Origin of the sequence: Nocardia sp. NPDC059154 (assembly GCF_042755705.1) — a bacterium.
In the GTDB taxonomy this organism is placed as follows: Bacteria; Actinomycetota; Actinomycetes; order Mycobacteriales; family Mycobacteriaceae; genus Nocardia.
Map to the genome: position 1 here is coordinate 103,739 of NZ_JBHZCS010000012.1, position 57,671 is coordinate 161,409.

48 protein-coding genes (1 of these 48 cut by a window edge) are annotated in these 57,671 nt (G+C 69.3%); 21 read left to right on the forward strand and 27 right to left on the reverse strand.

All coding sequences use genetic code 11. The annotated features are described in order from the left end of the window. On the reverse strand, positions 1-992 hold a 992-nt coding region (locus tag ACFXN1_RS13510; RefSeq protein WP_379463578.1), incomplete at its 3' end, for a serine/threonine-protein kinase. A 216-nt stretch (positions 993-1,208) separates the two neighbouring features. Then, positions 1,209-3,104: a serine/threonine protein kinase gene (locus ACFXN1_RS13515; RefSeq protein WP_379444946.1), complete on the reverse strand. Its 1,896-nt coding sequence runs from the start codon at positions 3,102-3,104 to the stop codon at positions 1,209-1,211. A 224-nt stretch (positions 3,105-3,328) separates the two neighbouring features. On the opposite strand from ACFXN1_RS13515, the gene ACFXN1_RS13520 reads away from it, so the two are divergent. The 4 genes from ACFXN1_RS13520 to ACFXN1_RS13535 all read left to right on the forward strand — a co-directional run bounded on the left by ACFXN1_RS13520 (position 3,329) and on the right by ACFXN1_RS13535 (position 7,532). Further along, positions 3,329-4,099 (forward strand): deoxyribonuclease IV, encoded by a 771-nt coding sequence (locus ACFXN1_RS13520; protein WP_354833838.1) that lies wholly within the window; start codon positions 3,329-3,331, stop codon positions 4,097-4,099. A gap of 147 nt (positions 4,100-4,246) precedes the next feature. Further along, positions 4,247-5,191: a TauD/TfdA dioxygenase family protein gene (locus ACFXN1_RS13525; protein ID WP_379463579.1), complete on the forward strand. Its 945-nt coding sequence runs from the start codon at positions 4,247-4,249 to the stop codon at positions 5,189-5,191. A 206-nt stretch (positions 5,192-5,397) separates the two neighbouring features. After that, on the forward strand, positions 5,398-6,609 hold the full coding sequence (locus tag ACFXN1_RS13530; RefSeq protein ID WP_379394157.1) for a CaiB/BaiF CoA transferase family protein: 1,212 nt from the start codon (positions 5,398-5,400) through the stop codon (positions 6,607-6,609). Next, positions 6,606-7,532: a hydroxymethylglutaryl-CoA lyase gene (locus ACFXN1_RS13535; RefSeq protein WP_379444943.1), complete on the forward strand. Its 927-nt coding sequence runs from the start codon at positions 6,606-6,608 to the stop codon at positions 7,530-7,532. The genes ACFXN1_RS13530 and ACFXN1_RS13535 overlap by 4 nt, the downstream gene beginning before the upstream one ends. An 11-nt stretch (positions 7,533-7,543) precedes the next feature. Here the strand turns inward: ACFXN1_RS13535 and ACFXN1_RS13540 are convergent, their stop codons facing one another. After that, positions 7,544-7,789: a hypothetical protein gene (locus ACFXN1_RS13540; protein ID WP_379444942.1), complete on the reverse strand. Its 246-nt coding sequence runs from the start codon at positions 7,787-7,789 to the stop codon at positions 7,544-7,546. A 303-nt stretch (positions 7,790-8,092) separates the two neighbouring features. Here ACFXN1_RS13540 and ACFXN1_RS13545 point away from each other — a divergent pair, with 303 nt between their 5' ends. Next, positions 8,093-8,587, forward strand: a complete 495-nt coding sequence (locus ACFXN1_RS13545; RefSeq protein WP_379394151.1) for a hypothetical protein — start codon at positions 8,093-8,095, stop codon at positions 8,585-8,587. 225 nt (positions 8,588-8,812) lie between these two features. Here ACFXN1_RS13545 and ACFXN1_RS13550 read toward each other — a convergent pair whose 3' ends face one another. Beyond that, the gene (locus tag ACFXN1_RS13550) at positions 8,813-9,940 is read right to left on the reverse strand and encodes an acyl-CoA dehydrogenase family protein (protein WP_379444940.1); all 1,128 of its coding nucleotides are present in this window, start codon (positions 9,938-9,940) and stop codon (positions 8,813-8,815) included. Positions 9,941-9,949: 9 nt separating this feature from the next. Beyond that, a complete protein-coding gene (locus ACFXN1_RS13555; RefSeq protein WP_379463580.1) occupies positions 9,950-11,119 on the reverse strand; it encodes an acyl-CoA dehydrogenase family protein in 1,170 nt (389 codons plus the stop codon). Positions 11,120-11,347: 228 nt separating this feature from the next. Here ACFXN1_RS13555 and ACFXN1_RS13560 point away from each other — a divergent pair, with 228 nt between their 5' ends. Beyond that, positions 11,348-12,100 (forward strand): hypothetical protein, encoded by a 753-nt coding sequence (locus ACFXN1_RS13560; protein ID WP_379445789.1) that lies wholly within the window; start codon positions 11,348-11,350, stop codon positions 12,098-12,100. An 81-nt stretch (positions 12,101-12,181) separates the two neighbouring features. Here the strand turns inward: ACFXN1_RS13560 and ACFXN1_RS13565 are convergent, their stop codons facing one another. Continuing rightward, on the reverse strand, positions 12,182-13,978 hold the full coding sequence (locus tag ACFXN1_RS13565; RefSeq protein WP_379394143.1) for a DEAD/DEAH box helicase: 1,797 nt from the start codon (positions 13,976-13,978) through the stop codon (positions 12,182-12,184). Between the two features lie 215 nt (positions 13,979-14,193). Between ACFXN1_RS13565 and ACFXN1_RS13570 the strand changes: the two genes are divergently transcribed. Together ACFXN1_RS13570 and ACFXN1_RS13575 are read left to right on the forward strand one after the other, a co-directional pair. Further along, complete coding sequence (locus ACFXN1_RS13570; protein WP_379445795.1) at positions 14,194-15,054, forward strand: carbon-nitrogen hydrolase family protein; 861 nt, start codon at positions 14,194-14,196, stop codon at positions 15,052-15,054. 165 nt (positions 15,055-15,219) lie between these two features. Further along, positions 15,220-15,867, forward strand: coding sequence for a phosphoribosyltransferase (locus ACFXN1_RS13575; protein WP_379394356.1), 648 nt, complete (start codon positions 15,220-15,222; stop codon positions 15,865-15,867). Here the strand turns inward: ACFXN1_RS13575 and ACFXN1_RS13580 are convergent. Together ACFXN1_RS13580 and ACFXN1_RS13585 are read right to left on the reverse strand one after the other, a co-directional pair. Continuing rightward, the gene (locus tag ACFXN1_RS13580) at positions 15,861-16,388 is read right to left on the reverse strand and encodes a gamma carbonic anhydrase family protein (protein WP_379394141.1); all 528 of its coding nucleotides are present in this window, start codon (positions 16,386-16,388) and stop codon (positions 15,861-15,863) included. The genes ACFXN1_RS13575 and ACFXN1_RS13580 overlap by 7 nt on opposite strands. 36 nt (positions 16,389-16,424) lie before the next feature. After that, positions 16,425-17,147 (reverse strand): alpha/beta hydrolase, encoded by a 723-nt coding sequence (locus ACFXN1_RS13585; RefSeq protein WP_379445791.1) that lies wholly within the window; start codon positions 17,145-17,147, stop codon positions 16,425-16,427. 391 nt (positions 17,148-17,538) lie between these two features. On the opposite strand from ACFXN1_RS13585, the gene ACFXN1_RS13590 reads away from it, so the two are divergent. Next, entirely contained in the window at positions 17,539-21,123 is a 3,585-nt protein-coding gene (locus ACFXN1_RS13590) for an AAA domain-containing protein (RefSeq protein WP_379445792.1), read from the forward strand. 21 nt (positions 21,124-21,144) lie between these two features. Here the strand turns inward: ACFXN1_RS13590 and ACFXN1_RS13595 are convergent, their stop codons facing one another. Together ACFXN1_RS13595 and ACFXN1_RS13600 are read right to left on the reverse strand one after the other, a co-directional pair. After that, positions 21,145-22,323, reverse strand: a complete 1,179-nt coding sequence (locus ACFXN1_RS13595; RefSeq protein ID WP_379445793.1) for an amino acid deaminase/aldolase — start codon at positions 22,321-22,323, stop codon at positions 21,145-21,147. 64 nt (positions 22,324-22,387) lie between these two features. Beyond that, positions 22,388-22,870: a TetR family transcriptional regulator gene (locus ACFXN1_RS13600; protein WP_379394133.1), complete on the reverse strand. Its 483-nt coding sequence runs from the start codon at positions 22,868-22,870 to the stop codon at positions 22,388-22,390. A 375-nt stretch (positions 22,871-23,245) separates the two neighbouring features. Here ACFXN1_RS13600 and ACFXN1_RS13605 point away from each other — a divergent pair, with 375 nt between their 5' ends. Further along, complete coding sequence (locus ACFXN1_RS13605) at positions 23,246-23,980, forward strand: tyrosine-protein phosphatase (protein ID WP_379394131.1); 735 nt, start codon at positions 23,246-23,248, stop codon at positions 23,978-23,980. A 28-nt stretch (positions 23,981-24,008) separates the two neighbouring features. Here ACFXN1_RS13605 and ACFXN1_RS13610 read toward each other — a convergent pair whose 3' ends face one another. Both ACFXN1_RS13610 and ACFXN1_RS13615 read right to left on the reverse strand, forming a co-directional pair. Next, the gene (locus ACFXN1_RS13610; RefSeq protein ID WP_379463581.1) at positions 24,009-25,247 is read right to left on the reverse strand and encodes a class I adenylate-forming enzyme family protein; all 1,239 of its coding nucleotides are present in this window, start codon (positions 25,245-25,247) and stop codon (positions 24,009-24,011) included. Positions 25,248-25,600: 353 nt separating this feature from the next. Next, positions 25,601-26,395 carry an enoyl-CoA hydratase/isomerase family protein gene (locus ACFXN1_RS13615; RefSeq protein WP_379394127.1) on the reverse strand — a complete coding sequence of 265 codons (795 nt, stop codon included), beginning with the start codon at positions 26,393-26,395 and terminating at the stop codon, positions 25,601-25,603. 77 nt (positions 26,396-26,472) lie between these two features. Here ACFXN1_RS13615 and ACFXN1_RS13620 point away from each other — a divergent pair, with 77 nt between their 5' ends. Then, positions 26,473-27,498, forward strand: a complete 1,026-nt coding sequence (locus ACFXN1_RS13620) for a glutathione S-transferase family protein (RefSeq protein WP_379446422.1) — start codon at positions 26,473-26,475, stop codon at positions 27,496-27,498. Positions 27,499-27,503: 5 nt separating this feature from the next. Here ACFXN1_RS13620 and ACFXN1_RS13625 read toward each other — a convergent pair whose 3' ends face one another. Next, positions 27,504-27,923 (reverse strand): VOC family protein, encoded by a 420-nt coding sequence (locus ACFXN1_RS13625; RefSeq protein ID WP_379446423.1) that lies wholly within the window; start codon positions 27,921-27,923, stop codon positions 27,504-27,506. 4 nt (positions 27,924-27,927) lie between these two features. After that, positions 27,928-28,767, reverse strand: a complete 840-nt coding sequence (locus ACFXN1_RS13630) for a helix-turn-helix transcriptional regulator (RefSeq protein ID WP_379394121.1) — start codon at positions 28,765-28,767, stop codon at positions 27,928-27,930. 129 nt (positions 28,768-28,896) lie between these two features. Here ACFXN1_RS13630 and ACFXN1_RS13635 point away from each other — a divergent pair, with 129 nt between their 5' ends. The 3 genes from ACFXN1_RS13635 to ACFXN1_RS13645 all read left to right on the forward strand — a co-directional run bounded on the left by ACFXN1_RS13635 (position 28,897) and on the right by ACFXN1_RS13645 (position 31,425). After that, positions 28,897-29,613 carry a hypothetical protein gene (locus tag ACFXN1_RS13635; protein WP_379446424.1) on the forward strand — a complete coding sequence of 239 codons (717 nt, stop codon included), beginning with the start codon at positions 28,897-28,899 and terminating at the stop codon, positions 29,611-29,613. Continuing rightward, the gene (locus ACFXN1_RS13640; protein ID WP_379446426.1) at positions 29,610-30,557 is read left to right on the forward strand and encodes an ABC transporter ATP-binding protein; all 948 of its coding nucleotides are present in this window, start codon (positions 29,610-29,612) and stop codon (positions 30,555-30,557) included. Before ACFXN1_RS13635 ends, ACFXN1_RS13640 begins: the two co-directional genes overlap by 4 nt. Before the next feature lie 79 nt (positions 30,558-30,636). Next, positions 30,637-31,425 carry an ABC transporter permease gene (locus tag ACFXN1_RS13645; RefSeq protein WP_379446427.1) on the forward strand — a complete coding sequence of 263 codons (789 nt, stop codon included), beginning with the start codon at positions 30,637-30,639 and terminating at the stop codon, positions 31,423-31,425. Here the strand turns inward: ACFXN1_RS13645 and ACFXN1_RS13650 are convergent, their stop codons facing one another. Continuing rightward, positions 31,426-31,959 carry a VOC family protein gene (locus ACFXN1_RS13650; protein WP_379394113.1) on the reverse strand — a complete coding sequence of 178 codons (534 nt, stop codon included), beginning with the start codon at positions 31,957-31,959 and terminating at the stop codon, positions 31,426-31,428. Between the two features lie 142 nt (positions 31,960-32,101). On the opposite strand from ACFXN1_RS13650, the gene ACFXN1_RS13655 reads away from it, so the two are divergent. Continuing rightward, positions 32,102-35,848: an ABC transporter ATP-binding protein gene (locus ACFXN1_RS13655; RefSeq protein ID WP_379463582.1), complete on the forward strand. Its 3,747-nt coding sequence runs from the start codon at positions 32,102-32,104 to the stop codon at positions 35,846-35,848. Positions 35,849-35,960: 112 nt separating this feature from the next. Next, positions 35,961-39,746 carry a multifunctional oxoglutarate decarboxylase/oxoglutarate dehydrogenase thiamine pyrophosphate-binding subunit/dihydrolipoyllysine-residue succinyltransferase subunit gene (locus ACFXN1_RS13660; RefSeq protein ID WP_379443567.1) on the forward strand — a complete coding sequence of 1,262 codons (3,786 nt, stop codon included), beginning with the start codon at positions 35,961-35,963 and terminating at the stop codon, positions 39,744-39,746. Between the two features lie 82 nt (positions 39,747-39,828). Here the strand turns inward: ACFXN1_RS13660 and ACFXN1_RS13665 are convergent, their stop codons facing one another. Then, complete coding sequence (locus tag ACFXN1_RS13665; RefSeq protein ID WP_379443565.1) at positions 39,829-39,951, reverse strand: hypothetical protein; 123 nt, start codon at positions 39,949-39,951, stop codon at positions 39,829-39,831. A gap of 246 nt (positions 39,952-40,197) precedes the next feature. On the opposite strand from ACFXN1_RS13665, the gene ACFXN1_RS13670 reads away from it, so the two are divergent. Next, positions 40,198-40,824 carry a PadR family transcriptional regulator gene (locus ACFXN1_RS13670; RefSeq protein ID WP_379443564.1) on the forward strand — a complete coding sequence of 209 codons (627 nt, stop codon included), beginning with the start codon at positions 40,198-40,200 and terminating at the stop codon, positions 40,822-40,824. Between the two features lie 12 nt (positions 40,825-40,836). Beyond that, entirely contained in the window at positions 40,837-42,333 is a 1,497-nt protein-coding gene (locus ACFXN1_RS13675) for a DHA2 family efflux MFS transporter permease subunit (RefSeq protein ID WP_379394107.1), read from the forward strand. Between the two features lie 99 nt (positions 42,334-42,432). Here the strand turns inward: ACFXN1_RS13675 and ACFXN1_RS13680 are convergent, their stop codons facing one another. After that, on the reverse strand, positions 42,433-44,007 hold the full coding sequence (locus ACFXN1_RS13680; protein ID WP_379443563.1) for a molybdopterin-dependent oxidoreductase: 1,575 nt from the start codon (positions 44,005-44,007) through the stop codon (positions 42,433-42,435). Between the two features lie 47 nt (positions 44,008-44,054). Next, positions 44,055-45,461 (reverse strand): MFS transporter, encoded by a 1,407-nt coding sequence (locus ACFXN1_RS13685; protein ID WP_379443561.1) that lies wholly within the window; start codon positions 45,459-45,461, stop codon positions 44,055-44,057. A gap of 77 nt (positions 45,462-45,538) precedes the next feature. Here ACFXN1_RS13685 and ACFXN1_RS13690 point away from each other — a divergent pair, with 77 nt between their 5' ends. Further along, positions 45,539-46,432: a LysR family transcriptional regulator gene (locus ACFXN1_RS13690; RefSeq protein WP_379443560.1), complete on the forward strand. Its 894-nt coding sequence runs from the start codon at positions 45,539-45,541 to the stop codon at positions 46,430-46,432. 112 nt (positions 46,433-46,544) lie between these two features. Here the strand turns inward: ACFXN1_RS13690 and ACFXN1_RS13695 are convergent, their stop codons facing one another. Next, the gene (locus tag ACFXN1_RS13695) at positions 46,545-47,105 is read right to left on the reverse strand and encodes a CGNR zinc finger domain-containing protein (protein WP_379443558.1); all 561 of its coding nucleotides are present in this window, start codon (positions 47,103-47,105) and stop codon (positions 46,545-46,547) included. Positions 47,106-47,193: 88 nt separating this feature from the next. Here ACFXN1_RS13695 and ACFXN1_RS13700 point away from each other — a divergent pair, with 88 nt between their 5' ends. Continuing rightward, positions 47,194-48,093, forward strand: a complete 900-nt coding sequence (locus tag ACFXN1_RS13700; protein ID WP_379443557.1) for an alpha/beta fold hydrolase — start codon at positions 47,194-47,196, stop codon at positions 48,091-48,093. A gap of 75 nt (positions 48,094-48,168) precedes the next feature. Here the strand turns inward: ACFXN1_RS13700 and ACFXN1_RS13705 are convergent, their stop codons facing one another. The 5 genes from ACFXN1_RS13705 to ACFXN1_RS13725 all read right to left on the reverse strand — a co-directional run bounded on the left by ACFXN1_RS13705 (position 48,169) and on the right by ACFXN1_RS13725 (position 55,173). After that, positions 48,169-49,635 (reverse strand): MFS transporter, encoded by a 1,467-nt coding sequence (locus ACFXN1_RS13705; RefSeq protein ID WP_379443556.1) that lies wholly within the window; start codon positions 49,633-49,635, stop codon positions 48,169-48,171. Positions 49,636-49,937: 302 nt separating this feature from the next. Continuing rightward, a complete protein-coding gene (locus ACFXN1_RS13710; RefSeq protein ID WP_379443554.1) occupies positions 49,938-51,734 on the reverse strand; it encodes an AMP-dependent synthetase/ligase in 1,797 nt (598 codons plus the stop codon). A 112-nt stretch (positions 51,735-51,846) separates the two neighbouring features. Beyond that, the gene (locus ACFXN1_RS13715; RefSeq protein ID WP_379443553.1) at positions 51,847-52,761 is read right to left on the reverse strand and encodes an alpha/beta hydrolase; all 915 of its coding nucleotides are present in this window, start codon (positions 52,759-52,761) and stop codon (positions 51,847-51,849) included. A 28-nt stretch (positions 52,762-52,789) separates the two neighbouring features. Next, entirely contained in the window at positions 52,790-53,620 is an 831-nt protein-coding gene (locus ACFXN1_RS13720) for an SDR family NAD(P)-dependent oxidoreductase (protein WP_379443552.1), read from the reverse strand. A gap of 32 nt (positions 53,621-53,652) precedes the next feature. Next, on the reverse strand, positions 53,653-55,173 hold the full coding sequence (locus ACFXN1_RS13725) for a flavin-containing monooxygenase (RefSeq protein ID WP_379443551.1): 1,521 nt from the start codon (positions 55,171-55,173) through the stop codon (positions 53,653-53,655). A 114-nt stretch (positions 55,174-55,287) separates the two neighbouring features. On the opposite strand from ACFXN1_RS13725, the gene ACFXN1_RS13730 reads away from it, so the two are divergent. Beyond that, the gene (locus tag ACFXN1_RS13730) at positions 55,288-55,914 is read left to right on the forward strand and encodes a TetR/AcrR family transcriptional regulator (protein ID WP_379394087.1); all 627 of its coding nucleotides are present in this window, start codon (positions 55,288-55,290) and stop codon (positions 55,912-55,914) included. 9 nt (positions 55,915-55,923) lie between these two features. Here ACFXN1_RS13730 and ACFXN1_RS13735 read toward each other — a convergent pair whose 3' ends face one another. The 3 genes from ACFXN1_RS13735 to ACFXN1_RS13745 form a co-directional block, all read right to left on the reverse strand. After that, entirely contained in the window at positions 55,924-56,091 is a 168-nt protein-coding gene (locus ACFXN1_RS13735; RefSeq protein ID WP_379443549.1) for a hypothetical protein, read from the reverse strand. Positions 56,092-56,208: 117 nt separating this feature from the next. Then, on the reverse strand, positions 56,209-56,871 hold the full coding sequence (locus ACFXN1_RS13740) for a Crp/Fnr family transcriptional regulator (protein ID WP_379443548.1): 663 nt from the start codon (positions 56,869-56,871) through the stop codon (positions 56,209-56,211). A 176-nt stretch (positions 56,872-57,047) separates the two neighbouring features. Further along, on the reverse strand, positions 57,048-57,671 hold the 3' portion of the coding sequence (locus tag ACFXN1_RS13745) for a glycine betaine ABC transporter substrate-binding protein (RefSeq protein ID WP_379443547.1). 351 nt of this gene lie beyond the right edge of the window; the window shows 624 of its 975 coding nt (coding positions 352-975); its start codon lies off the right edge, out of view — the gene reads right to left on this strand; it ends in the stop codon at positions 57,048-57,050.

Consider the following 57,671-nt stretch of genomic DNA (forward strand, 5'->3'; position numbering starts at 1 on the left):
GCCTGGGCGGTGTAGCGCATGGTCGCGGGCGGCTGCTGTCCGGGAACGGAATTCGGATCGACACCGTACGGGGTCGTCGGCGCGGGACCGAATTGCCCTGGTGCCGCCGGTGATCCGCCGGACTGCGCAACGAACGGCGAGTGCGCCACCACGGTGGCCCCGGCCGGATTCTCCAGCGCCTGCTGGGCCGCCGCGGCGAACTCGCCGCACGAATCGAACCGTCCCTCAGGGTGTTTGGCGAGCGCGCGGGCCAGCACGGCGTCCAGCGCCTGCGGCAGGCCGGCCCGCAGCGTGCTGACCTGCGGCGGCGCCTGATTGAGGTGACCGTGGATGATGCCCACCGGATGCTCGGCGGCGAACGGCACATCCCCGGTCAGCAACCGGAACAGCGTGCAGGCCAGCGAATACTGATCCGAGCGCGGATCCAGCGGCTGACCCGAGAGCTGCTCCGGGGAGGCGTAGGTCAGCGTCGCGGTGAACGAGCCGGTCTGGGTCAGCTTGGTGGCGTCGTCGCGCAGACGGGCAATGCCGAAGTCCGCCAGGAACACTCGCTCCTCGCCGTCCAGCCGTTCGAGCAGGATGTTGGCGGGCTTCACATCCCGGTGCAGCACGCCGCGGCGATGCGCGAAATCCAGGGCCCGCGCGGTCTCGGCGATGATCCGGATCGCCTGGCGCGGCGGCAGATTCGCGGCCTCCAGCTGGGACGCGTCGGGGCCGTCGATGTAGCGCATGGCGATCCACGGCTGCGCGTCATCGATGCCGCGGTCGTAGACCGGCACGATATTGGGATGATCCAGCCGCGCGACGAGATCACCCTCCCGCTCGAACCGCCGCCGGATCTCGATATCGCCGAACACGTCCCGGCTCAGCAGCTTCAGCGCGATCAACCGGGGAAGACGGGGGTGCCGGGCCAGATACACCGACCCCATGCCGCCGCGGCCGAGTTCGCGTTCGATCTCGTAACCCGCGAACACTTCCCCAGCGCGCAGCACAACTTCCCTTTCTGTATCTATTTGCCTCCGCTTCGCTCCGGCGGGTTCGCGGCCCTGAGGTCTCGTTCTTCCCTCCGCCGCTCCTCCGCTTCGCTCCCCCGCTCCGTCAGTCCAGAACAAGCGCTCCATCGACCTGTGCTTGGGCCGCGAACCAGATACTGCGCCGACCCTAGCCTGATCAGCTTCGGGATTCGAATATGCGAGGTCAGCGAGCGGTCAGTTGATGGGGGCGTTCTTCCACCACTTCAGGACCGGATCGAGGCTGCCGGTGAGGCCGTCGGTGTACATGAGGTACTGGGTGCGGTTGTTGTCGCCGGTGAAGGCGGTCACCAGGCGCGGGTGGCTGTCGTCGGTGAGCTGGTAGTTGGTGTAGGTCTTGCCGCCGTTCGCGTCCTGCGACTTGGTGTCCGGGGTCAGACCGCTCAGGACGGTCTGCACGGTGGCGGCCGAGTCGTAGGCGAAGATGCGGTAGAAGGGGTCGTTGTTGTTGCTGCCGCCGTAGCAGCGCCACTGCACCTTCCAGTCGCCGAAGTCCGGGGTGCCGTCGGTGGCGTCGGAGGAGACCGGCGAGTCGGCCACCCAGCAGGTCGCGCCGTTGTAGCCCTTGCCGCCGGTCTTGACGGCGGGCAGCAGCTTCGGGAACTGCTTGGCCGCGACCGACCAGTCGATCTGCTGGGCTCCCCCGGGCGCCGCGCCCGCCGAGGTGTTCACCACACTGCCCGGCGCGCCACCGGCCTTGGTGCCGCCGGCCTTGCTGCCCGCCGCCGCGATCACCGCGACCACCACGATGAGCAGCACCACCACCGCCAGCACGATGCCGATGATGAGGCCGGTATTCGACTTCGCCGGCGCCGGCGGCCGATGCGCGCCCACCGGCGCGACCGGCGGACGCTGCGGCTGGCCCGGGCTCGGATAGGTATAGGACGGCGGCTGGGTGTACTGATTGGTCCCGCGCCCGGTGTAGTTACCGGCGACCGGCTTGGGCGGGGCCGGATTGACCTGTATCGGAGCCGGATACGGCACCGCCTGGGACGGCGGCGCTGTTTGCGGACGCGGGCCCGCGGTCGGCATGGGCGCACCGGTCATCGGCACACCGGTCGAGTACGCGCCTCCGGTCACCGGATTGCCGGTCGGCATGGCACCACCCGTATACATGGGCATACCGGTCGGCATGGCGCCCCCGGTCGGGGACGGCGCCACCGGGTTCGGCCCGCCGGTGTACGGCATCACCGGCATCGGCGGCGACGTGCGCTGCACCAGCGGAATGGCCGGCGCGCTCGGATTGGCCAGGGCGCGGCGGGCGGCGGCCGCGAAGTCGCTGCAGCTGGGGAAGCGATCCTCGGGACGCTTGGCCATGGCCTTGGCGATCACCAGGTCCAGGCTCGGCGGCAGCCCGGCGCGTGCACTGCCCAGCGGCGGCGGCGGATTCTGCAGATGCCCCTGGATGACGGCCGCCGGATTGGTCGCCGAGAACGGACCGGACCCGGTGAACAGCCAGAACAGCGTGCAGGCCAGCGAGTACTGGTCGGAGCGGCCGTCCAGCGCGGAGCCGGTCAGCTGCTCGGGCGAGGCGTAGGCCAGGGTCGCGGTGAACGTCCCGGTCTGGGTCAGGTGACCGCTGTCGTCGCGCAGCCGCGCAATGCCGAAGTCGGTCAGATACACCCGCTCGCCCTTACCGCCGGTGGAGCGGGCCAGCAGGATATTGGCGGGCTTCACATCCCGGTGCAGCACCTCGTTGCGGTGCGCGTAATCCAGGGCGTCGGCCATCTCGGCGACGATCTGCACGGCCCGCTCGGGCGGCAGCGTCTGCGGATTCACGCTGGCGGCGTCGATGCCGTCGATGTACTGCATGGAGATCCACAGCTGGCCGTCCTCGAGCCCGCGGTCGTAGACGGTGACAATATTGTGGTGGTCCAGTTGCGCGACCAGGTCGGCCTCGCGCTCGAAGCGGGCGCGGACCTCCTTGTCGAAGACCATCTCCCGATTCAGCAGCTTGAGCGCCGTCATCCGCGGCAGCCGCGGATGCTTGGCCAGGTACACCGAACCCATGCCACCCCGGCCGAGCTGCCGTTCGATGACATACCCAGCAAAAACGTCACCGTTGGACAGCATGACGATCTCCCACTTCCCATTCCACGTGCCGGGACCCACCAGCGCGCGAGGTACCACAGACGATCGGCGTGATCGTTCGGGCCGATCCGAAAACACCGAAACTGTAGCCGATTCGCGGCCTACCGAACTATCTACGCGCATCCCGCTAACGCAACACTCAACGTTTGCTTATCGCCCCTGATGACCCCGTCTGCGCTGTCGGGGGTCGGGGATACGCTGGCCGCATGCGCATTGGAGCTCACGTCCGAATGGACAGCGACCCGATCGGCTTCGGCGAGAAGCTCGGGGCCGACGTCATCCAGATGTTCGTGGTGGATCCGCAGAGCTGGGACAAGCCCCAACCCCATCCGCGGGCCGAAGAGATCAAGGCCAGCGATATCGACCTGGTGGTGCACTCCTCCTATCAGATCAATGTGGCCAGCCTGAACAACCGGCTGCGCATGCCCTCGCGCAACGCGGTGGCGCAGCAGGCCAAGGCCGCCGCCGAGCTGGGCGCCTTCGGGCTGGTCGTGCACGGCGGCCACGTGCGCTCCGACGAGGAGATGGCCGAGGGATTCGTCAACTGGCGCAAGCTGTTCGAGCGGCAGCAGGACAAGGGCGGATTCGCGGTGCCCATCCTCATCGAGAACACGGCCGGCGGAAACCACGCCATGGCACGGTATTTCGACGATATCGGGCGGCTGTGGGACGCGGTCGGCGACTTCGGAGCCGGATTCTGCCTCGACACCTGCCACGCCTGGGCCGGCGGTGAGGAACTGGTCGGGATCGTGGAGCGGATCAAGGGGATCACCGGGCGCATCGACCTGGTGCACCTGAACTCCTCGCGGGACGCCTTCGATTCGGGCGCGGACCGGCACGCCAACTTCGCCGACGGGACCATCGACCCGCAGCTGCTGGCCGAGGTGTGCCGCACCGCCGGAGCGCCGGTGATCCTGGAGACCCCCGCCGACGGTGTCGCCGACGACCTGGCCTATCTGCGCGAACACCTCGGGTAGTTCTCCGCGAACGCCTCGGGTAGTGCCGGGCGTTCGCTCACGAGCCTTTCGATCCGGCTGATCCTGAACCTGTTTCACCGGACGCCCCGATGGTGTGCTGGTCACGGCTCGAATCCGGGCCGGACTCCATCGGGCGAAAGGCATTGCATGTCCGTCGATTACGCAACATCCAACCTCACTGTCGTGCAGCTGGGCAGCAAGATCGGCGCGCGCATCGACGGCGTGCGGCTGGGCGGCGATCTGGATTCGGTGACCGTGCAGGCCATCCAGGACGCGCTGCACAAGCACAAGGTCATCTTCTTCCGGGGCCAGGAGCACCTGACCGAGGACGGGCAGTACGAGTTCGCGCAGCTGCTGGGCGCGCCGACCACCCCGCACCCGACCGTCACCTCCAAGGGCGTCAAGACGCTGCCCATCGACTCCGAGTACGGCCGCGCCAACAGCTGGCACACCGATGTCACCTTCGTGGACCGGATTCCGAAGGCGTCCATCCTGCGCGCGGTGCACCTGCCGCCCTACGGCGGCTCCACCACCTGGGCCTCGACCGTGGCGGCCTACGACTCGCTGCCCGCGCCGCTGCAGGCCCTCGTCGAGAACCTGCGCGCCCGCCACACCAATGCCTACGACTACGCCGCCGACCGCACCGAGGTCGCGCGCGGCGAGAACGCTCAGGTGACGGCCAATATCAAGGCCTACCGCGAGGAATTCGAGTCCACCTACTACGAGACCGAGCACCCGGTGGTGCGCGTGCACCCCGTCACCGGCGAACGCGCGCTGCTGCTCGGGCATTTCGTGAAGAACTTCGTCGGCTTCTCCGCCGCCGAATCGCAGGCTCTGTTCCAGCTGCTGCAGAACCGTGTCACCCGGTTGGAGAACACCACCCGCTGGAACTGGCAGCTCGGCGATGTGGCGATCTGGGACAACCGCGCCACCCAGCACTACGCCATCGACGACTACGACGGCCAGCCCCGCCGCCTCACCCGCATCACGCTCGCCGGCGACGTCCCGGTCGGCGTGAACGGAGAAACCATCATCACCGGTAACGCCGAGCACTACTCGATCATCGAGGAGGTCGCACCCGCCGCCGCCTGAATCCCGGCGCGGAACACCGCAATTCGGGCACGCGCGGGTGCCGCCACTCACCCCGCTGTCCTTGCGGACCGACACAACTCGATGCCGTCGATCACGATGTCCATGCGCCGTGATCGCCGGCCGGCCGGTGCGACGGGCACCACCTCTCTCGCCCGTCGCACCGGCTTCGCCGTTTTCGGGGTACGCCCATCGTGCAGACTATGGGCATGGAGATTCGGCCGCTCGACGGCGTTCGGGTTCTGGAACTGGGCAACTACGTGGCGGCGCCGACGGCCGGACGGATCCTCGGGGACTTCGGGGCCGAGGTGATCAAGGTGGAGCGGCCGAAAACCGGTGATGAGCTGCGGAATTGGCGGCTCTACGGCGGTGACACCTCGATGCTGTACCGGACGGTCAACCGGAACAAGAAGTCCATCACGCTGGATCTGCGCACCGAGGCCGGACGCAGGATCGTGCTGGATCTGATCGAACAGTGCGATGTGCTGCTGGAGAACTTCCGGCCCGGGATGCTCGAGAAGTGGGGGCTCGGGCCCGAGGTGCTCAACGAGGCCAATCCGAATCTGGTCATCACCCGCATCTCCGCGTACGGCCAGACCGGTCCGCTCGCCCAGCGGCCGGGCTTCGCGGCGGTGGCCGAGGCGGTCGGCGGGTTGCGCGAACTCGTGGGCGATCCGGACCGGCCGCCGGTGCGGGTCGGCGTGTCCATCGGCGATTCCATTGCCGGGATCTACGCCGCGTTCGGCACCGTGATGGCGCTGTTCCAGCGCGAGCGGGTGCAGCGGGTTCCCTTGGAGCAGCGCGTCATCGACGTGGCGCTCAACGAATCCATCCTGTCGGTCATGGAATCCCTGGTGCCCGACTATCTGGCCTACGGCATCAATCGCGAACGCGTCGGCGGGCGGATGGAGGGCATCGCGCCCAGCAATGCCTATCCGTGCAGCGACGGCACCAGCATCATCATCGGCGGCAACGGCGACGCCATCTTCCAGCGGTACATGCAGGTCATCGACCGCCCGGACCTCGCCGCCGATCCGGAGCTGCAGGACAATGCCGGACGCTGGCGTCACCGCGAGCGGCTGGACGCCTCGATCGCCGAGTGGACACGGGTGCGCACCCGCGAGGAGGCGCTGGGGGTGCTGGAGGCGGCCGCGATTCCGTGCGGGCCCATCTACACCGCCGCCGACATCGTCTCCGACGAGCAGTACCGGGCGCGCAATATGATCCAGCCCTTCCGGGTGGACGTGGGCGAGCCCGAGCCCAAGGAGGTCGGCTTCCCGGGCATCGTCCCGGTGATCGGCGGCCGATCGCTGCCCATCCGCAACGTCGGCCCGGACCTCGGTGAGCACACCCGCGAGGTGCTCACCGGCCTGCTCGGCCTGACCGACGCCGATATCGATGCCCTGGAGGCGAACTCATGACCCTGCGCGATGTCACGCTGCGCGACGGCCTGCAGCTCACCGGGAAGGTGCTGCCCACCGAGCGCAAGGTCCAGATCGCGCGGCGGCTGCTGGCGCTGGGCGTGCCCGAGCTGGAGATCGGATCCATGGCGCGCCCGGATCTGGTGCCGCCCATGGCCAATACGCTCGAGCTGGTCGCTCAGCTCACGCCCGCGGAACTGGAACGCTGCTGGGTCTGGGTGGCCACACCCCGGCACGTGGCGCGGGCCGCGGAGGCCGGCGTGCGCAATTTCCAGTACTGCTTCTCGGTGTCGGACGCGCACAACAAGGCCAATATCGGCCGCACCACCGAGGACAGCCTGGCCGCCATGCCGGAGGCGGTGCGGTTCGCGGCGGAGGCGGGCGGGCGCATTCAGCTCTGTCTGGCAACGGCTTTCACCTGCCCGTTCGACGGGCCCGTGGATCCCGCGCGGGTCCTGGCCATCGCCACCGATCCGCGCACCGAGGGGTCGGCGGACATCGTGGTGGCCGATACCCTCGGCCAGGCGCATCCGGGTCAGGTCGGCGCGCTCATCGGGGCGGTGGCCGCGACCGGGCACTGGGGAACGCCGCAGCACCGCATCGTTTTTCACGGTCACGACACCTGGGGCATGGGCGTCGCGAATTCCCTGGCGGCCCTGGCCGCCGGCGCGGCCGTGGTGGACGGTTCACTGGGTGGGCTGGGCGGCTGTCCGTTCGCGCCGGGCGCCTCCGGCAACACCTCGAGCGAGGATCTGCTGTTCGCTACCCGTCCGGAATGGTTTACCCCGTCCGTATTGTCGGATCTGGTAGGGATTTCCGAAGAGTTGCTGACGGAACTCGGTGAGCCCAACCGATCCCGGACGATTGAGGGCGCACGATCCGAAGCCGAAGCATTCGAATGGGTAATTGCCGCAAATGACTAATTTGCGGAAAATTAGCCAGCGTGCGCGTCGGCCCGAAGTTTGAGCAAAACCAAACCCGCGGTGCAGGCGAGAATCAGTCCGGCGACGGTGATTTCGACGCGTAGCCCGGCAATGCCGAGTACCGCGCCGGTGAGCCCACCCAGGAAGATCAGCCAGGCGACGGCGCGGGCCAGGATTGCCGACATCCGCAGCCCGGAGGCCGCAGATTCTCCTGCACGCGCCGACGCGCGCAGCGGAGATGCCGAAAATGCACCCATCATCCACTCCTCGATGACGCCCGCCGGGTCTCGCGATTCTTCGGCGCGCCCCTCGGCAAATTTCGAGCGTCTCACGTGTAACTTTGGACACACATTACGGCTCTGCAACGGAAAGTCCATACGACACGTGCCCAAAACGCCCCGAGTTTACTAATTCGATATCTGAATCATGGCTGTTTGAGATATTTCCGAGGCCTACGGAATCGCCTGCGCTGTCCGGTTATCGAACCGGCCACCCGCCTGGCCCCGCCCCGCGGCCTCCGTTAGGGTGAGCCCACTCGACACGAATCAGGAGTGCCACCAATGGACGGCAGCAACGCCGGCGCGGACGAGCGCGGCCTCACCCCGCTGCGTCACCTGCCCAAGCCCGTGGCGGGTGCCGCCGCGGCGGTCGGCGTGGTGTCGGCCGGGCTCATTCTCCTGGGCGCCTGCGGCCTCGGGCACACCGACACCTACGTCGCGCCGCCGCCGCTGAACGCCGATCTGCAAGCGGCGCCGGTGACTTCGACGAACAGCAGCGCGAGCACCACGCCCGCCGTCGTCATCCCGCCGTCCCCCACCTGGCGGGTGGCCGCCGACCAGCCCTCCCGGCGCGCGCCGATCTCCACCGTCACCGGCACCCCGGACGACCCGGCCGCGGATCCGAATGCGAGCACCCGCTCCACCCCCTTGCACACCACCACGCGCCCGGCCACCACCGAAAGCCCGCGCGCCACAACCGAACTCCCGGTCACCACGGTCCCGCCGACCGCCCTCCCGACGACGGATCACCCGGCCTCGGACAACTCCGACGGGTAGATCGGTGGCCCAATCCGTCAGGGCGCGTTCGTCTTTGTAGATCTGCTGCCGCATGGTGCCGCCGACCCCGAGACCCACGGCGGTGGCCCGACCTTCGCACCCCTCGGCACCACCGACAGCAGGTGCGAGCACGAGCACGCCGAGATCCACTGTGCACCAGTGAATTCTGCGGCGGCCGACGCGCCCCGGTCCGGGTGGAGCGGGGCGCGGCCTCGATGGTGCGGGTCAGAACTCCACGAGGGTGTAGTCGCCCACGCGGTCGGTGAGAACGCGCAGGTGTTCCAGGTCGCCACCCAGGGTGCGGGCGATGGCGGTGAGGCGGGCCACGTAGTGACTGACCGGGTATTCGGTCGTGATGCCGATACCGCCGTGCATCTGGATGGACTCCTGGCCGATGTGGCGGGCGGAGCGGCCGACCTGCAGCCGGGCACGCGAAGCCGCCACCCGGTCGGCGGAACCGTCGGCGACGGCGGCCGTGGCGTACAGGCTCATGCTGCGCGCAAGTTCCAGGGACACATACATATTGGCGGCACGCTGGGTCAGGGTCTGGAACTTGGACAGCGTGACGCCGAACTGCTTGCGCGTCCTCAGATATTCGGCGGTCAGCCGCAGGGCCTCTTCCATCGCGCCGAGGGATTCGGCGCACAGGCTCGCCTGCGCCGCCACCTCCACCGCGTCCACCACCGGCTGCGCGTCACCGCCCTCGCCGAGGAGTTCGGCTGCGGCGGAGGCGAATTCGAGCTGCGCACCGCGGCGCTCGTCGAAGGTGCGGTAGGGGGTGCTGGTGACGCCCTCGGCGTCGGCCGCGATCAGGAACAGGCCGATGCCGCCGCCGGGAAGGGCGGCGCTGACCACCAGCTGATCGGCGCAGTCACCGTGCGGGACGGGGTTCTTGACGCCGGTGATCCGATAGCTGTCACCGTCGCGGACCGCGGTGGTGGCCAGTTCGGTTGCAGGCCACCGGGTGCCGGGCTCCTGGTGCGCGAAGGCCAGCAGGGTCTCGCCGCCGACGAGTGCGGGCAGCACACGCTGCCGCTGGTCGGCGGTGCCGGCGCGGGCCACCAGCCCGCCGGGTACGAGCACGGCGTCGAGGAAGGGTTCGGGCGCATTGCGGCGGCCGATCTCCTCCATGACCACCATCGTCTCGACCGGCCCCGCGCCCACACCGCCGTCCTCCTCGTCGAAAGCCAGTCCGAGGACGCCCAATTCGGCGAGCTGCCGCCAGACGTCGCGGTTCCAGCCGAGGTCGGTGTCGGTGACCTTCAGGCGGGTCTCCGGGTCGTAGGCGCGGCCCAGCAGATCCCGGACCGTGTCCCGCAGCATGACCTGTTCATCGGTGAGTTCGAAATCCATGGCGGCGGCTCACAATCCGAGAATGGTGGAGGCGATGATGGTGCGCTGCACCTCACTGGAGCCTCCGTAGATGGTGGTCTTGCGGAAGTTGAGATAGCCGGGACCGCTGCGCTGCGCCCAGCCGGGCGAGGCGATGTCCCCGGCGTTCACCGGCAGCGCGTCCGGCCCGGCGACGTCCAGCAGCAGCTCGGTGGCGGCCTGCTGCAGCTCCGAACCGCGCAGCTTCAGCACCGAGGAGGCCGGATTCGGCTTGCCGTCATTGGAATTGGAGACCACGCGCATGAGCGTGAGCTCCAGCGCCAGCAGCTCGTTCTCGATCTCGGCCACGCGCGCGGCGAACGCCGGGTCCTCGAGCAGCGTGCCGCTGCCCGAACGGATCTGCGCCGCATACTCTTTCGCGACGCCCAGCTTCACCTTGGTGCGGCCCACACCGGTGATGCCGGTGCGCTCGTTGCCCAGCAGGAACTTGGCGTAGGTCCAGCCCATGTTCTCCTCGCCGACCAGCTGATCGGCGGGCACCCGGACGTTCTCGAAGAAGACCTCGTTGACCTCGTGGTGGCCGTCGATGAGCTTGATCGGCCGGATGGTCACGCCGGGGCTCTCGACGTCGAAGAGCAGCATCGAGATACCGGCCTGCTTCTTGACGGTCGGGTCGGTGCGCACCAGGCAGAAGATCCAGTCGGCGTACTGGGCCAGGGTGGTCCAGATCTTCTGGCCGTTGACGATGTAGGAGTCGCCGTCGCGCACCGCGGTGGTGCGCACCGCCGCCAGGTCCGAGCCCGCGTCGGGCTCGGAAAAGCCCTGGCACCACCAGATGTCGAGATTGGCGGTGGCCGGCAGAAAGCGCTGCTTGAGCTCCTCGGAGCCGAACTGGGCGATGACCGGGCCGATCATCTGGGCGTTGAAGGTGAGCGGCTCCGGCACCGAGGCCAGCTGCATCTCGTCCTCCCAGATGTGCAGCTGCATGGGCGACCAGTCGCGGCCGCCCCACTGCACCGGCCACTTGGGCACGGCCAGGCCGTTCTCGTTGAGGATGCGGTGGCTGGTGACGATGTCATCGCGAGAGAGCTCGTGACCGTACTTCATGCGGTCACGGATCTCCGCCGGGATCTTGGTCCGGTAGACCTCGCGCAGGTCGTCCCGGAATTTCACCTCATCGGGTGATAGGGCCAGCTTCATTGCTTCTCCCGAGCGTCGCTGTGATGTCGTCATCAAACTTACCCCCCGGTAATGGTCTGATTGTCACCCGGATCACACCGACCGGACGGCCCGGGGTGCTCGGCTCGCAGCGACTCGACATACCGGCTCTCACGCTGAGCTGGTAGGTTGCCCAGGAATCCGATACCCGAATTCCGGGACGTCGGGCTGTTGTGGCTCGGCGAGAATATCGACGCAGGAGCAGCACGAGTGAACGGTTGGACTCTGTCCCGGCGCGCCCTGGCGGTCGCCGCCCTCACGGCCGCGGCCACCGTCGGCGCGACCAGCGCGGCCACCGCCGACCAGCCGAAGACGCCCGTCGAGACCGGTATCGACCAGCTCACCCAGGCCGTCGGCGACAATGCCGACGGCCGGGCCGCGGTCGCCGACATCGCCCGATCGGCCCAGCTGATCGCCGCCGCGAAGCTGGAAAACGTTCAGTTCACGCCGTTCTCGTACCTGGCGCCCACCCTCGGCTGCGGCTTCAACATGCCGTTCAGCCTGACCTCGGCGATGGCCGTCACCGGCGTCACCGGTCCCAACGTCTCGGTGTCGCTGCCGCCCGGCAATGTCAGCTTCCAGGTCATGGCGCAGCAGAACGGTTTTCCGACCGCCTCCGGCCTGAGCGTGGCCTGGCTCAATGTGAACAGCGGCCGCAGCGGCATCACCGCCCTCGACGACCAGACCGAGTACGACCTGCCCTCGCTGTCGAAGACCGTCGACGCCGGCGCGGGCACCGTCGTCGCCTCGCTGTGGGGCACCATCGACTACCCGGGCGCGCGCTGCGTGGTGCTGCCGACCGTCGGCCTGTTCACCGTGTCCGACACCCCGCCCGCCCAGCCCGCGGTCCCCGCCACCCCGGACGCCTCGGCCCCGACCACCTCGGCCACACCGCCGACCCCGGCGGCTCCGGCACAGGCCCCCGACACCGCCCCCGCCGCGGGCGCGCCCGGAACCAACTGACCCACGGCAACGCCGCACCCTCGAAAACGCAACGCCCGCATCCCTTCCGGATGCGGGCGTTGATCGTTTCGAGCGGCAGGCTCAGAACCGCGGCTTGCGCCGGGCCTCGGGGCGCTTGCCCTCGCGGCGCGGGGCGCGGCTCATGGAGCGCCCTCCGGGCGGGCCCTGGTCCAGCTGCAGATCGATGAGCTGACCACTGATCCGGGTTCGGCTCAATGCATTCAGGGTTTCCTTGGACAGATCGGCCGGCAGCTCCACCAGCGAGTGGTCCGGACGGATGCTGATGTGGCCGAAGTCGCTGCGGCGCAGGCCACCCTCATTGGCGATGGCACCCACGATCGCGCCGGGGGCGACCTTGTGGCGCTTGCCGACCGAGATGCGATAGGTGACAAGCTCCGCGCCGGTCGCGCGATGCCGGGACGGGCCACTCGGCTCGCGACGCTCGCGGGGACCGCGTTCGCGGTCGTCGAAGGAACGCGGGGCGCGTTCGCGGCGCTCGCGCGCCGTCGGCTCCGGATCGGGCTCCATGAAGAAGTTGTCGCCGTCGTGGCCGCCCACCGCCAGCGCTGCGGCGATATCCACCAGCGGGATATTGTGCTCGCGCTCGTAGTCCTCGATCAGCTTGCGGAACAACGGCAGATTGACCGAGGTCAGATTCTCGGTGATGGTGTCGCCGAACTTCTGCACGCGCTGGGCGTTCACGTCCTCGACGCTGGGCAGCTGCATCTCGGTGACCTGCTGGCGGGTGGCGCGCTCGATGGCGTCGAGCAGCCGGCGCTCGCGCGGGGCCACGAACAGCAGCGCGTCACCGGAGCGGCCCGCGCGGCCGGTGCGGCCGATGCGGTGCACGTAGGACTCGGTGTCGTGCGGGATGTCGTAGTTGACGACGTGCGAGATGCGTTCCACGTCCAGGCCGCGCGCGGCCACGTCGGTGGCGACCAGGATGTCGAGCACACCGGACTTGAGCTGGCCGATGGTGCGCTCACGCTGCGCCTGCGCGATGTCGCCGTTGATGGCGGCCGCGGAATACCCACGCGCGCGCAGCTTTTCGGCCAGCTCCTCGGTGGCCTGCTTGGTGCGCACGAAAATGATCATGGCCTCGAAGGATTCGACCTCGAGGATGCGGGTCAGCGCGTCCAGCTTGCGCTGATACGACACCAGCACCCAGCGCTGGGTGATATTGGTGTTCGTCGACGTCTTGGTCTTGACGGTGATCTCGGTCGGGTTCTTCAGGTACTGCTTGGAGATCTTGCGGATGGCCGACGGCATGGTCGCGGAGAACAGCGCGACCTGCTTCTCATCGGGCGTGTCGGCGAGGATGCGCTCGACATCGTCCTGGAAGCCCATCTTGAGCATCTCGTCGGCCTCGTCGAGCACCAGGTACTGCAGCTGCGACAGGTCCAGGGTGCCGCGCTCGAGGTGGTCGATGACGCGGCCCGGCGTACCGACGACCACCTGCGCACCGCGCTTCAGACCGGACAGCTGCACCGCGTAGTTCTGACCGCCGTAGATGGGCAGCACATGCAGGCCGGGCATGTGCACCGCGTAGCGGCCGAACGCCTCGGCGACCTGGATGGCCAGCTCCCGGGTCGGGGCCAGCACCAGCGCCTTCGGGGCCTTGCCGGTCATCTCGATGCCCATGAGGATCGGGATGGCGAAGGCCGCGGTCTTGCCGGTACCGGTCTGGGCCAGGCCCACCACGTCCGCGCCGTCGAGCAACGGCGGAATCGTCGCCGCCTGGATGGGCGACGGCGATTCGTAGCCGACATCGGCGATGGCCCGCAGAATGCGGTCATCGATACCCAAATCAGCGAAGGACGGGCCGGAAACGTCCCTCTCGTCGTCAGTGGGAACGCTGTCGGCCGGTGAGGTACTCATTGCCACGGATTTTACTGCCTGCTAGCTGCGGGCTTGACCATCGGGTGAATACCCTGGGAGTCGTGCAACCGGACAACCCGCCCGCGCCCGCTGCCCCGACGCCCTCGAGTTCCGTGTCAGGACTCGGAAATCCCGAACCCGCTCCCGCTCGCAACTACGCCACCGGAACCCTGGCCACCGCCGATGCGGGCAGCTCGGGAGCAGTGGTGACGGCCGTGCACGAAACGGCCGCCGCGGCGGAGCGGCCCGCCGGGACCGAACCGGCCGGGTCGGTGGACGTGGCGGTGGTGCAGTTCGATCCGTACACCGACACCGTGGCCAATCTCACCGCCCTGCGCGCGGAGGTCAGGGCCGCCAGCGAACTCGGAGCGAAGGTGGTGGTGGCGCCCGAGTATTCGATGTTCGCCACCAAGCGCCTCGACGATCGGGTGCTGGCCGCCGCGGAACCGCTCACCGGACCGTTCGTCACCGGATTGCGCGGTATCGCAGCCGAATTCGGGGTGCACGTGGTCGCGGGCGTGGTCGAGTCCGGGGGCCCGGACCAGCCCGCCGGGCACGTCTACAACACCCTGGTCGCCGCCTCCCCCGACGCCGAATTCGCGGCCGTCTACCGGAAGGTGCACCTGTACGACGCTTTCGGATCGCGCGAATCCGATCTGCTCATCCCCGGCCCCTTGGACCAGTCCCCGGCCTTCACCGTGGACGGCGTGGTGTTCGGGCTGCAGACCTGCTTCGATCTGCGCTTCCCCGAAGGCGTTCGCCGGCTGGCCGCCGCGGGCGCGCACGTCCTGCTGCTGCCCGCCCAGTGGATTCCCGGTCCCGGCAAGGTCGATCAGTGGACCACGCTGCTGCGCGCCCGGGCCATCGAGAACACCATGTACGTCGCCGCCGCCGACCAGGCCGCCCCGCGCGGGTCCGGCGCCTCCATGATCGTCTCCCCCACCGGCGCGATGCTGGCCGAACTCGGCGACCAGCCGGGCATCGCCACCGCCCACATCGACCTGCACCACCTCACCGAGGTCCGCACCACGAATCCGAGCCTGGCATTACGCCGCTACACAATCCGCGGAGAGTAGAGCCACCCACGGGTTCGCGGCCGTCTCGATTCTGGACTGCGGCTCGATAGACCTCCGCCTTGGAGCGACGGAGCGAAGCGGAGGAGCGTAGGGAGGGAAGAATCGAGACCTCAGGGCCGCGAACCCTGCCCCGGAGCGAAGCGGAGGGGCAAAATGGACAGAGCGATGATCTATCCGGATCGGGCGGCCGCCGGACGCGCGCTGGGTGGGGTGCTGGGGCACCTGCGCGCGGCGGATCCGCTGGTGCTGGGGCTGCCCCGGGGCGGGGTGCCGGTGGCCGTGGCGGTGCGCGACGTGATCGGCGGCGACCTCGATGTGCTGCTGGTGCGCAAGCTCGGGGTGCCGTGGCAGCCGGAACTGGCCATGGGGGCCATCGGGGAGGACGACGTCCGGGTGCTGAACTACGACGTGGTGCGGCATACCGGGGTTACGCCCGATCAGCTGGCGGACATCGAGATCGTCGAGCGGGCCGAGCTGGAGCGCCGCCGCGGGATACTGCGGGCCGGGCCGCCGATCGACCTGAAGGACCGGACCGTGGTGATCGTGGACGACGGCATGGCGACCGGCGCGACCGTCGCCGCCGCCTGTGAGATCGCCGGGCTGCACGAGCCGCGCCGGGTGGTGGTGGCGGTGCCGGTGTCCTCGGTCGAAGCGCTGCACCGGATCCGGGAGATCGCCGACGAGGTGGTGTGCCCGCTGGTGCCGCGCGCCCTCGGCGGAGTGGGCGGGGCCTACCGGGACTTCCATCAGCTCACCGATGCGGAAGTGGTGAAGCTGTTGCGCCCCACCGCTTCCCGGGATGCGGATCAGTGAATCTCGGTGATGCCCGTGCGGTGTCGCTGCGCGAGGTCGGCGTAGAAGCTCGGATTGGTCTTGACCCACAGTTCGGCCGGGGTGCCCGCGAGCGGCTTCTTGACCTGGGCGGGTGAGCCGGCGGCCAGCACACCGTCGGGAATCTCCTGCCCCGGGCCGACCAGCGAGTGCGCGGCGATCATGACACCGCTGCCGATCTTGGCCATGTCCAGGACCGTACTGCCGTTGCCCACAATCGATTCCGCGCCCAGCGTCGCGCCGTGGAACACCACCGAGTGCGCGATCGTCGAACCCGCGCCGATCTCCACGGTGACGTCCTGCGGCACGTGGATCACGGCATTGTCCTGCACATTCGCGCGTTCCCGAATGATGATGGGCGCCAGGTCCGCACGCAGCACCGCGCCGTACCAGACCGAGGCGCCCGCCTCGACGCGCACATCGCCGATCAGGGTCGCGGTGGGCGCGATGAACGCGGTCGGATCGACCGTCGGGCGCTTGCCTTCGAATTCGTAGAGGGGCACGCCCTCACCGTAATCCTCAGGACCGGCGCGAATCCCTCAGACCAGCGAGCGGGCGTGCACGAATTCGACGATCTCCGCGGTGACCTCGGCGTGCGCGGGCTCGTGCAGCAGGTCGTGGCCGGCATCGGGGTAGGTGTGGAAACGCGCGCCGACCTGGGCCGACCACTCCCGCACCGGTTCCACCGGCGCCCGGCGATCGTCCGCGCCGTGCACGATCAGCAGCGGCAGGCCCTCGGGCAGCCGCGGGCCCGGCCAGTCCGACTCGTGCTCGGTCGCCAGTGCGGCGCGCGAGCGGGAACCGCCCTGGGCGCGAGCACGATTCGCGGGTTCGGCGCCGCGGGCGGACTTCGGGGACCTGCCCTCCAGCACCGCCTTGGGCGTCCCGCACAGCACCAGTCCGGCGAAGTCGCCCGGCTGCGCGTCGCGCAGTACGGCCAGCGTGGTGGCCGCGCCCAGGGAGTGACCCATCAGGAACGGGGTGGAAGTCGCGTGTGCGTGCACCTGGTCCAGGAACAGCCGGGCGTCGGCGGCCAGCTCGTGGATGGTGCCCGGCCTTTCGGGATCTCCTTCGCTGAGTCCGTGCCCGGAGGTGTCCAGGGCCCAGAGTTCGATGCCCCGGGCGGCCAGCGCCCGGGCGAATCGGTGGTAGTGCGCGCTGTGCTGGCCGATTCCGGGTAAGAACGCCATGACCGCCTGTGCATCATCGAGCTGCCATCGGCGGTAGTGAAGGCGGCCGCGAGCGCCCGCTAGGTAGAGCATCGGCAGATTGTGACAGACGCGTTCGGGTTGCGGGGCCGCTCGAAACAAGCGACTGGCGAGTAACGAGCGAACCTGCCGGACAGCGACGCGCCGCCGGGCGGTCCGCGGGGCGACACGCCGGAATGGCGATGCGATTTCTGGTGTCCGACCGGGCCTCGAGCCGCTGTCGGCGGCTGCGGCGCGCGCGAGTCGCGTTGTCTCCCAACATCGCCCGCAAACGCGTGCTGACGTGGGCGGGTCATGACGGGTCCGGACCGGTGCGCGGGCCGCACCTGGGAGCACATCACACCGCCTGTAGTCATTACGCTATGGCCCGACTCGGCCACGTGACGACGAGACCCCGGCCGGGTGCGGGTGTCGGCGGAGGAGAGGCACAGGAGGGCCGCGATTGATGCTGTTCGGTGATCGTGTCGTGTGCAGCACCGGAGACCTGGTGGCGGCGGCGCGTTGTGAGTTCGCGCTGCTGCGCGCGCTCGACGCCGAACTGGGACTGGTGACGCCGGTCGAGTTCCCGTCGCCCGGCACGCTCACGCGCACCCCCGACCCGGCCGTCGAACACCGCCTCGCCGACCTACGCGACCGGTACGGGCCGGGCGTCACCCGCATCCGCCTGTCCGAGCCCGCGGCCGACGCCCTCGCCACCACCGCGCTCGTCTCCGAGGACCTGCGCGAGCGCGCGCTGGCCGGACTGCGGGACGCGCACGACCGGACGCTGACGGCACTGCGGGCGGAGGCCGAGGCGGTCGCGGGCGGCGTGGTGTTCGACGGGGACTTCGTGGCGCGCTGCGAATTCCTGGTGCGCGATCACGCCCCCGAGGGACACGACTACATCGTGGCCGGGGTGGCGGGCCGACGCGGCGGGATCGCGACCCTGCTGGGCCTGGCCGCCGCCGCGGAGGCCCTGCGGCGCAACGGTTTCCGGTCCGCGCCGCAGGTGCGGGTGTGGGAGGACGGCGTCCCGGTCACGTACACGCTCGCGGACATGACGGTCGTCTACCAGGCCCGGCGAGCGCGGCTGAACCGCATCGTCGACACCAAGCTCGGCGAGCTGCTCCCCGTGCAGTGGGGGGACCGGCGCTTCCTGGCCTGCGGCCACTGCCCCACCTGTACGACCGAACTCGAGACCCGCCGTGATCTGCTGCTGGTGGCGGGCATGCGCCCGGCCACCCGCGCCCACCTGCGCGACGCGGGGATCACCACCGTGGACCGGCTGGCCGTCGCCGACGCCGCCGTCACCGGCATCCCGTCCGCCACCCTGACCACCCTGCGCCGCCAGGCCGAGGTCCAGATCCTGCGCGAGCGCACCGGCCGTCCGGTGCACGCCCTCATCGATCCGGCCGCGCTGGCCGCCCTGCCCGCGCCGACCCGTGGCGACCTGTTCGTCAGCGTCACCCCGGTCAATCCGCCCGACACCGCCGACCTCCCGCGCGCGGGGTCCGGAATCGCCCGCACCGCAGGCGATGTGATCGTGCAGATCAGCGCGCTCGAGCCGGCCGACCGGGCGCCGGCGGACTACCCGGCCGCACAGGCCCTCCGCGTGGCCGAAACCTCGTCCGCGCCGGCGATATTCGTCCAGGAACCGGCGGAGTCGGCCGACGGCGAGCAGTTCGCCGAACAGCGCGGCAGCGCCGCGGTCGCGACCTTCGAGCAGGGGCCCGGGGTGAGCACGGTCGCGCTGGGATTCGTGCCCGCACCCGCCGTGCCGAAACCGGCGCGCACCTTCGTCATTCGAGCCGACGGCCCGGACACCCTCGGTCCCGGGAGCCGTTCCCGCCGCCGCGACGACGCGGACGCGCTGTTGGAGTTCCTGATCGAGCGCCAGCGCGAATGCCCGGACCTCCGGATCCACCACTATCGCGGCGATCTGCGCGGCCTGCTGCACGCCATCGGCGAACGCGATTCCGAGGGTGAGGATGTGGTGGCGGAGCTGCTGCCCTCACTGGCCGACCTGTACCCGTTGGTGCGGGCGGCGCTGGTGGTCGGCGAGCGCTCCTACGACCTGCATCAGCTGCCGCCCAATCAGGAGGAGAGCGGCGGCGGCGCGGAAGCCGTACTGCGGCTGCGGGATTGGCTGCTCGAGCTGGCCGCCGGGCACGAAGTCCGGCCCAGCCGGCGGTGGTCCTACGACTACGCCGAGACCGGGCCCGACGAAATCGAAGCGGCCCTGCGGGAATTCGCGGAGAGCGGCGGCGAGGAGCGCGGCCCGGCGCAGGAGGCGGCCGGGCTCGCGGCGGCGGCGCTGGGCTATCACCGGCGCGAGCGGCGGCCGCTGCGCTGGGCGCACGACGACCGGCTCGACCATCCGGTGGCCGAATGGGCCGACACCGCAGGGGTTCTCGTCGCCGACTCCGGTTCGGTCGACACCGACTGGCACGGCACCGGCCAGCAGCCCATGCGGCGCTACCTGACCCTCACCGGCCGGCTGGGCACCGGCAACGCACCGCCCCCGGGCACCGCGGTGCTCACCCTCTACGACCGCCCCGCGCCCGGCATGACGGTCATCCCGGGCCTGCGCGCGACGGCACACGCCACCGTCCTCGGCTGCGCGCTGGACACCAATTTCGAGGACGTGGTGCGGGTGGTGGAGATACTCCCCGTGGGCTGCGAACCCTACGACGAGCTGCCCTCGGCGATCGCGCCCTGCCCGCCCGGCCACGACATCCATCTCGCGGAAGCCTTGGAGGACACCGCACATCAGCTGCTGGTGACCCTCCCCCAGGTGCCCGAGACCGCCGTCTTCGACATCCTGTGCCGCCGCCCGCCGAGACTGCGCGCGGGCGCGGCGCTGCCCGAGGTGTTCGGCGATCACGCCGCCGCCGTCACCGCCGCCGTCCTGGATCTCGACAATTCGTATGTGGCCGTGCAGGGCCCGCCCGGCACCGGCAAGACCGACACCACCGCGCGCGCCGTGGAACGGCTCGTCACCCGCTACCGGTGGCGGGTCGGCGTGGTGGCGCGCTCGCACCAGGTGGTCGAGCACGTGCTCGACGCCGTGGTGCAGGTGGGCGTGCTGCCGGAGCTGGTCGCCAAGGCCGACAGCCGGGCGGTGGCGCCGGAATGGCTGCCCATCGAGGCCTCGCGCTATCCGCGCTTCCTCGACAATGCCGTGAACGGCTGTGTGGTGGGCGGACTCTCGAGCGACTTCACCGATCCCGAGCGCATCGCGCGCGACAGCCTGGACCTGCTGGTCATCGTAGACGCCGGGAAGTTCCCGCTGGCCGAGGCGGTGGCCGTGGCCGTGTGCGCCCGGAATCTGCTGCTGGTCGGCGACCCCGCGCCGCCGACGGGACACGGCGCGCATCCCGAGCCGATCGCCGAATCCGTGCTGGGCCGGCTGCTCGGCGCGCACCGCACCCTGCCCGCTGCCCACGGCTACTTCCTGGACCGCACCTGGCGCATGCACCCGCGCATGTGTGGCCCGGTGTCGCGCCTGCGCTACGACAATCGGCTGCGCTCCAATGAAACCGTCACCCTCGCACGGGAACTCGACGGCATTCCGCCCGGCGTGCGCACCGTGCCGGTGGAGCATCACGGCAACAGCACCGAATCCGCCGAGGAGGCACGGGAAATCGTGCGCCAGGTGCGCACGCTGCTCGGATTGCCCTGGCACACAGGCGCACTCACCCGCCGCCTGCATCCGCACGACATCCTGGTGGTGGCCCCCTACCACGCCCAGGTGGCGCGCATCCGGACCCTGCTGTCGCGGGCCCGCATCGAGGACGTCCTGGTCGGCACGCCCGACCACTTCCAGGGCCGCGAGGCCGCGGTGGTGCTGGTCTCCATGACCACCTCCGCGCCCGAGGACGCCCCGCACGGGATCGGCGCGCTGCTGTCGCGGCACTGGCTGACCAGCGCGATCTCGCGGGCCATGTGGTCGGCGATCATCGTGCGCTCGCCGCTGCTGACCGAATACCTCCCGGCCACCACCGCCGAGCTGTCCGACCTGGCCGCGGTGCTGCAGCTCGACCGGGTCTAGCCCGGGCCCGGCTCCCTCGGCTCAGCCGAAGCAGTGCCCTTCACCGCGATAGGTGGGCACCGTGGTGCGGCTGCCGTCCCCGTCGATCAGATGCACCTCGTTGAAGCGCTCGCACAGCTCGCCCGCCTTGGCGTGCCGGAACCAGACCCGGTCGCCGATCTCCAGGCGGCCGGCGCCCGTCAGCGGGGTCTGCACCTCGCCCGCGCCCTCGGTCCCGATCAGTTTCAAGCCCGAGGGCCACACCGGTTTCGGCACCCGCGACGCCCCGGTCGGCCCGGAGGCGATGTAGCCGCCGGAGAAGACGGTGGCGATGCCCGGCGCCGGCCGGCGCAGCACCGGCGTGGCGAAGTACATGGACGGCCGCGGCGCCAGATTGCGGTAGCCGTCGAACAGGGTCGGCAGGTACAGGCCCGAACCCGCGGTCACCTCGGTGACGCCCGGGTCGGTAATGCTGACCTCGATGGACCCGGTGCCGCCGGAGTTGACCAGCTCGAGTTCACCGACCGTCGACCTCACCGCCTCCAGCACCTGGCGGCGGCGCTTCCCGATCTCCGTCGCGGATGCCCACTTCACCAGGCGCACAGCGGGATTGGTGTCCGGCAGACCCGCGATCTGAGCCTCGTAGGTCATCACGCCGACGACCCGGAAACCGCGGGAACGGGTTTCGGCGGCCAGCCGGGCGGCCTGCTCGGGGGTGCGGATGGGCGAACGACGCACACCCAGGTGCAGCGGGCCGAGGCGCAGGGAGGCGTCCACATCCAGACACACACGGGGAGCGACCTTTTCACCGCCGACGGCCTCGCGAATCAGGTCCAGCTGGGCGGTGTCGTCGACCATGAGGGTGATGGAGTCGAGCAGCAACTGGTCGGAGGCGAGTTCCGCCAGGGCGTGCCGGTCGGCGGTGGGATAGCCGAGCAGTACATCGCGCGCGCCCTCCCGGACCAGCCAGATGGCTTCGCGCAGTGAGTAACCCATGATGCCCGCGAAGCCGCCGGAGGCGGTGAGCTTGGGCCCGAGGACTTCCTCGAGAACGGCGCGGCAGCGCACGGATTTACTGGCCACCCGGATCGGGACGCCGCGGGCGCGGCGCACCAGATCGTCGGCATTGGCGCGCAGGGCGGTCATATCGACCGCGGCGAGCGGAGGTTCGAGGTCGGCGGTGGCCGCGTGCAGCCCGCCGATCGGCGACGAATCGGTCACCAGATCATTCGACCATGAACCTGGTCATGCGTCCAGCATTAAGTTTCGGGGCAGGCCGGGTGTGTCAGGGCAGGTCGACGGCCTTGGTCGACAGGTACGAGACCAGGTCGTCCAGCACCACCAGCGAGATCTCGTCATCACAGTCGGCCAGCCAGCGCAGCACCATGCCCTGGATGACGGCCAGCAGATAGGCGGCGATGGCATCCACCGGCTCCAGCCACTGGGTGCCCGAGCGGCGGGCGCAGTGGTCCAGGAAGGACGTCACGTCGGCGTCCAGCTCCCGGAACATGGCCGTGGCGACCGGGTCCGGGACACAGGTGGCCTGGTTCTCCCAACGCCGCCGCAGCACCGCCAGGGTGGACTCGTAGGCACGGATCTGCCGGTCCGGGGAGGATTTCAAGATCGGCCACAGCGTGCTGAGTCCCGCGTGCAGCAGGATGCGCAGGGCACGATTACCCCTGAAATCAAGCGACACGGCCGCAGTCTCGATGGCCTCGGTCATGGCCGGACGAAGTCCGACCTGGGTGATTTCTCCACTTGCGCTCAACGACGACTCCCTTTGGCAAAGAACTCGCGCACCTCGCCTGCGCGGCTCGCTCAACGGGTGTTGCAGATCGGCACTGATCTCCGGCTTGTACGCCGACGTACCCGTTCAACGGGTATCGATGTTACGTCTTTTTCTGGCCCAGCAACCAGCTTTGATAGCCGATTCCATACCTTAAGAATGTTTTGTTACCTAATTGGAACAGGCCCGCGACCGGATAGGAATGATCAAATTGAACAAGCGCCCGGTAAAGCCGTTGTTTGGACCGGACGGTATTTTATCGGCGGGTGTGCGATGAAACATAGCGGGTGTGCGCGAACCCACAACGCTCCACTGTTCGACACTCTGGCGTTACCCGCCCACCGATAGCCTGACCGGGTGACTTCTGCGCGCCATGACCAATTCCTGATCTCCGGCACCTTCAATTTCCGCGATCTCGGCGGCGCCCGCACCGCGGGCGGTTCCACCGTGCGGGACGGAGTGCTGCTGCGGTCCGCCCAGCTCAGCCGGCTCGACGAGACTGGCCTCACCACCCTCGGCAGGCTGGGCGTCACCGATGTCCACGACCTGCGGGGGTTCGCCGAGATCGACCACATCGGCCACGACGTCGTCCCGGACGGCGTGCGTTTGAAGGTCACCCCCTTCGACCCCCGCATGGGCGAGACCCCGCCGCACGAGGCGCGCCGCCACAGCAGCGCCTCCGGCCACATGCTCGAGGTCTACCGGCTCTTCCCCGCCCTGCCCGAGGCGCACGTCGCCATCCGGTCGCTCGCCGGCTCCGTGCTGAGCGGGACCGCGCTGGTGCACTGCGCCGCGGGCAAGGACCGCACCGGCTGGGCCGTGGCCACATTGCTGCGGGCGATCGATGTCACCGAAGAGGACATCTACGCCGACTACCTGCGCAGCAATGACGCTGTCCCCACCCTGCGCGCGTTGATGACCGCGGGCACCGACGAGGAACTCTCCGACGATCTGCTCGGCGTCCGTCCCGAATACCTGGAGTCGGGCACCAACTCCATGAATGCCATGTACGGCGGCCTGGACGGCTATCTTGCCGAGATCGGCATCACCCAGGAGCTGCGCGACGCGCTGCGCGCCCGGATGCTCGTCTGATCGCTGCGGCTGTCGTGGCGGCGCGCGATCAGTCCGCGTCCGACCGGCGGACCAGGCCGTTGCGGTCGATGCTGACCTGGTTTCCGGTGTGGAACCAGGAGCCGGTGAAGCGGGACTCGGTGGTCTGCGGGTCGTTCCAGTAGCGGGGGCTGACATTCGGCCCCCGGCACAGCAGCTCGCCGTGGCCGACGGCCGCGAGCGGGCCCCACAGCGCGAGTTCGGTTCCGCCGAAGGCGAATCCGAGCGCGTCCCGGCCCGGAGCGGTGTCGTCACGGGCCAGCCCGATGCCGGAGGTCTCGGTCGCGCCCCACACCGACCACTGCCGGGCCTCCGGGAAGACCGCGCGCAGGGAGTTGGCGACGGATTCGGCGGTGGCCGGGTCGGCCGCGGCCAGTTCGGCGCGATGCCCGGCACTGCAGATCTGCCGCACCCGCTCCACCCGCAGCCCGGCCAGGCCGGGCAGCAGGCCGGCGAAGATGCGCGGGGTCGCGGCGACCATGTCGATGCGTTCGGCGACAAGGGCTTCCGGCACCGCGGACCGGTCGGGGGTGAGCACCACGGTGCCGCCGACCGCGAAGGTGGGCAGCAGCTGGTCGACGCAGCCGCTGGCGTGCGCGAGCGGCAGCAGCACCAGATTGCGCAGGCCGTCGGTGGGCAGATCCAGCGCGCCGACCACGGAACGGACCGCGGAGAGCAGGTTCTCGTTGGTCAGCTCCACTCCGCGCGGGCCCGCCCCGGAGCAGGCGCTGGTGTAGCTGAGCAATGCCAGTTCGCCGAGGGACGCGCCGTCGTCGATGAAGGCCGCGCCGTCGGGCAGCGCGTCACGGAACCCCGCCGCGCGGCCGCCGCCGTCGAGCACGAAGTCGGCGCAGGCATCGTGAATCACGCGGTCCGCCACGGCATCCGGCAGCCCGTCGTGAACCAGCACCGGCACCGCCCCGGAGAGCAGCGCGCCCAGGAACGCCTGCACCCAGCGGGCGCCGACCGGCATGCGGACCGCGACCCGGTCGCCGTAGCCGATGCCGTGTTCCTGCAGGCCGCCGGCAATGCGGGAGGCCGAGTACCAGAGTTCGCGGTAGGTGAGCCGGGGGCCGCCGATCTCGACCACGGCCTCGCGGGCGGCGAAGGTGTGAACCTGGACGTCGAGGAGTTCGGTGAGCGCGGGCGTGAGGTTGCCATAGCGCAGGATGCCGTCGGCGGCGCGGGCAAGCGGGTTGTCGCACCAGCCGTTTCGCGTCTGCGGATATTCCACGAGTAACTGCGACATCGTCGTCCCTCCGGGTACCTCGAAGCCCTGCAGGCAAGAGTGACTATATGATGCAGATCACATCGATGGGCGGATTGTCGGCAAACGGATGTCAGGCTTTCACACCACGGAAACAGATCGCCGCTCGGTCAACCCCACGTTCCCCCGATCGAGCCTGCGGAAACATCGATTCTGCGGTGGCTTCGCAACAGTCGCACCGGGATTCCCCGCCGGGCGGTCTCGTGCCACCCCCGATCCCATACCAGTGCAGGTAACGGGCTTGACACGCCCGGGCGGCAGCCGACACGCCCGGACGCGCAAAGTCGATCCTGTTCTTCCAGCGGAAGCGCGGCCGCGGCCCGGCCGATCGGCGCCTACTGGCCTGTATACGTGGCCTTTCCGGGGCCGACCTCGAGGAAGCTGCGCACCGCGCCCCGCAGATCCGCGGTGCCGAAAAGTTGCCCGGACACCTCGGGAGTCACCGAATCCGCGTGCGCAACACCACCGGAGCGCCAGGCCTCGATGATCGCCTTGGTGGCGGCGTGCGCGCGGGTCGGGCCCTCGGCGAGCCGGGCCAGCAGCGCCCGGGCCGCGGTGTCGACATCCTCGTGCACCGCATTGACCACACCCCACTCGGCCATGGTGGCGGCGGAGTAGGTGTCACCGGTCATGACGAACTCGCGGGCGCGGCCGGAACCGGCGCGCTCGGCCAGCCGCTGCGGGCCGCCCATCGACGGAGTCAGGCCCACCACGGTCTCCACCAGGCCGAACTTGGCCTTGGGCGCGGCCAGGATGATGTCGCAGGCCAGCGACATCTCGAAGGCCGCGGTCAGGGTCAGCGAGTGCGCGGCGAAGATGACCGGGCAGGGCAGCGCCTCGAGCGGGTGGATGATGCGCGCGAACAGGGTCCGCCACAACTGCGCGCCCTCCTCCTCCGACAGGCCGTCGAAGACGTGCACGTCGACGCCGCCGGAGACCAGCTTGCCGTCGGCGCGGATCAGCAGCGCGCGGGGCGGATTCGCCGAGAGCTCGTCGATATCCACGGCCAGCGTGTCCATCAGGGCCTTGTCGAAGAGGTTCAGCGGCGGATTGTCGATGGTGAGGATCGCCGCGTCCGCGCCGCCGTCGGTGACGATGCGCTCCAGGCGGGTGGGCTTCGAGTCAGTCATGACCCTGAATGTATGCGGACGCTTACTTTTGCGACAGAGCGGAAGGGAAATTTCGCGGAGGCAACTAGCCTGATCATGTGACGACCTCGAAATCCGAGCCGGGGACCTACGTCGAACCGGGCGAATTCAAGCGCGATACGAACTACATCGAAACGCGGATCACCGCCGACGGCCGAGACGGGTATCCGGTCGAGCCCGGCCGGTATCGGCTGGTGGCGGCGCGGGCTTGTCCATGGGCCAATCGCACGCTCATCGTGCGGCGGCTGCTCGGACTGGAATCGGTGCTGTCGCTGGGACTGTGCGGGCCCACCCACGACAAGCGCAGCTGGACCTTCGATCTGGATCCGGGCGAGGTGGATCCGATGCTGGGCATCCACTTCCTGCAGGACGCCTACTTCAAGCGGTTCCCCGACTATCCGCGCGGCATCACCGTGCCCGCCATCGTGGACGAGCGCACCGGCGCGGTCGTCACCAACGACTACGCGCAGATGACCCTCGACTTCTCCACCCAGTGGGCGCAGTACCACCGGCCCGGCGCGCCGCGGCTGTATCCGGAAGACCTTCGCGCGGAGATAGATTCGGTGAACCGCCGCGTCTACACCGAGGTCAACAACGGCGTGTACCGGTGCGGGTTCGCGGGCGGGCAGGACGCCTACGACGCCGCCTACGACCGGCTCTTCACCGCACTCGACTGGCTGTCCGAGCGACTGGCGACCCAGCGGTACCTGGTGGGCGACACCATCACCGAGGCCGACGTCCGGCTGTTCACGACACTGGCCCGGTTCGATCCGGTCTATCACGGCCATTTCAAGTGCAATCGGCAGAAACTCACCGAGATGCCGGTGCTGTGGGCCTATGCCCGCGACCTCTACCAGACCCCCGGGTTCGGCGACACGATCGACTTCGTGCAGATCAAGCAGCACTACTACATCGTGCACACCGACATCAACCCGACCCGGGTGGTGCCCAAGGGGCCCGAGCTCGGCAACTGGCTGACCCCGCACGGCCGGGAAGCCTTGGGCGGCAGGCCCTTCGGCGACGGCACCCCGACGCCCCCGCCGGTCGAGGCCGAGCGCGTGCCCGCAGGACACGCCCCGGCCTGACCCGGCTACTCGCCGGCCGCGCCCCGGTAGGTGCCGAAGCTCCAATAGACGCCTTCGGGGTCGCGGCAGGTGAAACCCCGTGACTCGTAATCGGTTTCATCGCGCAGCTCACGGGTGATGGTGGCGCCCGCGGCCTGCGCCCGGGCGTACAGGGTGTCCGCGTCGTCGACGGCGATGTACACCGAGCCGACGCCGGGCGGCTGGCAGTCCAGCGCCATGCCCTCGCGGACGCCGCCGAGCATGATGGCGCCGCCGCCGGGCCAGGCGAGTTCGGCGTGCGCGACGGTGTCGCCCTCGTCGTAGCGGGCGGTGGTCTCGAAGCCGAAGGCCCGCTCCAGGAATGCGATGGCGGCCGGGGCGTCGCGGTAGACCAGGGTCGGCCAGACGACGGTGCCGGTCTCGATGGGGGTTGTCGTTTCGCTCATGGGACTAGCCTCCGACCTCGGCGGCCTGCTGGTCTTGGACGAATGGGAACTCCTCGCGTTCCCGCCACACCGACGGCGGCATGCCCGCGAGTTCCCGCCATTCGCGGGCCATGTGCGCCTGGTCGTAGTACCCGGCGGCGGCCGCCACCTCCGCGAGCGGGGGCAGGATCGGGTCCCGCAGCAGGCGGTGCGAGCGTTCGAAGCGCGCCACCCGGGCGGCGTCCTTGGGGGTGATGCCGAATTCGGCGCTGAAGCGGCTGCCGAGATGTCTTCGGCTCCAGCCGATCTCGTCGGCCACGGCGGCCACCCGCACCGCCGGGTCGGGGCCCGACAGCAGCGTCCAGGCGTGGGTCAGCTCGGCGGCCCAGCGCACCGGATCCACCTGGCGCAGCAGGATTTCATCGATGACGGCGAAGCGCCGCGGCCACGAGCGCACCGACGACAGCCGCTCCCGCAACTCCGTCGCGCGCGGCCCGAGCACGTCGGCCAGATCCACGATCCACGACCCGAGCGCCGCCGCGGGCATCCCGAACAGCGCCCGGCAGCCCAACGGCGTCAGGTTCAGCTGTACCCCGTGCTGGAACCCGTTGTGCGCGATCACCGCCGGCCGCACCGTGAGCCCGCTGGCCAGCATGTCCCAGTGACCGCCCGCCTGCTCCGGATGCGAGGACACCGGCACGTGAATGGGCTCGTCGATGGTGATGATCACGGTCAGCGCCGCCGCGGGCATCCCGACATGCGTACCCGGCGCGAAGCCGTGCAATAGATAGCCCTCGTACCCGAGGACGTACGCGCGCAATCGCGGGTCGGGCAGTCCCGAGGCGCCTTCGGACACGCCTGCCACGCCGTCCACCCTAGGCCGATGGTCTCCGGCGTGGGACCCTCCCGTCCGGAACCGGTCTATCTCGCGAATCGTTGTCGAAGTGCCATAGAGTTCGGTCTGGAGGACCGCACGAAGAAGGGGTTGTCGTCGATGTTCAAGACCGGGCTCGAAAAAGCGGTCGTCTCGCTGCTCGACAACGGGTCCCAGGTACAGGCCCCGGCTGTCACGAGATACGTGGGCAAGCTGCGGGATGCGCATCCGGGTGAGACGCCCGGGCAGATCATCGCGCGCATCGAAAAGCTCTACCTCAAAACCGTCACCACCTCCGGCACGGCGGTCGGCGCGACCGCGGCGGTGCCGGGCGTCGGGACGGTGGCGTCGCTGGCGGCCATGAGCGCGGAGACCGCCTTCTTCCTGGAGGCGTCCGCGGTGTTCACCCTGGCGGTGGCGGCCGTGCACGGAGTCGCGCCCGAGGACAAGGAGCGCCGCCGCGCCCTGGTGCTGGCCGTGGTGCTCGGCGAGAGCGGCATGGAGATCGTGCAGAAGAGCGTCGGGCACTCGGCCGCGAACTGGGGCGGGCTGCTGGCGGGCAAGATCCCGGGCCTGAGCACCATGAACGATTCGCTGCTCAAACGCTTCATGATCCAGTTCATCGCCAAACGCGGCGCGCTCATGGTCGGCAAGGTGATTCCGGCCGGAATCGGCGCGGCCATCGGCGGATTCGGCAACCGGGCGATCGGGCGCGGCGTGGTCGACAATGCCCGCAAGGCGTTCGGCGCGCCGCCGCTGACCTGGCCCCGGCCCCTGGTCATCGACGCCGATCCGCTGCCCGCGGTGGAGGCGCCGACCCGGAACCTGCAGCCGTGAGCGCGCGGCCGCTCGCCTTCGCCGCCGGGGGCCTGACCAAGACCTTCGAGAGCGTCACCGCGGTCGAGGACGTGAGCTTCGTGGTGCCCGCCGGCAAGGTGGCCGCCCTGGTGGGCCCGCACGGCGCGGGCAAGTCCACGGTGCTGCGCATGCTGCTCGGACTGCTCACCCCCACCTCCGGCACCGCGAGCGTGGGCGGACCCGGCTCCGGCGTGCGGGCCGGACGCCAGGTGGTGGGCGCCATGCTGAATCCGCGCGGCCTGCACCCGGCCCGCCGGGTGTTCGCCCAGCTGCTCGTCTATGCCTCCGCCGCAGGCGTTTCCGATGCCCGGGCGGAGGAACTGCTGGCGCTGGTGCGGCTCACCGATGCCGCCGACCAGCGCATCGGCGGCCTGCCGGAGGGCATGCGGACCCGGCTGGCGCTGGCCGTCGCGCTGCTCGGCGATCCGCCGCTGCTGGTACTCGACGATCCGGCCGCCGGGCTCGATATCGGCGAGACCGCCTGGCTCAACGACTATCTGCGCGGCCACGCCCGCCGCGGCGGCACCGTGCTGCTCACCTCCCGCATGCTCAGCACCGTGCTGCCCATCGCCGACGAGCTGCTCGTGCTGGACCACGGCCGCATCGCCTACCAGGGCAGCCCGGCCCGGCTGCGCCGCAGCCACCCGGACCGGCTGCTGGTGAAGGCCTCCAGCCCGATCGCGCTGGCCACCACCCTGGCCGCGCAGGGCTTCACCGACGCGGTCATGCGGCCCGACGGCCGCCTCGCCATCGCGGAAGCCTCACTCTCGCAACTGGAATCGGCCGCCTCCACGGCCCGCGTCCAGCTCACCGAGATCACCCCCGAACACATTCATCCCGATCAGGTCCTGGCCGCCCTCACCCACAGCGGGCCCCCGTCGCCTGGGTACCCGGGCCCGGCCGCCTACCGGACCTACCGGTGAAGTCGTTGCGCCACACCGCTATCCGCCATGGGAGCACGGTCCGTCGCCGGATCGACGACCTCCCACGAAAGGACATTCGATGATCCTCACTGTGCCGCCGGTGGTGGTCCGGGCCGCGAATTCCGAAGTGCGGAAGGTGACTTCGGTGCGGTCGAACTGGCTGATCGGCGGCGGGGTCATCGTGGCGGGCGTGATCGCGTTCGTGGCGCTGGGCACCGGATTCCAGCCCGGCGACCAGCATGCGCAGGGCTTCAGCTCCGGATCCGGCTGGGCGGCACTGCTGACCACCTGGGTGCTGGTGCTCACGGTCGCGGCGGCGGCCACCTTCGGGGCGCTGGGTGCCGGCACCGAACTCCAGTCCGGATCGCTGGCGATGAGCTCGCTGTACACCCCCGACCGCACCCTGCTGCTCGGCGCGAAACTCGCGGTGGCGGGGGCGTTCTCGCTCGGCACCGTGCTGCTGATGGAGGTGCTGGGCGGGGCCGCCATGCGGCTGGCCGGCGGCGCCCGGGTGCCCCTGGACGGCGGCTTCTTCGGCGTGCTGATCGGGGTGGCGCTGGCGGCGGTGTGCTGGGCGGTGATCGGCACCGCGATCGGTGTCGTGCTGCGCTCGCCCACCCGCGCGCTGGCCGCCGTGCTGGGCTGGGCCGTGCTGGAGCCGCTGATCTGGATCACCGCGCGCGCCATCGGATTCGGTGGGCTGGCGGCCATCCTGCCGGTGTCCTCGACGGTCGGGGCGATCAGCGGCGGCCGTTACGCCAAGAGCGCGCTCATCGCGCCGACCCCGGCCGCCATGGCGCTGCTGGTGCTGTGGAGCGCCGCGGCGGGTGCGGCCGCCTGGTGGATGCTCACCCGCCGCGACCTCTGATCAGGCACGGCCGGAGAACAACCGCCGCCACACCTCGTGATCGGTGCGCGGACCGCCGGGCGTGTCCGCGCCGTACTTCGCGATGAGGCCCGGCAGGTCCAGCGGGAGGCTCGGCGCGGTCATGGCGGCCAGCTCCGCTTCCACCGCGGCGTCGGGAACCAGCCAGCAGACCTCGAATTCGATGCCGTCGGGGTCGGCGGCGTAGAGCGCCTTGGTGGAGGCGTGGTCGGAAGCCCCGGTGAGCGCGCCCGCCGCGACCAGGGCGTCGCGCACCCGCTGCAGTTCGCTCAGCGTGTCCACCTCCCACGCCAGGTGATAGAGGCCGACCCGGCCGGTGCGGTGCGGGGCCGACGGGTCCGGCGACTGGAACAGGCCCAGGTCGTGGTCGTTGGCCGACCCGGCCGCCTGCAGGAACGCCCCGCCCGGGAATCCGCCGGGCAGCCGGCGAAAGCCCAGTACCTCGCTGTAGAAGGCGACCGAGCGCTCCACGTCGGAGACGAACAGGACGGCGTGATTGAGACGCTGAATCGGCATGGGGGCGACTCCGTTTCGAAGGACCGTGACGATCCAGCCGACCACGGCGTGCCGCGCCGCACAAGCCACCGTCCCGGCACACTGGACAGGGCGGTAGAACGACGGGAACAAAGTGGGGGTGGGGAGACAGTTGTTCTCCGGGATGACTTCGAAGGATGTGGATAGGGTGCGCGGCTGGCTGCGCAGGTTGTGGGAACGGTGCGCCGGGCACCCGTGGATGCTGTCCGGGCTGGGGCTGGCCATCGTGCTCGGGGCGGTCGTGGAGGTGACCGGGCCGCTGCTGGCCAAGCGCGCCCTCGACGGCGCGACCGCCGGGAACACCGGCATCATCGCGGCCATGGCCGTGGCACTGGGCGTGCTCGCGGTCGGCCGCTTCCTCGCCTCGTTCGGGCGGCGCATGCTCGCCGGGCGGCTCGCCCTCGACGTCCAGCACGAACTGCGCGTGGATCTCCTGTCCGCGCTGCAACGGCTGGACGGGCCCGGACAGGACGGGCTGCGCACCGGGCAGGTCATCTCGCGCTCGATCAGCGACCTGACCCTGGTGCAGGGCCTGCTGGCGATGGGCCCCTGGTCCGCGGTGGCGGCACTGCAGTTCGTGCTGGCCGCGGGCGTCATGCTGTGGCTCTCGCCGCCGCTGGCCCTGGCCGCGCTGCTGGTGGTGCCGGTGCTGGCGCTGGTGGTCTACCGGGTGCGGCCGCGGCTGTACGCGGCCACCTGGTCCGCGCAGCAGCGCGCCGCCGACCTGGCCCAGCACGTCGAGGAGACCGTCACCGGCGTGCGCGTGGTGAAGGGCTTCGGGCAGGAGGCCCGGATGGTCGACGTGCTCGAGCAGCACGGCCGCACGTTGTACGCCGAGCGCATGCGCGCCGCCCATATCGACGCCCGTTTCAGCCCCACCCTGGGATCGATTCCGCAGGCCGGTCTGGTCGCGGTGATCGCGGCGGGCGGGCTGCTCGCCTTCCACGGCAGCATCGGGCTCGGCACCTTCCTGGCCTTCGTCGCCTACGTGTCGACGATGACCAACTCCACCCGGATCGTGTCGTATGTGGTGGTCATGGCGCAGCTGACGCGCGCGGCGGCCGAACGCGTGAACCAGGTCATCGACAGCGCGCCCGAACGCATCGATCCGGAGCACCCGGTGGAGGTGCCCGAGGGACCGCTCGGCATCGAAATCGACGATCTCACCTTCGGTTTCGAGCCCGGCCGGCCCGTGCTGCGCGACTTCACGCTGAACATCGCACCCGGCGAGACGGTGGCCGTCATCGGCCCGGCGGGCTCGGGCAAATCCACCCTGAGCCTGCTGCTGCCCCGCTTCTACTCCCTCGGCTCCGGCCGGATCACCCTGTACGGCAAGGACTCCCGCGCCGACATCGCCGACCTGCGCGCCGCCGATCTGCGCTCGGCGGTCGGCGTGGTCTTCGACGAGGCCTTCCTGCTCTCGGACACCATCGCCGCCAATATCGCCCTCGGCCGGCCCGATTCCACCGAGGCGGAGATCCAGGCCGCCGCCAAACAGGCCGCGGCCGACGACTTCGTCAACGCCCTGCCCGACGGCTACGAGACCGTGGTCGGCGAACGCGGCCTGACTCTCTCCGGCGGTCAGCGCCAGCGCATCGCATTGGCCCGCGCCCTGCTCGCCGACCCGCGCATCCTGGTCCTCGACGACGCCACTTCCGCGGTGGACGCCGTCACCGAGGCCGCCATCTTCGCCTCCCTCCCCGCCGATTCCGGACGGACCACCCTCATTCTGGCCCACCGCGAATCCACCCTCGCCCACGCCGACCGCGTGATCCGGCTGCCCGCACCGGAATCCGGCGACGAGCAGGTGCCGGTGATTGCGGACGCGCCGGACATGACCGCGGAAACGGCTGCCGGAAGCCGGCATTCGGCCGATCGGGACACACCGGCGGAAGTGCGGCGGGTGCTGGGGAAGCTGCCGCCGGCCGCCGAGCGGCCGGGCCTGGATGCGGCCGAGCTGCGCGAGCCCGACCCGGGCTTCCGGCTGAGTCATGCGCTGCGGCTGGTGAAGTGGCTGGTCGCCGGCACCATGGTGCTGCTCGCGCTGAACGCGGTGGTGGGCGTGGGCTTCCCGTCCGTGGTGCGGTACGCGGTCGACTCGGGCGTCGGCAAGCACGACGGCTGGGCGCTGGTGCAGGCCACCATGATCGGGACCGTGCTGGTCGGGCTCGGCTGGCTGGTCGCCTCGACCTCACTGCTGTGGAGCAACCGGGCCGGGGAGCGTGTGCTCTTCGGGCTGCGGGTCCGCAGCTATGCCCACCTGCAGCGGCTCGGGCTCGACTTCTACGAGCGAGAACTGTCCGGCCGCATCATGACCCGGATGACGACCGACATCGACGCCCTGTCCACCTTCATGCAGACCGGACTGCCGGACGCGCTCGTCGCGCTGCTGACGGTGGCCGGCATCGCGGTGGCACTGCTGGTGATCGACTTCCAGCTGGCGCTGGTCGTGTTCGTGACGCTCCCGCCGCTGCTCCTGGCCACCTGGTGGTTCCGCAAGGTCTCCGATTCCGCCTACAGTGCCGCGCGCGAACATTCGGCCACGGTGAACGCCGACTTCGCCGAGAATGTCGCGGGTTTGCGGGTGGTGCAGGCCAATCGGCACGAGGCCCTCTCCGCACGCCGGTTCGCCGGGTACTCCGACAATTTCCGGATCAGCCGGATGCGGGCCCAGCGGGCCATCGCCACCTTCTTCGCCTTCGTCGGCATGTGGGCGGATCTGGCGCTGGCGTCGGTGGTCTTCACCGGGGCCTGGGCGGTCGCGCACGGGTCCACCACGCCGGGCACGCTGGTGGCGTTCGTGCTCTACCTGCAGCTGCTGTTCGGGCCGATCATGCAGCTCTCGCAGCTGTTCGACGGGTATCAGCAGGCGCGAGTCGGGTTGCGGCGCATCGGGGAACTGCTGCGGACCCGGTCATCCATCGCGCCGGATCCCGCGGACGCGGCGCCCATCGACGGGCGGCTGCGCGGGGAGGTCGTCTTCGACAATGTCCGCTTCCAGTACCCGGGCGCGGTGCGGCCCGCGCTCGAGGGCGTCAGCCTGACCATCCCGGCGGGCGGCAGCCTGGCGCTGGTCGGCGAGACCGGCGCGGGCAAGTCGACCATCGTGAAGCTGCTCGCCCGGCTCTATGACATGCCCCGGACACCGGGTGACCACACGGCCCGGACACCGGGTGACGGGAATCACGAACTTTCCGGCAATGTTACGCCGTTCTCCATAGCGGATATGCATGACAGCGGCCTTGATCCGGACGGCACCGGCGCAATTCGCGTGGACGGCGTCGATATTCGCGACTATCGGCTCGCCGAGTTCCGCTCGCGGCTCGGCGTGGTCCCTCAGGAAGCTCACCTGTTCACCGGCGACATCGCCAGCAACATTGCATTTGGCAAACCTTTTGCGAGTCCCGGGGAAATCGAGGCGGCCGCGGCCGCGGTCGGGGCGCTGGACACCATCACCGCCCTGCCCCAGGGCATGCGGCAGCCGGTCGGCGAACGCGGACGCGGGCTCTCCGCCGGTCAGCGGCAGCTCATCGCCCTGGCCCGTGCCGAACTGGTCCGCCCCGATCTGCTGCTGCTCGACGAGGCCACGGCCGTGCTGGATCCGGCCGCCGAGGCATCGGTGCTGGTCGCGAACGAATCGGTGACGCGCGGCCGCACCTCGGTCATCGTCGCGCACCGGCTGGCGACCGCCGCCCAGGCCGATCGGATCGCCGTCGTCCAGCACGGCCGGATCAGCGAAATCGGCGGCCACGACGAACTCCTCGCGGCACAGGGACCGTACTCGCGCCTGTGGGCTGCGGCGCAGGCGACGGAAGGAATATTCTCGGGCGAGGACGAGTCGTCATCAGAGAATGTGTCCGCTCGGTGGTAGCCATGCCCGACGGCGAACAGGGGTGGGCATATCCTCAGTGGGGGCGCATCGGCGCGCATCCGCCGATTACCCGTGCCGGGCACGTCACAAACGTCGCAGCGCGAAGAACGAAATGAGGCGAACACCTGCTGTGAGCAGCTCAACAGACCAGTTCGGACAGAACCAGTGGCTTGTCGACGAGATGTACCAGAAGTACAAGCAAGACCCCTCGTCCGTCGATGAGAGCTGGCACGAGTTCCTGGCGGACTACACGCCGGAGAACACTGCCGAGATTGGTATCAACAGCCAGGCGGCCGCCGCCGTCGCTCCGGCACCCGCCGCAGTGCCTACTGCCCCCGGACCCGCCCAGAGCGCCCCCGCCGTGAATTCCACCCCTGTCGCCACCCCCGCCCCGGCCGCCCCCGCCCCGGCTCCGGCCCCCGCCCAGGTGCGCACCCCCCAGACCACTCCCGCCCCCAGCTCCAACGCGGCCCCGACCTCGGGCGGCCCCAAGCCCACCGCCGAGGACGAGACCAAGGTGCTGCGCGGTCCCGCCGCGGCCGTCGTCAAGAACATGTCGGCGTCGCTGGCCATCCCCACCGCGACCTCGGTGCGTGCCATCCCGGCCAAGCTGATGATCGACAATCGCCTGGTCATCAACAACCACCTGGCCCGTACCCGCGGTGGCAAGATCTCCTTCACCCACCTGCTGGGTTACGCCATCGTGCAGGCCATCAAGGCCTTCCCGAACATGAACCGGCACTTCGCCGAGGTCGACGGGAAGCCGAACGCGGTCACCCCCGCGCACACCAATCTCGGTCTGGCCATCGACCTTCCGGGCAAGGACGGCAGCCGTGCGCTGGCGGTCGCGGCCATCAAGAACGCCGAGGGCATGACCTTCGCGCAGTTCCACAGCGCGTACGAGGACGTCGTGCGCCGCGCCCGTGACGGCAAGCTGACCAACGACGACTTCGCCGGTGTCACCATCTCGCTGACCAACCCCGGCACCATCGGCACCAACCACTCGGTGCCGCGCCTCATGCTGGGCCAGGGCGCGATCATCGGCGCGGGCGCCATGGAGTACCCGGCCGAGTTCCAGGGCATGAGCGATCAGCAGCTCGCGGAGATGGGTATCGGAAAGCTGATGACCCTGACCTCCACCTACGACCACCGCATCATCCAGGGCGCGGAGTCCGGCGACTTCCTGCGGACCGTCCACAACCTGCTGATCTCGGACGAGTTCTACGACGAGATCTTCCACGGCATGGGTGTCCCCTACGAGCCGGTGCGCTGGCGCAAGGACATTCAGGAACGCGGCATCGACAAGTCGACCCGCGTGCAGGAGATGATCAACGCCTACCGCAGCCGCGGCCACCTGATGGCCGACACCGACCCGCTGCGGCTGGTGAAGGACAAGTTCCGCTCGCACCCTGACCTGGATGTCACCCAGCACGGCCTGACCCTGTGGGACCTGGACCGCGAATTCAATGTCGCGGGCTTCCACGGCCAGGAGCGCATGAAGCTGCGCGACGTGCTGTCCATCCTGCGCGACGCCTACGCCCGCCACGTGGGTGTGGAGTACACCCACATCCTGGATCCCGAGCAGCTCAAGTGGATTCAGGAACGCGTGGAGCAGAAGCACGCGAAACCCACTGTGGCCGAGCAGAAGTACATCATGTCCCGGCTCAATGCGGCCGAGGCGTTCGAGACCTTCCTGCAGACCAAGTACGTGGGCCAGAAGCGCTTCTCGCTGGAAGGCGCCGAGTCGGTCATCCCGATGATGGACGCCGTCATCGACCAGTGCGCCGAGTACGCCCTCGACGAGGTCATTATCGGTATGCCGCACCGCGGCCGCCTGAACGTGCTGGCCAATATCGTCGGCAAGCCCTACTCGAAGATCTTCACCGAGTTCGAGGGCAACATGAACCCGGCCGCCACCCACGGCTCCGGCGACGTGAAGTACCACCTCGGTGCGCGCGGCACCTACCTGCAGATGTTCGGCGACAACGAGATCGAGGTCTCGCTGACCGCCAACCCCTCGCACCTCGAGGCCGTCGACCCGGTGCTGGAGGGTCTGGTCCGCGCCAAGCAGGACCTGCTCACCAAGGAAGACATCGTCACCAAGGGTGAAGAGGCGCGGTCGTTCTCGGTCGTGCCGCTCATGCTGCACGGTGACGCGGCCTTCGCCGGCCAGGGCGTGGTGGCCGAGACCCTGAACCTGTCGGGTCTGCGCGGCTACCGCACCGGTGGCACCGTGCACATCGTGGTGAACAACCAGATCGGCTTCACCACCGCGCCGGAGTACTCGCGCTCCACCGAATACTCCACCGACATCGCGAAGTTCATCGGCGCCCCGATCTTCCACGTGAACGGCGACGACCCGGAAGCCTGTGTGTGGGTGGCCAAGCTGGCCGTCGACTACAAGCAGAAGTTCAAGCGCGACGTCGTGATCGACATGATCTGCTACCGCCGCCGCGGCCACAACGAGGGCGACGACCCGTCGATGACCCAGCCGGGCATGTACGACGTGATCGACACCAAGCGCTCGGTCCGCAAGGCGTACACCGAGAGCCTGATCGGCCGTGGCGACATCTCCATGAAGGAAGCCGAAGACGCCCTGCGTGACTACCAGGGTCAGTTGGAGCGGATCTTCAACGAGGTGCGCGAGCTGGAGAAGTTCCCGCCGGAGCCGTCGGAGTCGGTCGAGGACGAGCAGCAGCTGCCGCCGAACCTGGTGACCTCCGTGGACAAGACGGTGCTGCAGCGCATCGGCGACGCGTTCGTGAACGTGCCCGAGGGCTTCAGCGTGCACCCGCGCGTCAAGCCGGTGCTGGAGAAGCGCCGCGAGATGGCCTACGAGGGCAAGGTCGACTGGGCCATGGCCGAGCTGCTGGCCTTCGGCACGCTCGTCGACGAGGGCAAGGCCGTCCGCCTGACCGGTCAGGACTCCCGCCGCGGCACCTTCTCGCAGCGGCACTCGGTGATCATCGACCGCAAGAACGGTGACGAGTACACCCCGCTGCACAACATCGGGTCGAAGAACCCGGGCTGGTTCGCGGTGCACGACTCGGCGCTGTCCGAGTACGCCGCTGTCGGTTTCGAGTACGGCTACTCGCTGGGCAACCCGGACGCACTCGTCCTGTGGGAGGCGCAGTTCGGTGACTTCGTCAACGGCGCGCAGTCCATCATCGACGAGTTCATCTCCTCCGGTGAGGCCAAGTGGGGTCAGCTCTCCGAGGTCGTGCTGCTGCTGCCGCACGGTCACGAGGGCCAGGGCCCGGACCACACCTCGGGTCGTATCGAGCGCTTCCTGCAGCTGTGTGCCGAGGGTTCGATGACGGTGGCGGTCCCGTCCACCCCGTCGAACTACTTCCACCTGCTGCGTCGCCACGCCCTGGACGGCATCCGCCGCCCGCTGGTGGTCTTCACCCCGAAGTCCATGCTGCGCAACAAGGCCGTGATCTCCGAGGTCGAGGACTTCACGGACAACAAGTTCCGCACCGTGCTCGAGGAGCCCACCTACGAGTCGGGCGACGGCGACCGCGCCAAGGTCAAGCGCGTGCTGCTCACCTCCGGCAAGATCTACTACGAGCTGGTGGCCGAGAAGAAGAAGCACAACCGCGACGACGTGGCCATCGTGCGCGTCGAGCAGCTGTACCCGATTCCGAAGTTCCGCCTGAACGAGGCACTGGAGCAGTACCCCAACGCCGGCGATCTGGCGTGGGTCCAGGAGGAGCCGGCCAACCAGGGCGCATGGCCGTTCTTCGGCCTGAACCTGCCGGAGATCCTGCCCGCCCGCTTCGGCAAGCTGCGCCGCATCTCGCGCCGCGCCATGTCGGCCCCGTCCTCGGGTTCGTCCAAGGTGCACGCGGTGGAGCAGCAGGAGATCATCGACGAGGCGTTCTCCCCGACCGCATAATTCGGCCGGATCGCGGTGAAACGAAGCCGCCCGCTGGATCTTTCGATCCGGCGGGCGGCTTTTTCGTTGCGGCAGAGCGGGATTACTTGTCCTGCACGTCGCCTCGAGCCTTCGCGTCGTCCGAGCCCTCGAGGTCCCAGACCGCCATCATGGCGGCGATACCCTCGGCGGCGGCGGTGTCCTGGGTCGATTCCTGATCGGACATTGCGTGTACCTCTTTCTGCTACTTCCGTAACGAAAGTTGATGCTACCGGCCGGAATTACTTGCGGCCTGTCGGGAAATGGCCTGCGACAAGGCATTTCGTCATAGTCGTGATGGTCATCACAGCGAGGAGCGGGTGGCGGGGCGGGGTTGCCCCCAGCATGTCCCGCGTCGTATATTCCACGTGGAATATTTGGTACGGAGGATGTCGGTGACCCGCGATAGCGTCACCGGGAATGGGAGGTCCAGGTGACCCGGAAGCAGTCGACACCGGCACTCACGCCCTTGGCGATGCTGGTCCTCGCGCTGCTGGAGGAACGTCCGATGCACCCGTACGAGATGTATCAACTGCTCTTGAGCCGGCATGAGGACGAGTTCGTGAAGATCAAACCGGGCTCGCTCTACCACGCCGTGGCCCGGCTGGCCGACCAGGAACTATTGACCGCCGAGAGCACCGATCGGGCCGGCAACCGGCCGGAACGAACCACCTACCGCATTCGGACCGCCGGGCGCGAGGCGCTGCGCACCCGGATCCGGGACCTGCTGCGCGAGCCGGCCCGGGAGTATCCGGTCTTCGTGACCGGATTGGCCGAAGCACACAACTTGCCCCTGGACGAGGTCATCGATGCCCTCCGAGAACGTGTCGCCTCGATCGACGCCCGGCTCGCCGAGCTCGACACGATCCACGACCTGGCGGCCGCCTCCGACGTTCCGCGGCGGTACTGGGCCCGCGTGGACTACATCCGCGCACAGAACACCGCCGAAGTCGAATGGCTGCGTGGATTCATCGCCGAGATCGAGAGCGGACACATCGAATGGGAGACCTTCGACGAGTCCGGCAAACGCATCGACATCACGAACCACACCCTGAGATAGGAACCCGAATCCGTGTCCACTCAACGCAATCCGTGGCTGGCGCTGTACGCGCTGGTCGTCGGGTTCTTCATGATCCTGCTGGACATGACCATCGTCGCGGTGGCCAATCCGGCGATCATGAAGGACCTGCAGGCCGATGTCTCCCAGGTCATCTGGGTCACCTCCGCCTACCTGCTGGCCTACGCGGTGCCGCTGCTGGTCACCGGCCGACTCGGAGATCGCTTCGGCCCCAAGACCATCTATCTCGGCGGCCTGGCCGTGTTCACCCTGGCCTCGCTGTGGTGTGCGGAGTCGACGAGCATCAATATGCTGATCGCGGCCCGCGCCGTGCAGGGCCTGGGCGCGGCGCTCATGACGCCGCAGACCATGGCGGTCATCACCCGCACCTTCCCGCCGGACAAGCGCGGCGCGGCCATGGGCCTGTGGGGCGGCGTGGCCGGTCTGGCCACCCTGGTCGGCCCGATCCTGGGCGGCGTGCTGGTGGACTGGCAGGGCTGGCAGTGGATCTTCTACGTGAACGTGCCGATCGGCATCATCGCCTTCGCCCTGGCCGTCTGGCTGGTGCCCTCGCTGCCCACCAACGACCACAAGTTCGACCTGGTCGGCGTGGTGCTCTCGGGCGTCGGCATGTTCCTGCTGGTGTTCGGCATCCAGGAGGGCAACAGCCACCACTGGGACGCCTGGATCTGGGCCATGATCATCGCCGGCGTGGCGGTGCTGGCGCTGTTCATCGTCAACCAGGCTCGCAATACCGGTGAGCCGCTGGTGCCGCTGAGCCTGTTCAAGGACCGCAACTTCGCGCTGTCCAACCTGGCCATCGCGGCCATGGGCGCGGCGGTGACCAGCGTGTTCGTGCCCGCCTACTTCTATCTACAGCAGGTACACGACATGACGCCGACGCGCTCGGCACTGGTCTTTGCGCCCATGGCGATTCTGACCGGTGTGTTCGCGCCGATCATCGGCAAGATCTCGGACAAGGTCGCGCCGCGCGTCATTCCGACCATCGGTTTCGCGCTCTTCGCGGCGACCCTGTTCGGGTTCGGCGTCCTGATGAAGCCGGACGGCTCGATCCCGCTGTTCATGATCGTCGGCGGCATCTCCGGTATCGCCAATGCCTGCATCTGGGCGCCGCTGGCCACCACCGCCACCCACAACCTGCCGGTGCAGCAGGCCGGTGCGGGCGCGGGCGTCTACAACACCACCCGTCAGATCGGTTCGGTGCTCGGTTCGGCCACGATCAGCGCACTGCTCTCGGCTCGCATCTCGGCGCAGGGCCTGCCCAGCGGCCCGATCGGCGAGGGCGGTGGCGGCAAGAGCCTGAGCAGCCTGCCGGCCGAGGTCCGAGGTCCCATCCTGGAGAAGCTCAGCACCGCGCTGAGCCAGTCCATCTACCTGCCCGCCCTGATCCTGTTGATCGGCGTCGCCGCCTCGGCGCTGTTCATCGGGCACGGCAAGGCGGAGGGCGATGAGCGCGACGATATGGCGAAGGCCGATATCGGGGTGCACTGATCCGCCGACATTCGAAAAGCGCTGCCCGCCGGGGGTTTCCCCGCGGGCAGCGCTGTCCGTGCGGTGGGATCGGCAGGCTCGCTGGATTCCGCTGTGCCCTCAGCCGATTCGCACGGTGAGCGAGGGATATCCGGTCGCGCCGTCGGGGACGACGTCCTGTTCCTTGTCGGTCTGGGTCTCCCCGGTGCCGTCGGTCGCGCGCGCCCATACCGTGTGCACGCCGGTGCTGCCGGTGGCGTCCCAGTCGTAGGCCCACTGCACCCAGGTGTCGATGGACGGGGCCACCGCCAGCCGGGCGGGCCGCCAATCCCCTTGATCGATGCGGACTTCCACGCCGCGAATGCCGCGATGCTGCGCCCACGCCACGCCCGCGATGGTGACCTTGCCCGGGGTGATGGTGCCGCGGCCGCGGGGGGTGTCGATGCGGCATTCGGTCTTGATCGGGCCCTTGGCCGACCAGCCGCGCTTGGTCCAGAACGCCTCGGCGCGATCGAATCTGGTGATCTCCAGTTCGGTCACCCACTTGGTGGCCGACACGTAGCCGTACAGCCCGGGCACCACCAGCCGCGCGGGATAGCCGTGCGCGGTGGGCAGCGGTTCGCCGTTCATGCCGACGGCGAGCATGGCGTCGCGGCCGTCCATCAGCACGGCGAGCGGGCTGCCCGCGGTGAAGCCGTCGATGCTGTGCGAGAGCACCATGTCGGCGTCGGGGTGCGGTCCGGCCGCGGTGATCAGCTCGTCGAGCCGATAGCCGAGCCAGCGGGCATTGCCGATCAGATCGCCGCCGACCGGATTGGACACGCAGGCCAGCGTGACCAGCCGTTCGATGGGGGTCTTGGCGGCGAGATCGGCGTAGCTCAAACGGATCTCGCGATCGACCATGCCGTGGATGCGCAGTGACCAGTCGTCCTTGCTGACCTGCGGCACGGTGAGAGCGGTGTCGATGCGATAGAAGTCGGCGTTCGAGGTGAGATACGGCGTCAGGCCCGGAATCTGCAGGTCCGCGCCGGGCTCGATCGACGGCTCCGCGCCGGTGGGCGTCGGCAGTTGCACATCCGCGCGCTCGGCCGACACATCCCGCGACCGCAGCCCGATGATCCGTCCCGCGATGCCGCCGACCGCCGCGGCCACGCCCGTGATCACGATTCCGCGCACCACCAGCCGCCGCTCCACCGCCAGCTCGGCGGGCGAAAGCCGCTGCGGCTCGGCGGTTTCCGCGTCCGCGGCGGTCGCGGTGAATTCGCCGAAGCGGGTGACCCGGCCGATCAGGCTGCGCAACACCAGGATTCCGGCGACCATGCCGAGAATGGAAGGCAAGGCCCAGGTCCAGGTCGCATTGGGGCGACCGAGCGCGGCGATGGTGGACAGCAGCCCGAACATCGCGAACAGGATCGACCCGAGCGGCCGCCGCTCCCGCTCCACGATCCCGGCGACTGCGGCCAGCACCACCGCGACCACACCCATGCACACGAACAGCAGCACTTTGTCATTGGTGCCGACCAGGCCGATGATCCACTCCCGGAACCCGTCCGGCGTGTGGTCGACGATCCACGCTCCGACCGCCTGCAAGGGCGTGCTGTCGGGGCTGACCAGCACTGACACCAGCTCCGCCACACCCAGGGTGACGCCGCCGGCGACAATTCCGCCGGCCGTCCGTAATCCGCGATCCGCCACGAAACCGACCCTACTGCGCGGGTCGGCTCATGGAACGGCTCGAAGGATTACGGAAGCGTGACGCCCGGGGTCCGCAGTGCCACGGCGGCGATCACGGCCATGACCAGCAGACTGCCGCCCGCCACCGCGAAGGCGTGGTGCAGGCCGGTCACGCTCAGAGCCGGTCCCGAATAGGCCAGCGCGCCCAGCACTGCGACCCCGAGCACCTGGCCCAGCTGCCGCAGCGCATTGTGCACCGAGGAGGCCATGCCCGCGCGGTGCGGATGCACGGCGGCCAGTACGGTCGCGGTCATCGGGGTCAGGCACAGCCCGATGCCGAAGCCGCCCACCGCGAGCATCCACCAGATCGAGCCGATGCCGGTGTCGCGCTGCACGGTCAGCAGGCCCGCGACGGCCAGACCGCCGAGGGTCAGTCCGGTCACCATGGGAATCCGGGGACCGAAGCGGCCGACCAGTCGTCCGGACAGTGGTGTCGCCAGCGCGAACGCGACGCCGATGGCGCACACATCGAGCCCGGCCCGGACCGCCGAATGTCCCTGCACCTGCTGGAAATACGCGCTCAGGTACACGATCAGCCCGACGAAGGCGAAGAACGCCACCGCACCGGCCAGGTTCGCGGCGGCGAATCCGCGGTGGCCGAACAGCGTGAGATCCACCAGCGGATCGGCGTGCCGCCGCTCCCAGCGCACGAACACCACCGCGGCGACGGCGGCCAGCCCGAACGCGGCCAGGATCGGCGCGGAGGCCCAGCCCTGACCGCGGCCCTCGATCAATCCGAACGAGAGCGCGGCGATGGCCGTCGTGGTCAGGAGCGCGCCCTGCCAGTCGAACCGGCCGGTGGCCGGTGTGCGGGGCAGGCGCGGCACGACCAGCGCGGCGACCGTCGCGAACACGGCGACCAGCGGCACGTTCAGCAGCAGCACCCAGCGCCAGCCCAATCCCGTCACGACGACACCGCCCAGAATCGGCCCCACTGCCAGCGCCAGGCCGGACGAGGTCGACCAGGCCCCGATCGCGACCGCGCGCTCGCGTTCGTCGGGGAAGGCGGCGCGGACGACGGCGAGGCTGGTGGGCACCAGCAGGGCGGGGCCGACGCCCTGAATCACGCGGCCCGCCAACAGCATCGGGACGTTCGGTGCCAGGCCCGCGATCAGCGCGCCGACTGCGAAGGTCAGCATGCCCAGGAGGAAGACGCCCTTGCGGCCGAACCGGTCGCCGAGTCCGCCGCTGAGCATCAGCAGGCTGGCGTAGACCAGGACGTAGGCATTGACGATCCACTCGGTGGCGGTGGCGTCCGCGTGCAGGTCACGGCCGATGGTCGGCAGCGCCACGCTCATGACGGTGGTGGACAGGACGGCCAGGAACTGACCGCCGGTGACGGCCACCAGCGTGATCCAGGGATTGGCTGCGGCCGTGGGAGCTTCGGGACGGGCGGGAACGTGCAGTGCGGTCATAGTCGAACGGTAGGACTGCCCGGTCATAGCTTCCACGACCAAAAGTGCTATACGCCAATGCCTCTAGAGTTATAAGTGTGGATCTACTGCAGCTGCGCTATTTCCGGATGGTGGCCCGCACCGAGAACGTCACCCGGGTGGCGGAGGAACTCCGGGTGGCCCAGCCCTCGCTGAGCCGGACCATCACCCGGCTCGAAAACGAGCTGGGCGTACCGCTTTTCGACCGGCAGGGACGGCGGTTGCGGCTGAACCGCTTCGGCGCGGCCTTCCTCGCGCGGGTGGATCGCGCCCTGGACGAACTCGACGGTGCCCGCCGGGAGCTCGACGATCTGGCCGGGCTGGAGCGGGGTGCGATCACGATCGGGGCGGAGAATCTGCGCGTCGTCCAGAATGTGATCGCGGACTTCCTGCAGGCGTATCCCGGTGTGCGCGTTCAGCTGTTCTCGGGCACCGCCGCGCAGGTGTCGGCCCGGCTGGCGGCCGGCGACCTCGACCTCGGGGTGGTGTCGCTGACACCGGACGCACCCGACCTGGCCGGGCAGGAATTGCTGGACGAGGAAGTGCTGCTGGCCGTTTCGCCCGGCCACCGGCTCGCCGACCGGGATCGGGTCACCGTTGCCGAGCTGGCGACCGAACCCTTCATCACGACCTCACCCGACTACTGGCAACGCACCGTGCTGGATCGCGTCTTCGCCCGCGCCGGGCTGCGCCCCACGATCGTCTGCGAAGGCGACGAGCCGTCCGCGATTCGCGGCCTGATCGCCACCGGCTTCGGCATCGGCCTGCTCCCGGCCATGGCGCGCGACTACTCCGGCCCGGCGGTGGCCTGGCTGCATCTCGACGACGTCTACTGCCGCCGCACCCTGCACCTCGTTTGGCGCACGGACGCCTATCTGCCACTGGCCGCCAGGCGTTTTCGCGAACTCGCGGCCGACCGCTTCGCGAAGGACCGACCTGGCGCGCCGGGGTGAATCACCTCTGCGCGGTGATGGCCTCTTCGGCATTGCCATTGACGAGTGGCCACGCGAAAATCATCGGCCCCCGCCCGGGAACTTCGCGTGAACCGGCGCGGAATTCGGTGAATCAGTCGGTGGCCCGGTGGCGCTGGTAGTAGCGGGCGACCCGGACGCGGTTGCCGCACCGCTCGGGCGAGCACCACTGGCGGCGCGGATGCGCGGGCAGGAAGAGCATGACGCAGTCCTCCGCACCGCACTGCCGCAGGCGATCGATGGCCGGATCGGTGAGCAGGGTCGCGGCGGCATCGGCCAGGTGCGCGGCCAGCCGGGCGACCGGATCGCCGAGACGCGCCACGGTTTCGGTGACGGCATCGCCGTTCCAGTCCAGGCGGCGAATGGCGGGTGCGGCCGATTGCGCCTCGGCGAGGCCGCGCAGTGCGGCAGCCGGCGGGCGGCGAGCGTGCAGCATCGCGTCCAGCGCCGCGGCGGTGTGGTCGCGCACCGCGTGGACGGCGGCCAGGTCGGCCCCGGTGAGGCGCTGCGGCGGCGGCTCGGGTAGGCGATCGGCCTCCAGGCGCAGCCAATCCGCCAGCCGCTCAGGGGTTTCCAGCAGGTCGGCACCTGTGGGCCGGGTGTTCACCAGGTCCAGTGCGAGGGGTTCACCGATCAACGGTTCGAGATCAGCCACGTCGCTAATGCTACCTCGAGCCGTTGACACATTAGCCGGAATCGGCGTAGAACTAATGCAACATCGCCGATAGAAAGCATGTGAAGCCGTGAGCGCACTCCCCCAGGTCCTGCACCCGCTCTCCACCGTCCGGCACGGCCGCCTCGAGGTCGATGGCTTCGAGGTCTTCTACCGGGAGTCGGCGCCCGCCCGCGCGGACGCCCCGGTCCTGTTGCTACTGCACGGTTTTCCCACCGCGTCCCACCAGTTCCGCCGCCTCATCGACGCCCTGGGCGACCGCTACCGCCTCATCGCTCCCGACTATCCCGGTTTCGGAAACACCTTCGCCCCCGCGGATTTCGACTACAGCTTCGACCACCTGGCCGACATCATCGAGGGTTTCGTCCAGCGGCTGGGCCTGACCAGCTTCGCCATGTACATCTTCGACTTCGGGGCGCCCATCGGCCTGCGCCTGGCCACCCGGCATCCGGACTGGATCACCGGTCTCATCGTCCAGAACGGCAATGCCTACGAAGCCGGTTTGTCCGAGGCCGCACAGGGTTTCGTGGCCCTGCGCCCCGACCATGAGGGCGACGAGGAGGTCATCCGCGGCCTGCTCACCCTCGAGGGCACCCGCGGCCAATACGAAACCGGCGTCCCCGACCCGGCCCTGCTCGACCCCGACGCCTGGACCCTGGATCAGCACTACCTCGATCTCCCCGGTCGCAAGGAAGCCCAGGTGGCCCTGGCCTTCGACTACAAGTCGAACGTGGCCCGCTACTCCGAATGGCAGTCCTGGCTCCGCACCTACACTCCCCCCACCCTCATCACGTGGGGCGCGAACGACCCCTTCTTCCCCGCCCCGGGCGCGCACGCCTACCTGGCCGACCTCCCCGATGCCGAACTCCACCTGTTCGATACGGGCCACTTCGCCCTGGAAACCCATGTCTCCGAAATCGCCGGGCTCATCGCCGATTTCCTCGACCGTCTACCCACACCCGCACGGTGACGCGAGGAACCTCGCCCCGCCACGACGACAGGCCCCGCGCGGGCGGGGCCTGTCGAATGATGCTGGCGGCGTGGATCAGTGGGCCTCGCGCGGCGCGTGCGGGAGCAGGAAGGCCAGGCAGAAGGCCGTGACGCCGAGCCCGATGCCGACGAGCGTGACGTGCTCCATGCCGATCAGCGCATTGCCGCGCGGGGCGCCGCCGAGGTGGGTGAAGCGGTTGAAGAACACGGTGCCCAGCACCGCGACGCCGAGCGCGCCGGCCAGCTGCTGCACAGATTCCAGCAGGCCCGAGGCCGAGCCGACCTCGTCGTCCTCGATCTCGCCGACGATGATGCTGAACATCGGGACGAACACCATGCCCATACCGAATCCGACGACCAGCAGCGGACCCGCCAGCTCCCAGGCGTTCAGGCCGGTGCCGACCAGGTGCAGCACCGCGTACAGGCCGGCCAGTCCGGCGGTCATGATGCCGACGCCCAGGTGCAGCACCTTGCGACCCAGCTTCGGGGCCTCCGCGCCGATGGCGGAACCGAAGAAGGAGCCGAGGGCCCAGGCCGCCATGGCGATGCTCGCGCCGATCGGTGTGTAACCGAAGCCGAGCTGCAGCATCAGACCGAGGCCGAGCGAGAAACCGATGATGCCGATGAAGAACACCGTCTCGAAAAGCACTCCGGCACTGTAGGACCGGCGCCCGAACACACTCAGCCGCACCAGCGGGGTCCGGCCGGCGGCGGTCCGGAACCGCTGCTGCGCAACGAAGATCCCGAGCACCGCGACACCGATCACCGGCATGATCAGGCTCCAGACCGGCCAGCCGTGCTCACGACCCTGCATGAGCGGATAGATCAGCAGCCCGACACCCGAACCGGCCAGGACGACACCGAGCAGATCGAGGCCACCGGTGCGGTCCCCGCCGCGCCGGGGCAGCGCCGCGATACCCCCGATCAGGGCGAAGAGCCCGAGCGGCACATTGATCCAGAAGATCGACCGCCAGCCGGTGCCGAGCAGATCCACCTTGATGAGCAGCCCGGCGACGATCGGCCCGAGAATACTCGCGACGCCGAGGGTGGTGCCGAACGCCGCCCATGCCCGGGGCTGATCCGCGGTGTCGGGGAACAGATCCCGGATCATCCCCAGGCACTGCGGCACCATCACCGCGGCCGCCGCGGCCTGCGCGACCCGCCCACCGATCAGCGCCTCCGGCGAGGCGGCCAGCGAGCAGGCCACCGAGGCGAGCACGAATCCGACTGTGCCGCCGAGGAACATCCGCCGGCGCCCGAACAGGTCGCCGAGCCGTCCACCGGTCAGCAGCCCGACCGCCAGTACCAGCGTGTAGGCCGCGGCGATCCACTGCATCGTGGCGTAGCTGCCGCCCAGATCGCGCCGGATCATCGGCAGCGCGACGTTCACGACATTGGTGTCGAGCATGTTCATCAACGTCGCGCCGATGATCGCGGACAGCCCCAGCCACCGGCGGGCGGGTGTGGCGACTGGTGTGGATTCGGCCGTGACGGGCGGTGTGAGGGCGGTGGCGGTGGACATTGCGGGCTCCTTTCGATGGAGCAATAGTATCTACAACACTAGTTTCTAAGCAACTAGTTTCGAGGATATGCCCTAGCGCGACCCGGGACCGGCAGAAGGACGCCGGACCCGCGAGCCGGGATCACGAGGCGGTGTGGCCGATCCCGTTGTCGCTCATGGCATCAATGCTTCCGGTAAACACCGGGCCGCCACATCACGAGGATTCGTTATTCACCGGTGCACCCGCGGCCGTGACCCAGGAAAGGCAAGGGGCCCGCGGAAATCCGCGGGCCCCTTGCCTTTCCGGATGTCTCCGGAGCCGATCAGGAGTTGTAGATCGCGTCCACGTCGGCCGCGTACTGCTTCATGACGACGGCACGCTTCAGCGACAGCTTCGGGGTGAGCTCGCCGCCCTCCTGGGTCCAGTCGACCGGGAGGATGCGGACCTTCTTGATCGCCTCGGCGTGCGACACCAGCTTGTTGGTGGCCGCGACCGCGTCATTGATCTCGCCGACCAGGGCCGGGTTCTCGATGACGTGCTCGATCGGGGTGTCGGCGGGAATCCCGTTGCGCGCCTTCCACGCCGGCAGGGCTTCCGGGTCGAGGGTGACGAGGGCGCCGATGAAGGGCTGGCCATCGCCGACCACCATGACCTGGCTGATCAGCGCGTTCTGGCGCAGCGAGTCCTCGAGCATGGCCGGGGAGACGTTCTTGCCGCCGGCGGTGACCAGGATTTCCTTCTTACGGCCGGTGATCGAGACGAAGCCCTGCTCGTCGATGGCGCCGAGGTCGCCGGTCTTGAACCAGCCGTCGGCGTCGAAGGCGTCGGCGCTGGCCTCGGGGTTGTTCCAGTAGCCGCCGAACACGACCGGACCGCGGATGAGCAGCTCGCCGTCCTCGGCGACCTTGGCGCCGTGGCCGGGCAGCGGGCGGCCGACCGAACCGACCTTGATGTACTTGGGGGTGTTCACGCTGACGGCGGCGGTGGACTCGGTGAGGCCGTAGCCCTCGTAGATGGTGACGCCGGCGCCGCGGAAGTAGTGGCCCAGGCGCGCGCCCAGCGGGCCGCCGCCGGAGACGGCGGACTCGCACTGACCGCCCATGGCCTCGCGCAGCTTGGCGAAGACGAGCTTGTCCAACACCATGTGCTGCAGCTTGAGCACGATGTTCGGGCCGCCGTTCTCCAGCGACTGGCTGTACTGGATGGCGATCTCGGTGGCGTAGTCGAAGATCTTGCCCTTGCCGCCGTCGTGCGCCTTCTGCTTGGCGCCGTTGAACACCTTCTCGAAGACGCGCGGCACCGAGAGGATGAAGTTCGGCTTGTACTGCCCGAACTGCTCGACCAGGGTGGACCAGTCGGCGGTGTGGGCCACGGTGACACCGGCGTCGAAGGCGGCCAGCGCGACCGCGCGGGCGAAGACGTGGGCCAGCGGCAGGAACAGCAGCGACTTGCGGCCTGGCAGCAGGAACTCGCTCATGGCGGAGCGGTCGGCGGCCGACTCGGCGTACAGGTTGGCGTGCGAGAGCATGACGCCCTTGGGCCGGCCGGTGGTGCCGGAGGTGTAGATGAGGGTCGCCGGGGAGGCGGCCTTCACCTGGGCTCGGCGCTCGTGCACGACGGCGTCGTCGAGGTCGGTGCCGCGGGCGACGAGGTCGGCGATGGCGCCCTTGTCGATCTGCAGGACTTCCTTCAGATTGCCCAGTCCGCCTTCGATTTCCGCGATGGTGGCGCGGTGCTTGTCGTTCTGGACAACGGTGAGCTTGGTGGCCGAGTCCTCGAGGATCCAGCGCGCCTGCTCGGCGGAGGAGGAGTCGTAGATGGCGACGGTGCAGCCGCCGGCCGCCCAGATGGCGAAGTCGAGCACGACCCACTCGTAGCTGGTCTGGGCCATGATGGCGACGCGGTCACCGAGCTCGACGCCGGAGGCCACCAGGCCCTTGGCCACCTCGGTCACGGTCTTCGCGAACGTCGCCGCCGTGACGTCGTTCCAGCCGCCCTTGCCATCCGGGGTATTGAAGACGACCAGGTTGGGGGTCTTCTCCGCATGCCGGAACGCACCGTCCGACATGTTGGCGTTCTCCGGAATGGTGTAGGTAGCCGGGACTTCGAACTCTCGCATCGCTGCCCTTCCACAGTGGGTTTACTGGCGGGTAATCTACGCCACGCTCACAGGTAACTCCCGGCGGACCGCCCGAACCGGTTGTCGGACGGTCCCGCGTTATGTCTTTTCCCTATCCTATTGACCGGCTCTGCGCTGGTCGAAGGGCGTGCCGGAGGAACTGTCCGAGCTCGACGGTCACGGCCGCGGCGGGGGCCACGAGACTCGCCTGCAACTGGGCGACGTGCCACAGTCCGCGGGTCTCGGTGAATTCGGCCGGCACCCCGACCGCCCGCAGTTGCGTGACCAGCCGCGTGCACTGGGCGTGCAGCAGTTCGTCCACGTCGGCCTGGACATAGGTGGGCGGCAGCCCGGACAGGTCGGCGAGCAGCGGCGCGTATCCGGTGTCGGTGCCGTCGCCCGCACCCAGATAGGCGGCGGCACAGGCCCGCGACCACAGCTTGTTGATGACCAGATCGCGGTTCCGGACCGGTAGCTCGTTCGGGTCGGCCCAGGGCGCGATCAGGCCGAGTGCGGCCGGTACCAGCCGGTGCCGGTCGCGCAGCCGCAGCGCCAGCGCCAGCGAGAGCCCGCCGCCGGCCGAATCACCGGCCACCGCAATGCGTTCCGGCCGATAGCCGGCCGCCACCAGGTCCAGGAAGGCCGCCTCGGCATCGTCGAGCGCCGCCGGGAACGGGTGCTCGGGAGCCAGCCGGTAGTCCAGAACCTGGACGGCGCAACCGGTTTCCCGCGCCAGATAGGCCGCCAGCGACCGGTGCGTGGCCGGCGAGCAGACGGTGTAACCGCCGCCGTGCAGGTACAACACGGTGGCGTTGTCGGAGACCGGCCCGACCGTCACGCGTTCGGCCGGGCGGCCACCGAGTTCGACGTGCTCCACGTGGGTGCCCCGCGGCGCGCGCTGCGCCACCGAGCCCCAATCCATCAGCGCCCGTTGGACACTGAACGGCAGCCGGTGGTTGAGCACGATCCGGAAGAGCGGATTCAACGCGGCGCGGACGATGGGCAACGGCAGTGTCACATGGGGCATGACCGAGCGTCCTCTATTCGTCTCTGGCTTACGGCAGGAAGCGCTTCTGCACCACGGCGGAGATGCGCTGGTAGTACGAGGCGGTGGTGCGCACGAAAAGGTCGAGGGCCTTGGCCTCCCAGCCGATGAGCACCCGGCCGTGGCCCTTGCGGACGGCCTCGGTAATGGTCTGCGCGGCCATTTCCGGGGTGTGCAGGGCCAGCTTGCTGTCGAAGAGGGCGGCCATGTTCTTCTGGTTGAGGCCCTCGGCGACGGTGGCATTGCGGGCGACGGCGGTCTTGATGCCGCCGGGGTGCACGCAGGTCACCTTGACCGGGGTGCCGTTCATGAGCATTTCCTGGCGCAGCGCCTCGGTGAAGCCGCGGACCGCGAATTTGGCCGAGTTGTAGGCACTCTGGCCGGGGACCGCGATCAGGCCGAAGAGGCTGGACACGTTCACCACGTGGCCGTCGCCGGATTCGATGAGGAACGGCAGGAACGCCTTGGTGCCGTTCACGACGCCCCAGAAGTCGACGTCCATGATGCGCTCGATGTCCTTGAAGGCGGTGTCGAGCACATCGCCGTGGTGGGCGATGCCGGCATTGTTGTAGATCTGGTTGACCTTGCCGAAGTGCTTCTTCACCTCATCGGCGTAGACGAGCACGGCCTCGCGCTCGGCGACGTTGAGCGGGTCGGATTTGATCTCGACGCCGTACTTCTCGCAGCGTCGCACGGTTTCGGCGAGGCCCTCGGCGTCGATGTCGGACAGCGCCAGGTGCGCGCCGCGCCGGGCCAGGTTCTCCGCCAGGGCGCGGCCGATGCCGGAACCCGCACCGGTGATCACGCAGACCTTGTCCTTGAAGTAAGCGTCATTGCTCACGGTTACCGCCTTCGGTTGTCTGGGTTGGGTGACTAGTCGGCCTGTGCGACAGGCTCGGTGGTCGTGTCGTACGCCGAGACATCGAAGTGCTCGAGCAGAGTGCGGAACCGGAAGGTGAAATCCGGCCACAGTGTGGTGTTGTTGCCGTGCTTGTCGAGATACCAGGAGGCGCAGCCGCCGGTGCTCCACACCGCACCTTCCAGTTTGCGCTGCAGGCCGGCGTTGTATTCGTCCTGCACGTCCCTGCGGACCTCGACGGTCCGCAGGCGTAGCTTGTCGAACTGCGCGATGGCGTCGGAGATGTAGTTGATCTGCGACTCCAGCATGAACACCATCGAGGTGTGCCCCAGGCCCACGTTCGGGCCCAGCATGAAGAACATGTTGGGGTAGTTGTTGATGGCCGAGCCCTTGTAGCCCTGCTGGCCGATGGCGTCGAAGACCTCGGAGAGCGTGCGGCCGTCGCGGCCGGTGACGGTGTCGTAGACCGGCGAGTCGGTGACATGGAAGCCGGTGGCCACGATGATGGCGTCGACCTCGCGCTCGGTGCCGTCCTTGGTGACGATGGAGCCCGGGCGGATCTCCTTGATCCCGTCGGTCACCACGCCGACGTTGTCGCGGCTCAGCGCCGGGTAGTACTCGTTGGAGATCAGCATGCGCTTGCAGCCGATGCGGAAGTTCGGGGTGACCTTGCGGCGCAGCTCCGGATCGCGCACCTCGGCGAACAGCTTGGCGCGGGCGATGGCCTCGAGGCCGAGCATGGCGGGCGGGAACTTGGCCAGCCCGACCACCTGGGTCTCGCGGGAGGCGTAGATCCCGGCGCGGTAGAGGCTGCGCAGCGCGGGAATGTGCTTGAGCGCGAACTTCTCCGGGGCCAGGTACTCGCGGTCCACGCGGGGCAGCAGCCAGGGCGCGGTGCGCTGGTACACGTCCAGGTGCGCGACCTGGCCGGCGATGCTGGGGACGATCTGGATGGCGGAGGCGCCGGTGCCGATGACGGCGACGCGCTTGCCGGTCAGATCGGAGTCGTGGTTCCAGCGGGCGGAGTGGAAGATCTCGCCCTGGAAGTCGTTGATGCCCTTGATATCCGGCAGGTTGGGCTCGCAGAGCGCGCCGACGGCGGAGACCAGGATGTCGGCGGTGAAGGGGCCCTGGCTGGTCTGGATCTCCCAGCGGGCGTCTTCGGCGTTCCACCGGGCGCCGGTCATCTCGCAGTCGAAGATGTGCCGGTCGCGCACGCCGTACTTGTCGGCGACGCCCTGGATGTAGCGCTGGATCTCCGGCTGCTTGGAGAACGAGCGCGACCACTCCGGGTTGAGCGCGAACGAGTAGGAGTACAGCTGGGAGGGCACGTCGCAGGCCGCGCCCGGGTAGGTGTTGTCGCGCCAGGTGCCGCCGACATCGCTGCCACGCTCCAGCACGAGGTAATCGGTGCGCCCCTGCTGGCTCAGCCGGATGGCCAGGCCCAGGCCCGAGAACCCGCTGCCGACGATGATCACGCGGGAGTGCCGGACCGGCCGGTTGCCGACAGCTTTGTCTGTAACCTTGCGACTCATGTATCCGAGCGTAGGGTCTTATTGAGCAGGAGTCAACAGTATTGACTCACGTTCAGTAAGACCTGAGACATGACAAGATGGCCTGACGTTGGACCGATGACCAAGGAGCGCGCCGTGAGCAGCAGACCGGACAGCCGGGGCAAACGCGTGCGCCTGAGCCCCGGCGAACGTCGCGAGCAGTTGATCACACTCGGCGCCCGCATGCTGGGTGAGCGTGCCCTGGACGACATCTCCATCGGCGAGATCGCCGAGCAGGCCGGCATCTCGCGCGGCCTACTGTTCCACTACTTCCCCACCAAGCAGGATTTCCACCTGGCGATCATCCAGCACGCCAATGCCGAACTGCTGGAACGCACCTCGCCCGACCCGACGCTGGCGCTGTTCGACATGCTCCGTGACTCGGTCGAGCGCTACATCGACTACGTCACCGAGAACCGCACGTCCTACCTGGCCCTGCTCCGCGGCCCGGCCAGCGCCAGCCCCGAACTGGTCGCCCTGGTCGACGCCACCCGCATGGCCCTGGTGGACCGCATCATCGCCGAGGCCCCCATCCCCGCCGACGACCCCGACCGCCCACGCCTGGGCCTGGCCGTCCGCGGCTGGATCGCCTTCGTCGAGGAAACCACCCTGACCTGGCTCCGCGAGGAACCCATCACCCGGGAGTCCCTGGTCGACATGCTCGTCGCCTCCCTCCCGGCCCTGGCCCTCAACGCGGATCTCGCTGCGGCCCTGCGGCAGTGACGCGGGAACCTAACGGACTCTGACCGCGAACGCGATGGCCGGCTCGTCCCGGTCCGGCCACCGCCCCGTCACGGCGGCGACGATGAGCGCGGCCGCCAGCGAGCTGTGGACAATGGTCAGTGCGCGATAGAGCTCGTCGACCGCTGAACATCCGGACGGTATTTCGGGTGCCGACATCGGTCACACCTCCCGAGGGTTTTGCCCCAGATCCATGATGGGGAGACTCCTCGAGGGTGACACGGTGCGGGTGTAAGAACGCCTGAAAAATCAGGTCTCTCAGAAGGATTTCGGGAATCATTCATCCAATTCCGCGAATCGACGCAGTTTTTCGAGGTCCCGGACGTGGACGTGCCGGTTGTTCAGGCGCACCAGGTCGGCCTCCCGCATCTCGCGCATGGCCAGCCCCACCGCGTCCACACCCGCGCCGACGAGATTGCCGAGCTCCTCGTAGGACAGTCGCACGGTGATCTCCCACCCCGCTTCCGCAGGCCGCCCGCAGGATTCGACGAATTCGACCAGCAGGCGGGCGAGCCGGATGTGCACGTGGCAGCCGCCGAAGTCCAGGCGCCGCTGATCGGACCAGGCCAGCCGATCCGCCAGCGAGCGGCACAGCACCAGCGAACCGTCCGGATGGGATTCCAGGAACGCCATGAACACCGGTCCCGGAATGCGGTGCGCGATGGTGGCGGTGCACACCGTCGCGGTATTGGACCGTGGCGAATCCGGTACCAGCGCACCCAGTTCGCCGATCACGTCGCCGCTGACCCGGATCGCGAAGAGCTTGCCGTCGGCCGCGGTGATCTTCACGCACGCCGACAGCGTGCGATCCCGCGAGCGCAGCAGGTACACCGTGGTGCCGGGTTCGCCCTGGCGCATGAGCACGGTGCCCGGCGGGCAGTAGGTCTGCACGCCGAGCTGGAGCAGGTCCTGGCGGCTGCGCGCACACAGCCGTTCCATGAAAGTCCCCGTAGGCCAGGGCCAATCGCCCAGATGCCCGCCGCCTGGTGGGTTCACAGTCGTATCCGGTTCCGTACCGCCGTGGGAAGCTGCCCCGATCCATCCACGGTAGGCGAGCGAAACCGGTTGCGACGCAGGGGACGCCGAGGTGTTACGGATTCACGACCGGACGGGGGTCACAGAGCGTGCGCGTCGAGCCAGACCCGGGCGACGGCGGCGGGGACGGCACCCTGGTCGCGGACCTGGTGGATCATGTCGGCCAGGTCGGTGGTGGTGAGTTCGCCGGCAACATAGTTGAGTTTGCGGAGTTGCTGGTCGGTCAGGGCGGATTTGCGGATGACCGGGAGGACCATGGCGGCGCGGAACGCGTAGTCGGGGTCGGCGAGTGGGGCGAGGTCGGCGCCGCCGTCGGGGAGGAAGGCGGGCGGGCCGGGCAGGACGGCCAGCTGGATTTCCCCGTCGGAGAGGGCTTTTCGCAGGTCGGTGTCGGTGTCGAAGGTGACCGGGTGGGTGATCGCGCAGTGATAGACGGTGCGCAGCGGGTCCAGGACATCGCGTTGCGTGTCGAGCGGGGCGCGCAGGGCGTCCAGCGGCGCGCCGGTGTCGATGCCGATGGTGAGCTCGGCGCAGCGCGCGCCCAGGTCCTTCAGCGAGGACGGCAGGCCGTCGGGGCGGGCGGCGGCGGCGACCACGGTCGGGCGCAGGTCGGTGCCGTCGGCGGCATCGGAGTCGACGACGCCCTCCGGAAGCGCCTTGGACAGAGCCGCATTCACCTCGTCCGGTTTGGTGGCGGTCGCGGT

What these genes read in the sequence shown, in the direction of transcription:
- ACFXN1_RS13535 (WP_379444943.1), top strand. Translation starts at nt 6,606, where the DNA reads ATGACCCTGCGCGATGTCACGCTGCGCGACGGCCTGCAGCTCACCGGG.
- ACFXN1_RS13545 (WP_379394151.1), top strand. Translation starts at nt 8,093, where the DNA reads ATGGACGGCAGCAACGCCGGCGCGGACGAGCGCGGCCTCACCCCGCTG.
- ACFXN1_RS13660 (WP_379443567.1), top strand. Translation starts at nt 35,961, where the DNA reads ATGAGGCGAACACCTGCTGTGAGCAGCTCAACAGACCAGTTCGGACAG.
- ACFXN1_RS13650 (WP_379394113.1), bottom strand. Translation starts at nt 31,959, where the DNA reads ATGCCGATTCAGCGTCTCAATCACGCCGTCCTGTTCGTCTCCGACGTG.
- ACFXN1_RS13515 (WP_379444946.1), bottom strand. Translation starts at nt 3,104, where the DNA reads ATGCTGTCCAACGGTGACGTTTTTGCTGGGTATGTCATCGAACGGCAG.
- ACFXN1_RS13525 (WP_379463579.1), top strand. Translation starts at nt 4,247, where the DNA reads ATGTCCGTCGATTACGCAACATCCAACCTCACTGTCGTGCAGCTGGGC.
- ACFXN1_RS13715 (WP_379443553.1), bottom strand. Translation starts at nt 52,761, where the DNA reads ATGCCCCATGTGACACTGCCGTTGCCCATCGTCCGCGCCGCGTTGAAT.
- ACFXN1_RS13550 (WP_379444940.1), bottom strand. Translation starts at nt 9,940, where the DNA reads ATGGATTTCGAACTCACCGATGAACAGGTCATGCTGCGGGACACGGTC.
- ACFXN1_RS13585 (WP_379445791.1), bottom strand. Translation starts at nt 17,147, where the DNA reads ATGCTCTACCTAGCGGGCGCTCGCGGCCGCCTTCACTACCGCCGATGG.
- ACFXN1_RS13590 (WP_379445792.1), top strand. Translation starts at nt 17,539, where the DNA reads ATGCTGTTCGGTGATCGTGTCGTGTGCAGCACCGGAGACCTGGTGGCG.
- ACFXN1_RS13740 (WP_379443548.1), bottom strand. Translation starts at nt 56,871, where the DNA reads ATGGAACGGCTGTGTGCGCGCAGCCGCCAGGACCTGCTCCAGCTCGGC.
- ACFXN1_RS13665 (WP_379443565.1), bottom strand. Translation starts at nt 39,951, where the DNA reads ATGTCCGATCAGGAATCGACCCAGGACACCGCCGCCGCCGAGGGTATC.
- ACFXN1_RS13685 (WP_379443561.1), bottom strand. Translation starts at nt 45,461, where the DNA reads ATGACCGCACTGCACGTTCCCGCCCGTCCCGAAGCTCCCACGGCCGCA.
- ACFXN1_RS13520 (WP_354833838.1), top strand. Translation starts at nt 3,329, where the DNA reads ATGCGCATTGGAGCTCACGTCCGAATGGACAGCGACCCGATCGGCTTC.
- ACFXN1_RS13530 (WP_379394157.1), top strand. Translation starts at nt 5,398, where the DNA reads ATGGAGATTCGGCCGCTCGACGGCGTTCGGGTTCTGGAACTGGGCAAC.
- ACFXN1_RS13635 (WP_379446424.1), top strand. Translation starts at nt 28,897, where the DNA reads ATGTTCAAGACCGGGCTCGAAAAAGCGGTCGTCTCGCTGCTCGACAAC.
- ACFXN1_RS13725 (WP_379443551.1), bottom strand. Translation starts at nt 55,173, where the DNA reads ATGAGTCGCAAGGTTACAGACAAAGCTGTCGGCAACCGGCCGGTCCGG.
- ACFXN1_RS13610 (WP_379463581.1), bottom strand. Translation starts at nt 25,247, where the DNA reads ATGTCGCAGTTACTCGTGGAATATCCGCAGACGCGAAACGGCTGGTGC.
- ACFXN1_RS13555 (WP_379463580.1), bottom strand. Translation starts at nt 11,119, where the DNA reads ATGAAGCTGGCCCTATCACCCGATGAGGTGAAATTCCGGGACGACCTG.
- ACFXN1_RS13565 (WP_379394143.1), bottom strand. Translation starts at nt 13,978, where the DNA reads ATGAGTACCTCACCGGCCGACAGCGTTCCCACTGACGACGAGAGGGAC.
- ACFXN1_RS13655 (WP_379463582.1), top strand. Translation starts at nt 32,102, where the DNA reads ATGACTTCGAAGGATGTGGATAGGGTGCGCGGCTGGCTGCGCAGGTTG.
- ACFXN1_RS13705 (WP_379443556.1), bottom strand. Translation starts at nt 49,635, where the DNA reads ATGTCCACCGCCACCGCCCTCACACCGCCCGTCACGGCCGAATCCACA.
- ACFXN1_RS13645 (WP_379446427.1), top strand. Translation starts at nt 30,637, where the DNA reads ATGATCCTCACTGTGCCGCCGGTGGTGGTCCGGGCCGCGAATTCCGAA.
- ACFXN1_RS13625 (WP_379446423.1), bottom strand. Translation starts at nt 27,923, where the DNA reads ATGAGCGAAACGACAACCCCCATCGAGACCGGCACCGTCGTCTGGCCG.
- ACFXN1_RS13710 (WP_379443554.1), bottom strand. Translation starts at nt 51,734, where the DNA reads ATGCGAGAGTTCGAAGTCCCGGCTACCTACACCATTCCGGAGAACGCC.
- ACFXN1_RS13615 (WP_379394127.1), bottom strand. Translation starts at nt 26,395, where the DNA reads ATGACTGACTCGAAGCCCACCCGCCTGGAGCGCATCGTCACCGACGGC.
- ACFXN1_RS13735 (WP_379443549.1), bottom strand. Translation starts at nt 56,091, where the DNA reads ATGTCGGCACCCGAAATACCGTCCGGATGTTCAGCGGTCGACGAGCTC.
- ACFXN1_RS13540 (WP_379444942.1), bottom strand. Translation starts at nt 7,789, where the DNA reads ATGGGTGCATTTTCGGCATCTCCGCTGCGCGCGTCGGCGCGTGCAGGA.
- ACFXN1_RS13575 (WP_379394356.1), top strand. Translation starts at nt 15,220, where the DNA reads ATGATCTATCCGGATCGGGCGGCCGCCGGACGCGCGCTGGGTGGGGTG.